Consider the following 57,671-nt stretch of genomic DNA (forward strand, 5'->3'; position numbering starts at 1 on the left):
CCGGAACACGCTCTTCGCTGTCGCAACTCGGGCAAACCAATTACACTCGTGAACATCAAAAAATTCAAAAAAATGTACGAAGCATTATAAAAAATTGACCGGTGGAAGACAAGTAATCCGGTGTTCGACGTACAACTATTGCCGTTTTCGCAAGGGAAGGATGCGCCGTTGTGGGCCCAGTCTGTGCCCTGGCACCATCTGCGTCGGCTCAGCGATTTCAGTAAAATGGGGTTCGTCAAATCATTGATGATCAAGCTGATCAGGGTCGTTTCCGCAGATCGCAAACTTGACGCCGAACGCTTACAGGGACACGGGCGCGCGGCACCACGCTGCACCGTTCAGCACACAGTTTCAATCGGCCCTTCGGAATTTGGCTGAAACAGTTTCACTATCTCAGACCTCTAAATCCAGGACCAGAATTCCGTCGATGCCGCCCACGGTGTTTTCGACCAACTGTGCGCCCAGCGCTTTGTGCCTCTCGTTGCTTTGGTAGCTGGCCAATGCGGCCCAATTATCGAAATCAATCACAAACCCATGCTTGTAACCGCGTTCGATCTGTTCAGGGCTTTCGCTGCGGCCACCAGTGAACCCACCTGCACCCGGAAGGGCGTCGGTCAGGTTCGAGAGGCCCCTGTAAATCTTCCCGATGGTTTCTTCGGTCACGTCGGACCGGAATTTTGTCAGGACTATATGGCGGATCATAGTTAGTTGCCTTGATCATGAGTGTAGGAGCGCAAGCGTCCGAAGAATTCGAGCGTCACCATAACTAAGGCGTTTGCAACCAGAATATTCCTAAGACTTCGAGCTTGCTCTAGATCGCCAAATACTCCTCGCGAAGGCCGGTGTCTTGAAGCACCTCGTTCGCCGTCCCATCAAATACGATAGTGCCGGTGTCCAGAATGATCGCGCGATCGGCTAACTCCAATGCTCGGACGGCGTTCTGTTCGACGATGATCGTAGTCATACCCTGTTGCTTAACGTGGGCCAGTGTTTTTTCAATCTCGTCGACAATGACCGGGGCCAGACCTTCGTAAGGCTCATCCAGAAGCAGGACCTTGATATCCCGGGCAAGGGCTCTGGCGATTGACAGCATTTGTTGTTCGCCACCCGACAACGTAATCCCCTCTTGTTTCCTGCGTTCGCCCAAACGCGGGAACAGTTCATACAACCGCTCCAGGGACCATCCGACCGGCGGTGCAATCTGGGCAAGCTGCAGGTTTTCCTCAACGGTCAGCCCTGGGATAATTCGTCTGTCTTCCGGTACAAGGCCAAGACCAACAGACGCCGCTTCGTAGCTTGTCATATTGTGTAGTGGCTGGTGGTCCAGCCAGATTTCACCGTGCCTTACTTCGGGATCGCCTACCCGCGCAATCGACCGGAGTGTCGAGGTTTTGCCAGCGCCGTTCCGTCCTAGCAGGGCCAGAATCTCGCCTTCGTGCACATTAAAGCTGACGCCCTGCACGATATAGCTTTCTCCGTAGTACGAATGCATGTCCCATACAGACAGGAACGCAGGCGCGGTGCTTGCCCTATTGGCGTTTTTCGAAAAGTCGGGTTTCTCGTTCATAGCTTGTCCTTACGCCGCCTCGCCCAGATAGGCTTCACGAACCTTGGGATGTCCACGGATTTTTTCTGGAGTATCTTCGACCAGCGGCGTCCCTTGCGCCAGAACGGTGATGCGTTCCGCAAGGCTGAAGACCACATGCATGTCATGCTCGATAATGGCGATAGTTATATCGCGCTCATCCTTGATCTGTTTTAGCAAATCAATGGTGTTGTTGGTGTCCGCCCGTGCCATGCCAGCCGTAGGTTCGTCCAGCAACAACAGCCGCGGATTTTGACTAAGGCACATGCCAATCTCAAGTCGCCGCTTGTCGCCCCGGGACAGCGACGCCGCGTGCATTTCGCGTTTGTCGGCCATGTTCATTTCTTCCAGCATGACTTCGGCCTGTTCGACGACCTCACGTTCGCTAGCGATGGTCTCATAGGCATGCATCCGGAATGCCCCATCCCGCATCGCGAAGATCGGGATCAGCATGTTCTCCATCACAGTCAGCTCGCCAAAGATCTCAGGCGTTTGGAACACGCGGCTGATGCCCATCTGGTTGATCTGGAACGGCTCGAGTCCCAGAACCGAGTTGTTGTTGAACAACACCGATCCGGTGTCTGGCATCAGCTTGCCCACCAGACAGTTCAGCAGCGTCGATTTTCCCGCGCCATTGGGGCCGATGATCGCATGAACCGAGTTCTCTTCGATATTGAGGTTCACATCTGTCAGCGCCTTGAGGCCACCGAAGCGCTTGCTGACGTCTTTGACTCTTAGAATTGCCATTTCTCGCCCCTTATTCCGCCGGTTCTGTTTTGCCCGACGGCGCATCGTCGGTGTCTTTTTTCTTACGCTTGAAGCGCTTGAGCAAACGTTGTCCACCCTCAACAAGACCACCCGGCAGATAGATGACGACCAGCATGAACAGGATGCCCAGCGTCAGGTGCCAGCCTTTGCCGATGAACGGGTGGATCACGAACACCACGGCATCCTCCAGCCCGTCGGGCAGGAATGCGAACCAGCTATGCAGGACGTTGTCGTTGATCTTCGAGAAGATGTTCTCGAAATACTTGATGAAACCTGCGCCCAGAACCGGGCCGATCAACGTGCCCGTACCACCGAGGATCGTCATCAGAACCACCTCGCCCGAAGCGGTCCATTGCATCCGCTCGGCACCTGCCAGCGGGTCCATTGCGGCCATCAGACCACCGGCCAGACCGGCGTACATGCCAGAAATCACAAAGGCCGCGAGCGTATATGGCTTGGAGTTCAGACCCGTATAGTTCATCCGCTGCTGGTTCGATTTTACTGCCCGCAGCATCATGCCAAAGGGCGACCGGAAAATACGGATAGACAGGTAAAACACGACCATCATTATGATTGCGCACAAGTAGTAACCCGCGTTGAAGTCAAAGCTCCACGCGCCCACATCCATCGTGTACGTCGCGCGCATTGGCAATCCAAACAGATGCGGTAAATCTGGCGCGTTAGCGCCCTGCAGGATCTGCGGATCGTCCGCATAAACCTGCAGGCCGGTTTCCCCGTTCGTCAGGTTAAACTTGGGATTTGACAGTACCGAGTAGGCCAGCGCAAAGCTCATTTGTGCAAAGGCCAGCGTCAGGATCGAGAAATAGATCCCCGACCGCCGTAGGCTGATGAACCCGATAAGTAGTGAGAACAGGCCCGCGACGACGACACTCAGCGCGATGGCTGGAATGACGTTGTAGCTGAGCAGTTTGAACATCCAAACTGCCGAGTATGATCCTACGCCCAGAAAGGCCGCGTGACCGAAGGACAAGTACCCGGTCAGGCCAAACAGAATGTTGAACCCGATGGCAAAGATCCCGAAAATCACGAACCTCTGCATCAAATCCGGGTAACCCGCGTTGAACTGCGCCATGGCGCTGCCCTCTGGAAACGGGTTCAGGATGAAAGGCGCCAGCAAAGTCAGGAGTGCGACGACGATCAGCAGGCTGGTGTCTTTTTTATTCAGTCCCAACATTGATTATTCCTCCATCACGCCCTTGCGCCCCATCAGCCCGCGCGGACGCGTCAGCAGCACGATGATGGCGACAAGGTAGATGATGATCTGATTGATGCCTGGGATCGTTGTGGTGGCCCAGGTGGTCGAGGCAAAGCTTTCCAGAATGCCCAGCAAAAAGCCTGCCAGAACGGCGCCTGGCAATGACCCCATTCCGCCAACAACAACCACGACGAAGCTAAGGACCAGAAAGTCCATTCCCATGTGGTAGTTCGGCGGGTTGAGCGGCCCGTACATCACACCGGCCAGTCCGGCGACACCGGCAGCAATGCCAAACATAATGGTAAACCGGCGGTCAATATTGATGCCCAGCAGGCCCACCGTTTCCCGGTCAGCCATCCCAGCACGGACAACCATCCCGAAGGTGGTGAACTGCAGGAAGGAAAACACTGCGCCGATAATGCCTACGGCAAAGCCAAAATAGACCAATCGCCAAATCGGGTAGATGATTGCATTGGGATCAAAACCAACCATGGTACCCAGATCGACAGATCCGCTCAGCACATCGGGCGGAGGGGTCTGGATCGGGTTGGCGCCGAAGAAATACTTGACGATTTCCTGCAGAACGATCGCAAGACCAAAGGTCACCAGGATCTGGTCTGCATGCGGGCGCTTGTAGAAATGTTTGATCAGCCCGCGTTCCATCACATAGCCAACCAGCAGCATGATCGGGATCGCAAACAGGATGGCCAGCGGAACGGACCAGTCGATAATCGTTGCGCCGACTTCGGGGCCGAACCAGGCCTCGATAAAAGGCGTTTCGACCTTCAGCGGATTACCCAGAAAGTCTTTTTGGGTTTCATCCAGGGTCACGAAACTCAGGTTCAGCAGCTTTTGCAAAGTAACGGCGCAGAACGCGCCAATCATGAACAAAGCCCCGTGGGCAAAGTTCACGACGCCGAGCGTCCCGAAGATCAGGGTAAGACCCAGCGCGATCAGCGCATAAGCCGAGCCCTTGTCCAGACCGTTGAGTATTTGCAGTAGGATGGCGTCCATTGGGCCCACCTCAGGGTTGGTCAGTGTGGATTGAGTGGTTGGGACCAGGCCCATAGGCCTGGCCGTAAGTCGTCTGACCGCCGAGAACGACGGTCAGACATTCGCCAAAAGGCTTACGCGCCCGGATTGCACTTGCCCAGTTCGCCACCGGCGAACATTGGGTGCTCGGGATCGTACTCGACCTGCGAACGCGGCGTGATCTCGACGATTTCAAGCGTGTCATACGCGTTGGTCGGGTTCTCGTTGCCACGTACAACCAGCACGTCCTTAAAGCACTGGTGATCGGCACCGCGATACCAGGTGGGACCATTGCCCAGCCCGTCGAACTCAAAGTCTTCCAGAGCTTCGGCAACACCACAGGGATTGAAGGTGCCCGCACGCTCGCACGCATCCGCATAAAGCAGCACTTGTGCATAACAGGTCTGTGCGGAGTTGGACGGCGGCTTGCCGTATTTCTCACCAAAGGACTTCACGAAGGCCTTTGTGCCCTCATCCTGCAGCTGCCAGTTCCAGTTCATCGACCCCAGAACACCCTTGATGTTCTCGCCCGCACCAGCGGCCATCAGCTCGGAATACAGTGGCACGACGATCTTGAAGTCCTTGCCGTTTGCAACCTTGTCGAGCAGACCGAACTGGATCGCGTTGGTCAGCGAGTTCACCATGTTGCCGCCATAGTGGTTTAGAACCAGCACGTCCGCGCCAGAGTTCAGAACCGGCGCGATGTAGGACGAAAAGTCCGTGGACGCCAGCGGTGTTTTGACCGTGTTGACCGTCTCCCAACCCAGGGCTTCGGTCGAGGCAACGATCGACTCTTCCTGGGTCCAGCCCCAGTTGTAGTCGGCCGTCAGGTGATAGGCGCGACGTTCTTTACCCATCTCAGCCGCCAGCACCGGTGCCAGAGCGGCACCCGACATGTAGGCATTGAAGAAGTGACGGAAACCGTTGGCCTTCTTGTCCTTGCCCGTGGTGTCGTTTGCATGTGTCAGACCGGCCATGAAAATGACGCCCGCCTCTTGGCACAGGCCCTGAACCGCAACGGCCACGCCCGAGGACGAACCACCATTGATCATGATTGCGCCGTCTTTTTCGATCATCGACTTGGCCGATGCGCGGGCTGCATCCGACTTGGTCTGAGTGTCGCCGGTGACGAACCCAACCTTCTTGCCGAGGATACCGTTCCCCTGCAGCGCCTTCGACGAGAATGTGTTCAGACAACCACCGTCGCCTTCGCCGTTCAGATGTTCGACCGCAAGCTGCTGCGCCAGCAATTCGTCATTGCCTTCGTCGGCATAAGGTCCGGTTTGCGGAACATTGAAGCCCAGAGTGACAGACGCCCCTGTCGGCTCATTGGTAAAGGCAGCGGCCGACGAAGCCGTAAAGATCGTAGGCAGGGCCAGACCGGTACCTGCAACGGCACCGGACTTTAGCACGCCGCGGCGCGTGACATTATTCTTAGTCATGTATTCCTCCCATTTCCATTTTCCGTCCTTTGGCTCCTCTTCCAGCAGACGAAAGCGCACTTTTGTGCATTCCAATAATGGAAATCGGACTGAAAATTTCTCAATAAATTACTAGTATTGAAACAAAATTTTGTAAATTTATTCACGAAATTTTTGAATTTTTGTAAAGAAAGTGACAGCCAGCCTTGCCCCGGCATGGTGCTGCTAGTCAAATTTGAACCAGTCTCAGCTGGTTAGAGATCTCTCCTGGTTGAAATAGTTGTAGACAAAGGAATCGACGGAGGCGAATTTCTGCAAACTTCGCGCGCGCCTGAAACGTTGCACGGCGCGTTCGCGTCGTCGAAACGGGAGGTTCGACGAAGTTGTTGAGCCACCTTCCCGTCTGTTGTTTTTCAAGCGCGTTCATTTCTCTGAGCGCAGCCTTGTAGGAAACGATCCGTGAAGATCTCTTCCGCTTTACAGTGGCGCTGCATAAAATTCTTGAGGAATTTCAATGCCGCCTGCTTGTTTCGGCGTTTAGTAGCGACTGCTTCCAGCACTTCGCCCTCATGATCTAAGGCCCGCCAGAGGTAACGTCTTTTGCGATTCACTTTCATAAAAACCTCATCCACATGCCACTTCCATTTCGAGAATGCACGCAGTTACCGGACTCGCTTCTGTCTAATCTCAGCAGCAAACATCGGGCCAAACCTGTTCCACCAATATCGGACGGTTTCGTGGCTCACCTCAATTCCTCGTTCGTGCAATAGGTCTTCCACGTTTCGAAGCGAAAGCGGAAACCGAATGTAAAGCATCACTGGAAGACGAATGACCTCTGAACTGGTTTTGAAGTATTTGAATGGCGATTTCTTAATCATGCGTGATGGCTACGAGAGCACCCTGCCCGCCTCAACCCAAGTTCTTTTGACGGGACCCAATCGGGGCTTCTCTTCAGTATTGTGACTGCAACCCGAGCATGAACGCGGAAACCATGTCTGATATCTCGATCTCGCGGTCTTCGTCTACTTCTTTTCCGTTCAGCCATGTAACACTCAGAAAAACCAAGATCATCGAGCGGCGGGCAATTGCGATTTGCCCCAGCTTTTTGCGCCCCAGCGCAACCAATCCGAGATGACGGCTGATCAGTTCGGCCTCGATATCCAGCCCGTGAACAATAATGGCTTCATTTTCATCAAAGGCATCGCGAGTTGGATCGTGAGCCTTCGCGAAGTCGTCCAGTGAAAGACTCACGATTCCTTTTCTGGCCGCCAAAAAGTGCGTTGTTCGCCTATTGAGTTCCCGAATGGCGGCTTCTCCACCCAATTCTACGGGCAGATCCAACAACAATTGTTCTTCTGCCAGAGACTCACCGATGAGGGCCGTCAATAAGGCTCCCAGACCCCTGAAGTGCTTGTAGATAGACGCAGGCTCAATACCGACAAGTCGGGCAATTTCCCTTATTTTTAAACCGGATGCCCCCTTTTCTCCCGCCAGTGCCTCGGCTGCGGCGAGAATGGCGTCGCGAGTAGTGAACCCCTCGTATTCCTGTGCGATGTCTTTTGGCCGTCCCACCATAGCTTGGCGTCTTCTCCTGCGTGTTGAGGACTCCTATTGACTTCTTTGCTAACGCTGTTAGCTAAAGCGAACAACGTTAGCTTTGAGGTGCCGATATGAAACTGTCAACTTTGTGTGCCACCGCGGCAGTGATCACACTGGGAACAACAGCAAATGCTCAGACCAGCCCGATGACAGAAATCGCGGACGGTGTTTATCACTTCTTTTCCATGGGTTACTCCAGCCTGGTCGTTATTGGGGACAACGGCGTCCTCGTAACTGACCCATCTTTCACGCCACGCGCTGAAGAACTGAACGCTGAGATTGCAAAGATCACGGATAAGCCTGTTACGCATGTCGCCCTTAGCCACGAGCACTTTGACCACATTGGGGGAACCGAAGTGTTCAACGGAGCCGCGATCATCATGCAGGAGAACGGCCTCGATATTCTGAAGCTGTCGCCGCTAATGCCTATGCCAATGGTTACAACGTCGTTTGACGATACCCTTATGGTGGATCTTGGCGATCAAACCGTAGAACTCCATCACCTCGCCGTTGCAGATGGTGTTGCGACCACGGTTGCACGTGTCACTGATAGCAATGTCGTGTTTTCCGTGGACATGTACATGCCGCAGGAACTTTCCCCGCATGAGTTCAAGGAAGACACCAATTTCGTGGGCTCAGGCGTTGTTTTGAATACTCTTGTGGGTTGGAAACCGGCCTATGCGATCAACGGGCATTCAAACGGCAACAGCGTCGAAGCGCTTAAGGAAAACGCCGAGTTTCTGACCGAGTTGCAAGCAAAGGTAGAGGCCCGCTTTCAGGAAGCTTTTGCAAGCGGCAATCCGTCAGCGCCTGTTGAGCTGCTCTTTACCATCCCCGACGAAATCGAAATGCCCGAGTATTCCGATTGGAAGAACTATGACACGGCCTTCCCCGGCTACGTTCGCCGGATGGCCCTGTCCGTTTTTCATGGCGGCTAAACGGCTTTGCCCTGTGAAGGGCGGTAACAGAAGTTAATCTAAGAAACTTAAGAGGAATCCAGACATGCCATCAGGAAAAGAAGCCTATCTGATGTTCAGTTTCACAGAACAAGGAGATATGGAAAATTTTGGCGAATATGCAAAAGCTGCCAATTACGTTCTGGAAAAGTTTGAAGGCGAACTCCTCGTTATAGGTGCGCGAGATTCCTCCATATCCAAGTTTGAAGGAGACTGGCCAGAGGGCGCAGGTCTTACCCTGATACGGTTTCCATCTCGCGAAATTCTGGAAGATTTCTGGAAGAGCGACGAATACCAATCCATCATTGATCTTCGGACAGCGATACTGCCAGCCAATTTCACTATCGGGTTCTCGCACGGATGGCGGGGTGAAGTCGCCTCGTAACAGTCGCAGACACATCTTGATGAAAGCAAGAAACATGTTCGGTTCAATCACTAAGGTTGCAGTTGCGGCTGGTTTTCTTGTCAGCACAGTGGCTTTGTCTGTCAACGCCGAAACGGCAAAAAGCTGATACAGAATTGCCTTGGAAGAGGCAGAATTCTTCCAGCCCGTCGGTGCTCCATTTGAGCTTGCCGTCCTGTGGGGCAATCCCCAGAAAGGTCCGTCGGCGGTCTTTATGAAATTCCCCCAAGTTTCCCGGGGGCCATGCACTCGCATACCCATGGATATCACGGCCTTGTCGTATCCGGTGCAGCTAAGCACTACATTAAAGGCGAAAGTGAAGCTGAAGTGCCGCTGCAAACCCTCGGCCACTATTGGTATCAACCTGGGAGAGAGTATCATAATGACGCGTTTCCTACCGATGAACCAACAATTCTGTTGATTCAATGGGAGGGTCCAATGAACGTACACTTTGACCCGGAGGAATAGCGCCAAGGTTCAAGTGGAGGGGTATGTACCTCTTCATACTTTTTGGAACCTTAGTTCAGACATAGGTGCGTGGTGCGGCATCGATCAAAATGAGGCTCAATGCAGACGCTGGAGCAATCGTAGCATCTATTCGACTGCCCCACTTCGCTAAGGTGTGAACGGCCCAAAGCGGCCCGTCGCTACAACTGCAATCACAGCAATGCAGCGTTTCTAAAGAAAGCCGACGTTGGTCACGAGGAACGTGCGGCTCCACTGCGTGGAAGTGAATGAGTGCTTTAATAGGGGTATTCTTTCGACAGAAACTCATTTGACGCGAAGAAAGTGGATTATAGCCTGACAAACACTGTTTTGTTTTTCGACACCCCTTCCCTTAGATGTGGTGATGCATTCAGCAGGAAGTGAGCCGATCAATGCAAAACATCATTGTAAGAAGAAACTTCGCCGTCGCGGTAGCCGAAGAGGCGGGTGCGCTTGCGCTAGAGTATTTTGCTGCCAGAGACACCTTGGTCATTGATCAAAAGGGCGCGCAGGACTGGGTCAGCGAGGCGGATCGCGACGTCGAAACCTTCATTCGTCAAAAGATTATGAACTCTTTTCCCGATGATGGGATTTATGGCGAAGAACACGCCGAAAAAGCTGGCTCCAGCGGTTTTGACTGGGTGATTGATCCGATTGATGGGACAACGAACTTCGTCAATGGCATTCCTGCCTGGACGATTGTCTTAGCGGGCGTTTCAGACAGTCAGACGCAGGTCGGTGTGATTTTCGAGCCAAACGTTGGTGAAACTTACGTGGCGATCCGAGGCGAAGGTGCCACTTTGAATGGACACGCCATGCAAGTTGCCTCAAGCGTGGAACTTGCAAGTGGAACCGTCTCAATTGGTTATTCGAACCGGGTCGAAGCATCAAAGGTCATTCCGGTGATTGCGGCCCTTATCGAACGTGGCGCTCTCTATCATCGCAATGCAAGCGGTGCGCTTTCGCTGGCCTATGTCGCGGCGGGACGTCTTTTGGGGTACATTGAAGAGCACATGAACGCCTGGGATTGCCTCGCCGGTCAGTTGATGATTGCCGAAGCAGGTGGCGAGATCGAGGATCAGGACGCCGACGGGATGATCAGGGATGGTGGTCGCGTGATCGCTGGTACACCAGCCGTGTTCGAGACCTTGAAAATGATCTGCGAAGACGCTTGGAACGAATGACGCCTTTCAGGCAATCGGGCGCCACCCGAATTCGGGTTGAAGAGTTTTAATATCCGCGCGCCAGAAGTGGCCCTGCCCAGATTGATCAAACCGCCGGTCGATTTCTTTCCCTGCCAGATGGCACCAAAGCAGTGTCCCGACCGCGCCGTGGGTTACAATGGCCAGATCTCTTCCGTCGTGGTTTTTGACGATTGACAGGACTGTTTGAACGATGCGCAATTGCGCAGCATGGGCTGTTTCCCAGCCACGAAAGCTGGAATTGGGTGCCCCGAAGAAGGTGTCAGCGGCGGACTCGAATATCGAGGGAGGAAGGAATCCGGTAGTGCTTCGGTCGTTCTCTCCCAGTCCAGGATCGGATTTCGCGACCAGCCCCAAAGGCTTTGCAAGGATAGCCGCTGTCTCGGACGCTTTTTGCTCGGTGCTGGACCATATATCTGTCACGCACGACATGGTCTGACTTTGTGCAAATGTGCCGGCTCGGGCGCGGCCAATTTCACTCAAACCCCATTCGGTGACCGGTGTCTCCGGTTCGACTACGACCTCCGGGTGAGAGACGACTAAAAGCTTACCCACATCACCCTTCCGGCAACAGAACGGGGCCGCGTCCGGCAAAAGACATTTTGACATCCGAACCGATTTCCAGCGGTTCGTCCACGTCGTCCTGCACAGCAAATACCTGCCCGAAGGCACCGGCCAGAGTGTACTCCATCCGCACGCCAACATAGGTCGCCTTGGCAACTTTGGCCGGGATGCCGGTATCAGATCCAATCAAAATCCGTGACGGGCGCACGGCCAGCGTTGCTGGTCCAGGCGTTAGACCACGAGAGGGGAGCGTATGTTGATAGCCCTCGATTTCGATCGTGGCTAAACCGCCTTCAACAGAAAGGATAGTGCAATTGATCAGGTTAGCCTCACCAATGAAATCGGCCACGAACCGGTCAACCGGCGCATCATAGAGTTTACGCGGTGTTCCGATCTGAGCGATAGCAGCGTTGCGCATGACGACAATCTCGTCTGAAACGGCAAGGGCTTCTTCCTGATCGTGTGTCACATAGACGACGGTCAAACCGAGATCTTGCTGAATGGCACGGATATCTTCGCGCACTTGGCGACGCAGTTTCGCATCGAGGTTTGAGAGAGGTTCGTCAAAGAGCAAAACCTGTGGCTCCAAAACCAATGCACGAGCGACGGCAACGCGCTGTTGCTGCCCACCGGAAAGTTCGCTTGGCAAACGATTATCGAAGCCCTTCAGGCCAACCAAGTCTAACCCATGCAGCGCGCGCGATCGGGACTCGCGCTTGTCGAAGCCGGAAAAGGTCAACCCATACATGACGTTTTCTAGCACGCTCATATGAGGAAAAAGCGCGTAGGATTGGAATACCATCGACACGTCACGGTCGGTAGCGGGTAATTTGGTCACGTCTCGGTCGCCGATCAGAATTCGGCCCGAGGTCGCCATTTCCAGACCTGCGATCATGCGCAACGTCGTCGTTTTACCGCAGCCTGAGGGGCCTAAAAGCGTCACCAGTTTGCCCGCTTGGACGTGCAGATCGATGCTGTCGACGGCCACCACATCCTTGCCGAACACTTTCGAGACACCGTCGAAACGAACAGGCGCGGCCTTACTTGCTATAGTCGTTTCGGTCATGTCGTTTTCTCTGCTCCGAGTTGTGTACGTCGCCCAATCTGAACACGGCCTACGAGGATTTGTAACATCCCGACTGCCGCCAACATCACGAAGATCAGCGTTGTGGAGTATGCGATTGCAAGACCGTAATCGTTGTTCTCGACCCGACCGATAATATAGCTGGTGGCCATGTCATACTCGGCGGAAACAAGGAATATCACCGCCGAAATCGCCGTCATTGCCCGGACAAAGCTGTAGACCAGCGCAGCCAGGATTGCCGGCCGCAAAAGCGGGAGGATCACTCGCCTGAATGTCTGCCACGAGTTCGCACCAAGCGTTAGCGAGGACTCGTCGAGGGATTTGTCCAACTGCGACATCGACGCGATACCCGCGCGAACCCCAACCGGCATATTGCGGAAGATAAAGCTGACGACCAAGATAACGCCTGTGCCGGTTATCTCGATTGGGGGCACATTAAATGCCAGAATATAGCTGACGCCAATAACGGTGCCGGGAATAGCGAAAGAGAGCATCGTGCCAAACTCAAACGCATTCTTTCCCGCAAAACTTTGCCGCGTTAGCAGATAGGCGGTGACCAACCCCACGGCGGCCGTCAGAGGCGCGGCAATGCCGGCGATGGTGATTGTGGTCCAGAAACTGTCCCAGGCGGCTCCGGTCCAGCGAATACCCTCTTCCTCGAAGCGGACCGAAAAGGCAGTGACGTAGTGCTTGAACGTCAGCGAGTTATCGACGCCCCACAGTTCGACAATACTTCCGTAGATGATCATCCCGTAAACCACAGCAGTGAAAACCGCCCAGGCAACTGCAATGCCCAGAACCGGTATGGCAAGGCCCCTTGGCATCAAGGGATGTACACCCGCGTCGCCTTTGCCGGAAACGGTGGTATACCTCTTTTTTTTCCCCAACCACGCGCGCTGCGCATAGAAGGCAGAAAGTGTGAAGAACAAGAGCACCATGGCTAGAACAGCAGCCCGGCCCTGATCGTACTGCGCACCGACGATGGCAAAAAATATCTCAGTCGAAAGCACATCGAAGTTTCCGCCCAAGACAAGTGGGTTGCCAAAATCGGCCATAGATTCGATGAACCCCAGTAAAAAAGCATTAGCCAGGCCCGGTCGCATCAGAGGCAGGGACACGGTTTTGAAGGTTTGCCAACGATTGGCTCGAAGGGTTTGGGCGGCCTCCTCCATCGATGGTGACACCCCTTCTACCACCCCGATCAAGACCAGAAAGGCGATTGGCGTAAATGCCAGCGTCTGAGCGATCAGCACCCCGGGCATGCCATATAGCCAGCGCGTCGGCTGCACGCCAAAGATCTCGGCAACAAATCTGGTGACCGACCCGGAAAGCCCAAACAACAGGATCAGTGCCAGACCAATCACGAAAGGCGGCGTAATAATCGGCAAGACTGTCAACGCGCGCATCCCGCGTTTAAAGCGGAATCCCGACCGTGTGACGACAAGCGCAAAACAAAGGCCAAGCACGGTCGTGATGAAACCCACAAGAATTGCAAGAAACAGAGAGTTCCACGCGGCACCGCATTTGGCACCGGCAAAACAACCCAAGCCCCAAAGTCGGTCATCAAAGAACTTCGAGGCAAAAACCGAAACTGAATAGGCACCGTCTTCAGTAACGAAGGCGGCAAACAACATCTTCGCAATTGGAAAGAAGACGAAAACTGTAACAATGGTGATTACGCCACCAATAGCGCTGACGACGAAAACGTCGCCATTGATGGCGCCGCGCGCCGCAATACCCTGAGTTAAAAGGAACAGGAACGCTGTGGCGCAGATCATCGCGCCGTATCCCATGCCGAACTGGCGGATCTTCGGTTCTCCGAACAGCGCCTTCATCCAGTCGAAATTGAACCCGCGAATGCCAATTGAGAACCCTTGCGCAATCAGCCAGCCAAAACCCAAGGCACCAGCCAAAATCAGGATGCGCGCGTATTGCGGATCGGACTTCGGTTTGCCGAGTACCAACAAAGGCAACGCAAGCGGGACCAAAAGCGGCGTAAGCCACAGCTTTTCGCCTTGTCCGACCAGAAAAGCGGCGGGCGCATAATCTTCATCGAACGGATATCCATCGACCAGCCATACGAATGACCAAATGCCATCCTCTACCATGAACCATGGCAGCAGGCAGAAACCAATCCACCCGGCAGCAATCCAGAAGATTAGAACCGGGTGGTTCGTTTTTGACGTGGTTTCAGTCACTTACTGAGGCAGCACAGAGACCTCTTCGTCCCATTTCTGCAAAAGACGCTTGCGTTCATCTGACGAGCCATACTTTTTGAAGTCATAGTCGATCAGCTTGATCTGGCTCATGTCAGGTGCGCTTTCCGAGGTTTCCGCATTTTTGTTGGACGGAACCTGGAAGGCGTTAACCTCAAGCGCAAGGTTCTGGGCCTCGGGGCTGAGCGCCCAGTCATAGAACTTTTTGGCTTCTTCTTCATTTCGAGCGCCGTCAATGATCGACATCGAGCCGATCTCATAGCCTGTGCCTTCGCATGGGGCCACGACCTTGACCGGAAAACCTGATACGGCCTGCTTGACCGCATCATGCATGAAGACGATACCGATGGTGTTCTCACCCCGACCGGCGGCCTTGATTGGGGCTGAACCCGACTTGGTGTATTGGTTGATGTTCGAATGTAGGCCCTTCATGAACTCAAAGCCGTCGTCTTCGCCAAATATCTGAACCATCGAGGCAAGCGTCGTATAAGCGGTGCCCGAGGAATTCGGGTTCGCCATTTGCACGTGCCCTTTATACTCGGGCTTCAGCAAGTCTTTCCAACATGCGGGCTCAGGCAGGCTGTTCGCGGCCAAGAGGTCGGAGTTGTAGCCGTAGCCGAGTGCGCCTGAATAAATTCCGATGGTTTTGTTACCTGCACTTTCTGCCTGCGAGATCGCCCAGTCGTGAAGCTGGTCACGCATCGGCGACACGTATTCCATCGTCAGGCCTTCTTCGGCAGCTTGCAAATGGGGATCACCGGTACCGCCCCACCATACATCGCCTTTAGGGTTAGAACTTTCCGCACGAATTTGTGCAAACGTCTCGCCCGACGACTTGCGGGTCATATTGACGTCTATGCCGGTGGCATCCTCGAAACTGCGCGCCATGAGTTGACACCAATCTTCCTGTGCCGAGCAGTAAAACGTCAGCTTCTCAGCTTGGGCCGCACTTACCGAAGCCGCAAATGCTATCAGCGATCCCGCCAGCGTTATCGTCAGATTTTTCAATTTCTTTCCTCCCCTATGTGTCGTGCCGAAATTCCCAGCGCGATACTCGTCAATTCGTCGTTAGGGGCGGTCGCTCAAAGTCGCTAGTGGATCTAATTGCGTTGGCCAAATCAATATCCGACCAGCCTCCCAATGACAGAAACAATCTCAACACCGTCCTGTTAGTTCTGCAAGGAAATTCCACGAGTACCATTTTTCTTGCGCCGCCAGCTTTTTGATCACCAAGCCAGTTTACAGCACCAAGTAAGAAGATCGGGAGTGTATTTTGATGCCGCATTGTTTAGATGGCCTTTTGCTGAAGCGACCTTTCTCTCCAATGTAGAGCAATCATCGTATTGCGAATTTAAGGTCTGGCTTTCGCCTGCAATCTGAGTCCCCGTGCGGCTGCTGCGAACTTCCGCTCTCCGCCCATTCTTCCGAAGACATTTTTAGTAGCGGCCGGCCCTTTCCTGATCTCGGCACATATAGATCAGGGGACAACCGTGACCAGAGGGACACTTCCCAATTTCGATGTCGAATGGGTGCTGTCAGACAAATTCGAACCAGTCTCAGCTAAGCCAGTATAGCTGTCCTTTACGCCGCACTAAGTTCGCGCCACTCGGCGAAGGCGGTGGTGCGTGTCAGCTTGAGTGTATCTCTGCTGGCAAGCGATCTTTCCTGGTTGAAGTTGTTTTAGATGGAGGAATGAACGGAAGCGAATTTCGGTATTGGTTTCGAAACCTGAACCAAGGCATATCCTACCAGCTCAGTTTTAGTCTTAGGCTAAAACTAACGCGCGACCTAACTCTCAATGACACCCACAACCCAGGGTGCTGACCGATCTTTTCTTTCGCCCTGCTGTAGCGCCCTAGGATTTGTAAAGACCAGGAACCAATCCTTCTGATAGCTCTTTCAGAAGGTCCGGTGCTGTTCCCGCAGGCTGTATTGAGCCGTAATACACATTGTAGGTTCCACCCAGTTTGGCAATCAGCTCTGACACGTACCTTAAGGATGCCACCCTGCGTCCGAACTCGTCGTTTCCCCCACCGAGTAGCGCAGCCAATCGTCGAGTTCGGTAGTAGTGCCGCGAATTACGCATGTTCGCCGAGGCCGGAACAATCGGCGCTCCACTTTCTGCGGATACACGAGTAACCCCGGTTCGCCATTGCGGCTCAATCAGAAGCCCGTCTTTCAACGTTGGCACGCGGCCCGAGCCGAAAACCAGTAACGCACCCTCCTGTTCCAAATGTGCCAACATGCCGGCCCGAGTTTGGCGCGCTGTCAGCACCTTGTCCTGTCGGTCCAAGTCCACCGGTACGATCAAATCGCGCCCAAGAAACCGCTCGGCCTCGCGACCGGCGACGACTTTCAAGTCTGAACGGTGGTCAAGCAGAGCTCCCGCATGTGCCAAAAAATCGAAAGTGCCGATTGGATGTGTCGATCCAATGATGACGGGGCCGCTGGCTGGAATGTTTTCAAGACCGTGGGCTTTGACAACAGTTCCCCCATTCATCGCAAGCACCGCTCGTACCAAGTCGTGCCCAGTACGTTCATCCAGTTCCAACAGAATTCGTTCGGTTTCGTTCAATGCAAAAAACGCTTGGCCGGTCGTGGTGCGACTGATCCAGTCAACACCCTTCATTAACTGGCATAGCGCCCTTAGCCTCAGGTCGGCGCCAACCGGAATGCGCAGTCGAGCGCGCAATAATTCATCCAGCGGATCGTGTTTCTTGTCGTTGGTCAATACCGTTGCCCCGTCGTTACCGCAAAGCTAGCACGCATTACCAACAACGGCACACGGCCAAGAGAACACTTTTGAATCTTTCTGTGGTACTAAATGTGGGTTGGCTAGATTGACTACCCAGGGAGGCACCCCGCCATCCATTTGGTATCGTAATTGCGTATGTGCACTGACTTTCGAACTGTGCGTCAAGTTCTTGCCTGACAACGGAGGAGAGACCGAGTGCAAGCTGAAGGTTTTATCAAAGGTCGTCCGGTGAGCCTTGCCGTGTTGGATTACGGTTTGTTCAAAGTTCACTCCAACGGTCGCATAATCGGCATTTCGGGTTTTGCTATCCAGACGGATGAAAATGAAACGATCCTTGTCGACACTGGCCTCCCGGAAAAATACGCTAAGAATGCCCAATCTGCTTCTGAAGAAGATCGATTGGATGAGTTTGGCGAGGTGCTTGAGTGCACACCAGACAACCTGCCTGCAGCACAGTTGGCAAAGCTGGGGTTAACCTCTGAAGATGTCACACTTCATGTTTGCACGCATACCCACATCGACCACGTGGGCGGGTTGCATGCATTTCCAGAGGCGCCGATCCTGATCTCTGCCAAGGAACGCAAACTCGCCAAGCCGCTGTACTGGGGTAACGCGCAACCATTAGACTGGCCAGAGTGCGATTATATACTGCTTGAAAGCGATGTGCGCGTTGGTCCGGGGCTGACAGTGTTGGAAGCGCCGGGTCATTCGCCGGGGCAAATCGCACTGTTGGTTGAACTGCCATCACGAGCGGTGATGTTGACCAGCGACGCGATTTCAAGAGTGGAGGAATTTGACGAAAAGTTCGTGGGGGCTTGGAACGAGGCCGCGGCAAATGCCAGCGCAGAACGCTTGATGAAACTGGCCGCAGAGAAAGACGCGTTCGTGATTTACGGTCATTGCCCGAAACAATGGCCCAGCCTACGAAAAGCTCCAGAGACTTACAGTCTGAGCTTCACTAACCGACGATGTAAAGAAGCGAGTGGTCACATGCCGCCCTGCCCACCTCAAGCCACGTTGCTCTGACCAACCTTGGAAAAACGGATCAGATTAAACAGACTTTTTCGGCCAGTTCATCGATCAGTACCCGTTGGTTTTCGCTGTAATCGACAGGAACATCGATCAAATGGACGCCACCTGCTGCAAACGCTTGCTCAAAGGTGGATACCAGATCCTCAGTTCTCTCTACCCGGTGACCGGTCGCACCATAGCTACTGGCATATTGCACAAAATCAGGGTTTTTGAACTCCAGCCCCCAGTCTTCAAACCCGGCGTGAGACTGCTTCCAGCGGATCATCCCGTACGAGCTGTCGTTCAGCACGGTCACAACCAGATTGAGCCCTAGTCGAACAGCGGTCTCAACCTCCTGACTATTCATCATAAAGCCGCCGTCGCCACATATCGCCATGACGCGACGGTCAGGATAGAGTTTGGCCGCCATCATGGCTGAGGGAAGGCCGGCTCCCATCGTGGCCAGTGCGTTATCCAGCAGGACTGTATTGGGCTGGTAGGCCTGATAATTTCGCGCGTACCATATTTTATAGATGCCATTGTCCAATGCGATGATATCGCAGTCACGCATGACTTTGCGCGTATCGGCAACAAAGCGCTGCGGGATCACTGGAAAACGCGGATCATCTGCTCCTGCCGAGATGTGCATATCGGTTTCCTGTTTGACCCGCTCAAAGTAGCTGCGATCAAACTCCAAGGGGCCATCAAGCTTCTTTCCCAGCCGCTCGATGGATTGAGCCAGATCGCCGACAACCTCGACCTGCGGGAAATAGACTTGGTCAACCTGCGCGGCCTTGTAGTTCACATGGATCACTTTGGTTCCACCTTCTTTCATGAAGAAGGGCGGTTTTTCCACCACGTCATGACCCACGTTGATAATCAGATCGGCCCGCTCGATGGCGCAATGTAGGTAATCACCGTCGGAGAGAGCGGCCGTTCCCAAAAACAAATCTGAGCGCTCGTCCACAACGCCTTTGCCCATCTGTGTGTCAAAGAACGGAATCTGCGTGTCATTCACAAACTGGCTGAGTGCGCTGCGAGCATGCTTTCGATTGGCTCCCGCCCCCAACAAAAGCAAAGGCATTTTAGCCGAGCGGATCATCTCAGCCGCCTCATTCAGAACTGTGTCACCAGCCACGGCGTAGTAGCGCGGATGAGGTTGCAGGACCGGCTCGGTGGTATCTTCGGCCGCTATATCCTCGGGAAGTTCCAACAGAACGGCACCGGGACGTTCCTCTTGCGCGACGCGAAACGCTTCGCGGATTAACGAGGGGATGGTGTTGCCATGCACAATCTGCTTGGACATCTTGCAAATCGGGTCGAACAATCCCACCACATCAATGATCTGAAACTGGCCCTGCTTCGATTTTTTGATCGGCTTTTGGCCCGTGATCATAACCAGCGGCATTCCACCCAAATGCGCATAGGCGGCGGGTGTGGCAAAATTTGTGGCACCGGGGCCCAGTGTTGCCATGCAGACGCCGGCTTTTCCTGTCAAACGCCCACATGTCGCCGCCATGAACGCTGCGCCCTGTTCGTGACGGGTCAGGACAAGCTCAATCTTGGACGTTCTCAAAGACTCCAGCACATCCAGGTTTTCCTCACCTGGGACGGCGAAAATATACTCAACGCCCTCCGCCTCGAGCGCTGCGACCAGCAAATCCGAGGCTTTGGTGAAAGACGACGCGGTTTGGTCAAAAGCAGACATGTGCTCTCCTGATATCACGGTGGATCCGTCGGTTTGACCTGACATGCAGGTGGAAATCTAACCCTTCCGATTTAGGGACGGGCCGCTCAGTTTTCAGTAGTTTGCAACTATTGGGTTTCGAAATCAGCGCATCTATCGATACCCATCGGCCATATTCCAATACAACACGCGTGCGACAGAGGTTCAACAGGCACCATGGCTGACAGTGTCGCGGTGCGAGCAGGCCAACCGTGTCCGTCCCGCGTTCAGCCAAACGCTCTAAACAATCCTTCCAACTCAACTTGTCCAACTTCCACAAGAATTTGACCAGGTGCCAAAAGAAACAAAACGCTTGCTCACCAAATTTAGGGGCACAAGCGGCCAATTGAACCGCCGTAACATCAACAAAACTCGGGGCCATGATGCCATCTCGTCCAAACAAACTGTCAGCACAGTTCGGTCAGGTTTCTCCGGCCGGGCTTGTTCCTATCCATCAACAAGAACGCGGTAACTTTTTGACTTCGCGCTCTTTGCCTGAAACATTCACCGGACTTCTTGCCGCGGGGTTCGTCACTTTCATCCTGTTGCCTCTCATCTCGGCCGCCGCACGCTCTGTCTCGGGTGACCTGGCCTTTCCAGTGGACTTAGTCTTCGCTCTCGGCATTTTTGGGGCAATAGCTGCCTTCGTGCTCAAAGGACAGACGCCACGAGCCTTGCTCGGTCGCGGTTTGATTTGCCTTGGGACGGCACTCATCGTTACGCCTGTGGGCCTGTCTGTTCTATTCGCGTTTTACCTTTATGACTGGTTGGAAATCGTGACAGGAACGGCTGTTCAGCAGCCCGGAAACATCGCCGCATCCCTGTTTGGCGGCGTCTTCTTTGCCAATGCTCTCGTCTTGGGATTGGCCTTGGGAAGTGTATCCTTGCTAATTGGGCGCACGCTCATACACGGGCGCTCAAAACCACCTCTCCCACCTTATGAACTTCAATCAGCGGCCCAACCGCTTTGCGATCGGTCATTATGAAACCGCATACCCAAAACCTCGTTCACAGCGACAATCAGGAGTTCGGAACGATGGTTTCAGTTCATATGATTTTTGTCGCGCCGGACGAAGCTCGCTCGACTGTCTTAGAACTGTTGACCCACCCAGAAGGCGTTGAAATTGTTGCGTGCCTACAATTTGAAAACAGCAAAGCAAGTCCTTGACCGCACGCAACCGGAATTGCTTCTGGTCGACGTTGTGCTTCAGGGCATGCGCAGCGCTGACGTTACTTCATACACGTCAACAACCCTTCCGGACTTCTGGATATTCGCGCTTATCCGAGACCGTGTGTACACCGAAACGATGCCAGTGGTGGATCGCTTTCCCACTTATGGTCAATCCTCCCAGCCGGACAGCAACGCCTGAACGTTCCTTCAGATCAAAAAAACGCCCTGTGACATCAAGGGAAAAAATCGAGGCCGGTTTTGAATTACGTCAAAGGAGAGCGTTTGTTTGTGGCGAAGGCTAGGAAAAGCCCTGTCCGCTTAAAGATGACTTCTTCTGACAAGGCCCACTAGAAACAGTTCCTGCATGCGACCTTCACCCCCAAGGGCCAGTCCTGGATGATGGTTTAGTGCTTCGAGTGTTGCTGCTTTCGTCGGCTGCGTTCGACTGCTGGGCTAGCATTCGCAACGCAGCTATCCGATTTGCCGTCGACGGGTGAGTTGAAAACAGCTTGTCACGTGAGTGCGCATGAAGTGGATTGATGATGAACATATGTGCGGTCGCTGGATTTCGCTCGGCAGCATCGTTGTCGATGCTTGCAGCGCCTTGCTGAATACCTTCGAGGGCAGACGCCAATGCCAGAGGTCGACCGCAAATCTCGGCGCCGACGCGATCGGCGGCGTATTCTCTTGTCCGACTAATGGCCATTTGGACCAAACCCGCAGCCAAAGGAGCCAAGATCATCAGCGCAATGGTCCCCACTAGACCAACGGCACTATCCCGTCTTCCACCAAAGAACAGTGCGAAGTTTGCTAGCATCGTAATTGCACCCGCGAACGTGGCAGTTACGGTCATAATCGCAGTGTCATGGTTCTTGATATGTGCAAGTTCGTGCGCGACAACTCCCGCCAGTTCATCCCTTGTGAGGGTCTGTAGCAACCCCGTAGTGACGGCAACGGCAGCGTTGTTGGGATTGCGCCCAGTAGCAAATGCATTGGTCTGGGGTTTTTCAATCAAATACACAGCGGGCTTTGGCATGCCCGCGTTCTTTGCAAGATCCCCGACCATTTGAGACAACCCCGCATGGTCACCAGATGAAACTTGCCTTGCGTTGTGCATGCGAAGGACCATTTTGTCTGAGTTCCACCAGGTAAACAGGTTCATGCCTGCTGCCAGCACCAATGCGAACAGCATGCCGCCCGCTCCTGCCAGAAGGTATCCCAACCCCATGAACAAGGCCGTCATTGCGGCTATCAATAGTGCAGTCTTCGTATAACCCATTCGAAGCAGACCTTTACGCGGCTCATACATGATGTGTGATCAATACGTTCATGTTGCAATGATTGTCGCCTCGATCTGCGGCATTGTGGACTTTCACGCTGAGCAGATGACGATTTTCCCTCGAACTGATTTTAAATTAAATCATTTATATTCAGCAATATGAACCTGAACCCTCACTAAAGATCGTGCTGCAATGTGTGAACAATCTTACTTTCAAGAAGTTGGGTTTCTGACAGTATGGACTTGTGTGTTTCAACAAGTGTTGTTGGTTAGAAGATGTATTTTACCAAGTTCGAAGAACCGTTTTGCGCGGTCGATGACATCCGCAAAGATGAGTTTGCCCGGAAATATCCGTTGCTGGACAATAGATCTGTTCATGCGCAGTGGAAGAAAGGTTCCTGGCAAATCACGCGAATAGGTGAGATCTGGAAGAGGACCGGAAAGGTCTTTTCTGTCCCATATGAAGGCATCGACGCGTACCCATCTTTCCAGTTTGCAGAAGACGGCACTCCGCTTCCTTTGATGGAAACTGTGTTAAAGGCGCTGCCGGCCGATTTGACGCCCTGGCAACGAGCTTTTTGGATGACCTCCGCTAAGGCTGAACTTGGAGGAGGCAATCCCGCGAACTCAATTCAAACTGACGATAACCGTGTGGTCGGCGTGGCAAGTAAATTCGGTGAAGATTTCCTCAACTAAATGAGTTCCCATCAAGAAAATTCGACTACAGGTGGGATTTCCTGCTGATTGATTACCGTCCCTATTAACGGAGCCACAATGCTTTTCGAGCAAGACCTTAGATTGGCCGGCCTATCCAAGCCATCGCCATGTTGGGCTTGAGCAAAATGACCTCTTCTCCGCGTTGAATTTGAAGTGAGTGCAACTGCGGAAGATTACTTACCGCATCATTCAGCGTCACCGTTTGTCCCCGCGCAATGTGCGGATCAGCCATTGCGGTTACCAACAGAGACTTTCGGCGATTAGTCATGGCATTCACTTGGAAGTCGACCTCCGAGTGTCCAGACACCTATTCAACGTCGCAGCACTTTTGTTCAATATGAACGACAAGCCCCTCGAAACGCAAAACGGGATTTGAGGCAACAGGAAGCTTCGTTTGTACACTTGGCTGGCATCCGATTGCATGGGATTTGTGGTAGACTGGCCCCGAGGACATTCTAGCAGGAGATCTCCCGGTGCTACCGAATTCACTCCGTCTTGCACTCTCCGCCATGACAATTGCCATCGCGGCAGGCGCCCTGCCCGACCGGGTTGAAGCGATAACACAAGATGTCCCGGCGTGGTTACAAAAGCACGTGGGTACGGGTGACGGGCAAATCGCCCCGATCGTTTTGAAAAGGGCGCGAGCGCTTTACAAAGAGAAAGTACGTCGAGGCGAGGTAAGGAACCCCTGCTATCTTGCCAAAGATGCAACCCGCCCAAGTACCACAAGAAACGGCAATCCCGGCAAGCGGTTTTACGTCATCTGCGAGTCGCAAAAGTCCTTTCGAGCAGTCTCGTCCGGCTATGGCAATGGTCGAAAACTCAAGCGTGCCAATTTTTCGAATGGTCGGCAATGCGCGAAGAACTTCAGCAATGCAGAAGGATCGAAACTAACCGCCGGCGGTGCCTATGTGACGGCTGAAACCCGCACGTCATTCAAGGGTTACTACAGTCAATCCGGCAAAACGCAGCCGTTCTACCGCACGTTCCTTTTGTTTGATGGTCAAGGAGAAACGAGCAATGCCCGGGAGCGCGCTATCGGGGGCCATCCCGCCGTTTTCCTAAAATGGCAATGCAGGTTCAAAAACCCACAAAGCACACATGCAGACAACGACGGCTTTGTCCCCTACGGAAGGCTTGTGAACTACACGGGTGGTCGCAGCAATGGTTGTACAACCTGGTCACAGTCCGCCTCTAAAGAAATCCTGGCGCTTGTAGAAGGGAACCCGACGACCCTCTACATCTACCCAGAATCCAAAGACATTAACGCTGTCGCCAAGGCGGTAAAAAAAGGAAAATCACTATCGCGAGCAGGAGTTTATTGGAACGCAGCTTGCCTACAAGCAATCGGCGCACCAAAGTTTTGGCCCAAGAGCAGCCTCCAACCGATCATAAACAGTTGGAGGGCATCCTTGCCCAAACAACCGCCACTGGAATTGCCGATCTGCAAGTAGATTAAACTTAGCAGGCGAACCTAAGCGCGCTACACTCACGCGTTTTTGCTTCGGTCTTAACGAAAACGTATGCGCGTATTTGTCAAACGTCCTCTTGGGGGCGGGTAGGCCAATGATCTCTGGGCTGGTTTTGAAGTATCGAAGTGGATTGGTTTTTGTCATCCCACGAAGCTACGAAACCACCCTACCCGCCTCAAGCCGGTTTCCTCTGACAATGCCCAATTTGAACCTCAGTAGTACACGAAGCCAGTTGATCTGTCTGATAGTACACACCCATCAAGACAAGAGGCATCGAACGACAGCATCTCAAAACTAAGCATTTCTTTTTTGAACGTATTGGGAGGATCAAACCATGTCCCCAGCTTCAGTGCAGAACGTGATTTGGGCTTCATGAATCTAATTCGAAGCCAACTACACGGAACAGTGCTAAACTGTTACGGCCTGCAACACTTGATCACGCGTCAGGTCATCTCGTGAGCCTTTGACCAGGATTTCTCCGCGTCGCAACACAACAAACCTGTCAGCAAGATCATATGCGAAGTCGAAATACTGCTCGACTAAGACAATTGCCATTCCGCTCGTCTTTCTGAGGTGCCGGATCACTTCGCCAATCTGTTGGATTATGTTCGGCTGAATACCTTCGGTTGGCTCATCCAGCAGCAGCAGGCGCGGTCTTGTGATCAGTGCACGCGCGATGGCCAACTGTTGCTGCTGCCCGCCGGAAAGGTCGCCCCCGCGCCGGTTCTGCATTTTTTTGAGGACCGGGAACATGTCAAAAATAACATCTGGGACGAAGTGTTCGCTGGCAGGCAGACAGGAGAAGCCTGTTTCCAGATTTTCTCGAACCGTGAGCAATGGGAAAATTTCGCGACCTTGGGGGACATATGCCACACCTTTCCAGGCCATCTGATGAGCAGGTAAGATACCCATTTGCTTTCCGTCAAGCTCCAGTTCGCCACCGGAACGGGGATGCGCCCCTGAGATTGCCTTCATCAGACTGGTTTTTCCGACACCGTTGGTCCCCATGACGCACGTTACTTCACCCTGTGAAGCTTCCATGGAAATCCCGTTGAGGATTTGCGAGTGCCCATAGTGCAAAGTCAGATCGGTCAGCTTCAACATTTTCTAGCGCCCCAGATAGACGTCGATGACGTCCTGATTTGATGTCACGTGATCAAGGCTGCCCTCGGCTAAAACGGATCCTTCATGCAAAACCGTGACTTTGCAGTTCAGGCGCCTGACAAATTCCATGTCATGTTCAACAACCACAACCGCGCGGGTCTTTGCAGCTTGAACTAGCAAGTCTGTGGTGTGTTCTCGCTCTTGCGGGGTCATGCCTGCGGCGGGTTCGTCAACCAATAGCAGACGTGGGTCCTGCGCAAGCAGCATGCCGATTTCCAACCATTGCTTCTGCCCGTGGCTCAGTTCACCTGACTTACGGCTCAGTTCCTGATACAGCCCAATTTCGGTGGCCAGGTCGTCGACCTTCTGCAAATCACTTTTGGACGGACGGTAAAGCAGCACACCAACCCAGCCACGATTTTTCTTTAGCGCCATTAGTAGATTATCGCGCACGGACTGATCCTCAAAAACCGTAGGCTTCTGAAACTTCCGCCCTATTCCCGCCTGCGCGATTTTTGCCTCGGTCATATCCAACAAAGATACGGACTTTTCACCCCATATGACCCGCCCCTCATCTGGTCGGGTCTTGCCGGTGATGATGTCCATAAACGTAGTCTTGCCGGCACCATTCGGGCCAATCACGGAACGTAGCTCTGCGTCACCAATCTGGAAGGACAGGTTGTTGATGGCGCGGAACCCGTCGAAGGTAACCGATACGCCACTTACCTCTAACAAGGTGCTCATAGGCTGGCCTCTTTCTCACGCAAAGCGCCTTCATCGGGTCCCAGATTGGCACCATGCCGATCGGGATGACGCTGGTTGGTATACAAGTCGAACAAACCTCCGATACCTTGCGGAGCAAACAGCGTGACCAGCACAAACGAAACACCCAGCAGCACTTGCCACCAGTCGACCCATTTGATCGTGTAAAAGCCAAGCGGAATATCCGGGGCCTGCCCGCCGGTGAACCAGGTGCTCAGCAGGCTGACAAAAGCCGCGCCGATGACCGCACCATACAGCCGGCCCCGCCCGCCGATAGCGACCCAGACGGCCAGATAGATTGAGGCGATGGGGGCCATCTCCTCGGGGTTGATAATGCCAGCCTGCGGATAATATAGCGCACCCGCGATTGCGGCGATGCAAGCCGTCAGGGTGAAGACAGCCAACTTGTAGGCTTCGACCGAATAGCCGAGGAACCGAACTCGCGCCTCGTTGTCTCGAATGCCGCGCAGGACCGAGCCGAACTTGCCCGACACGATCCATGCCGCCAGCATGTAACCCAGTCCCAACGCCAAAGCCGAAGCCCATAGGAACCAGAGCGAAACAACGTCTTGAGAGACAGTGACACCGGGCAGGTTCTGCAGGCCGGACAAGCCATTGTTGCCGCGCAGCCCGCTGTCGTTCTGAAACAGATACAAAGCCAGAGCCAGCGTCATTGCTTGCGTCAGGATCGACAGATAGACACCGGTCACTCGACTGCGGAAGGCCAGCCAGCCAAAGATCAGTGCCAGCAGGCCAGGCACCACAACGACCAGTATCAACTGCAGCGTCAAGCTGTGCGAAAATGCCCAAATCAGCGGGAATTCGGATGATCCGACTACGCCGAAAATTTGAGTGCCGATGGCGTCCACAACTTCGGCAGGCGTTGGCGGGATGTCGGCTTGTGACAATGACTCGACCACGATCAGCCGAGTGCGTTCGTACATCAGCCACATGCCGATCATATAGCCACCGAGCCCGAAGAAAGCGAAATGGCCTAGTGATAGAATGCCAGTGAAACCCCAAACCAGATCCATCGCGACAGCGATCAAACACAGGCACAGGGTCTTGCCCAGCGTTTTGACGAAACTGGTTGAGATCACACCGATCCCGAACCCTTCGGACAGGACAGTTACACCCAGCGTAAACAGCGACAGGATGGTCAGAAAGACCAGCACAGATGGGTTCTTAGCAACAAAACTACGTTCCATAACTCAATCCCCCGCCGCGCGACCTTTGAGGGCAATAATGCCTCGTGGTCGAAATTGGATGAAAATGATGATGAAGATGATCATGTAGGTTTGCGCCGCGAGGGTGTTCGACGGGTTCATCCACTCGATCCCTTTTTGCAGGAACCCGATCATCCCCGCGCCTGCCAGCGCGCCCCAGATGTTGCCGACACCACCGACAACTACGGTCATGAAACTTTGCACAATGTAGTCGTTGCCCAGATCCGACGTGACTTTGGCGAACAAGCCAATTGCGACCCCGGCAATCCCGGCAATGCCAGAACCCAGACCAAATGTCAGCATATTCACCCTCCCCGGATTGATCCCCATCGACCCCGCCATGCGCGGGTTCTGCGTGACCGCTCGCATCTCAAGCCCCAGCCTTGTCCGTTTCATGATGTAAAGGAACAGCCCCAGAAAAATCAGCGCCAGCACGAAGATCGCAATGCGGATATAGCTGATCGAAACCACATCGTTCATCACCCAAGCACCGTCCAGCCAGCCCGGAGCAGTCAGAGGGCGGGCCTGTGTACCAAAGATGTTCTTCGCCAGTTGCTGCAAGGCAATCGAGATACCAAAGGTCGCCAGCAGTGTTTCCAACGGGCGGGCATAAAGCCAACGGATAACTAGGCGCTCCATGGCGACGCCCATGGCAAACGTGACGGCGAAAGCCATTGGGATGGCAACGATGATCGATACCGTATGGTCGGGAACGTACTGCTGAACGACATAGCCCGTATAGGCGCCCATCATGATAAATTCGCCATGGGCCATGTTGATTACACCCATCACTCCGAAAGTGATGGCCAAACCAATTGCGGCTAGGAAATAAATCGAGGCCAGAGAGACCGCATCCAACGTCAGGTCGAGCGTTTGGTTTAGGCCAACTTTCAGTTCGATCTTCTTTAGCGCTTTTTCGGCAGCGGCGGTTACTTCGACGGACGGCTCGGCATAAGTCTCAAAGAACACATGCGCACCCAGCGCCATGTCGATATCAACCTCAGTTACCAACGCAGGAACAAGTCCGGCTTCGGCCAGAGTGCTGTAGGCTTGTGCGCGCGCAGTATTCTCGTTCAGTTGCGCGACCGGGACACCCCCTACGCGACCACCGTCAATGTTCGCAGCCAAAGCCAGGCGGATGTCGTCAGGCAACACATGGGGCGCAGCCAAGTCACTCGCGACCAACAGGTGGTATGCGTCATCCCGCGACAAGGCGTCTGATCCGGGTTCCAAAATGATGGCGACGTTAACATCCGATGGCAGGTCCGCAGCGGTCTTTCGTGAGGTCACGAGTAACGGGTTCAGCGCCGCGCGGACGTCGACACCCAGATCGTTCGACATTTCTTCAATTGCAGCCACGCGGGCCGCAACGTCTTCGTCATATCCAATCGTCAGCAGCCGTTCGAGCCGTTGCTTCTGGGCCTTCAAATCCACATCTGGCTCATCCTCGATCGAGGCACGAAGAGGTTCGAGCAGTGCGCCCTCGGGATCACGTTGAATGGACTTTAGTGCGGCTAGGCGCTTCTTTCGATCCGGGTCGGTCAACTGAAACTGCACCAGAGCTGTCCCGATCATAGCGCGGACACCGCTGTTGGGTTTCAATTGCTTCAAGTCTGTTTTCTCAAACGTGCCGACCACTTCACCCGTGTCGAAATCGGTCAGTTGATACAACCGCCCTTCGGCCTTTGTTCCGGCAAAGAACAGACCGTCAGACTTGCGCATCCACATGTCTTTGGCGACCCATGTCTCAAGCATCGCCTGCGCTTGCGGCAGCCCACTGGCGGCAAGCGCATCAATCGCCGGTTTGATCGTCTTGCGCGAACTTTTGACAATGATCTCCTGATGATCCTGCAAGATCGGCTGCAGGCCACCCTCTTGCGCGTTGGCGTTCAGGCAGGCGAAGAGAATTGCCAGGCCCGCAAGGAATAGTCTTAACATGTGGTGAAACCCGCGTGTCTTTGGGCAAGGCGGGCGATCACACCCGCCTTGCGTACGATTTAGTAGTTCGACAAAGTCTGAACGCAGCTCTCGGTCTCGGTGTTGTACATACCGCAGCCGAGATCTTTCCAATCCGATTTCAGCACTGCCGATTCAGGCAGGAAGTCGGTCCATGCATCGCCCGGCACAACGTCCGTTTCGCTGATGATGTCGAACTGGCCGTCTTCCTGAATCTCACCAATCAGAACCGGCTTAGCCAGATGGTGGTTCGGCAACATCACAGCAGTACCTCCGGTCAGGTTCGGGAATTCCTGCCCGTACATGGCGGCGCGCACAGCGTCTACTTCGGTCGAGCCGGCTTCGGTCGCGGCATTCACCCACATGTTGAAGCCGATAAAATGCGCCTCCATAGGGTCGTTGGTCACCCGTTCGTCACCCATGGTGGCTTTCCAGGTTTCGACAAATTCGGCATTTACATCAGTATCCGCCGACTGGAAATAGTTCCAAGCCGCTAAGTGACCGACGAGGTTCGCGGTATCGAGACCGGACAGTTCTTCCTCACCAACCGAAAAGGCCACGACAGGAATGTCATCTGCCGAAACACCAGCTGCGGCCAGTTCTTTATAGAAACCAATGTTGGCGTCTCCGTTGATGGTCGAGATCACACCAACCTTTTTGCCATCTTCGCCCAGTGCGACGACGTCAGATACGATCTTGGACCAGTCAGAATGGCCAAAGGGGGTGTAGTTGACGAAGATATCCGCGTCCGAAATACCCTTTTGCTTAAGGTAGCTTTCCAAAATATTGTTGGTGGTCCTGGGATAGACATAGTCCGTGCCGAGCAGAGCGAATTTCTCAACCCCCAGTTCCTCCAGGAAATAATCAGTCGCAGGGATCGCCTGCTGGTTCGGGGCCGCACCGGTGTAAAAGACATTTTTAGAGCTTTCTTCGCCCTCATACTGAACCGGATAGAACAGCAAACCATTCAGTTCTTCGATCACAGGCAGTACTGATTTGCGGCTGACCGAAGTCCAGTTGCCAAAGATCACATCCACCTCGTGGACGGTCAGCAGCTCACGGGCTTTTTCCGCGAACAGCGGCCAATCAGATGCGGGATCCACAACAACGGCCTCAAGCTGCTTGCCCAAAAGACCACCTTTGGCGTTTTGCTGGTCGATCAGCATCAGCATGGTGTCTTTCAGAGTAGTCTCCGAGATTGCCATCGTGCCCGACAGCGAATGCAGCACTCCGACCTTGATCGTGTCTTCGGCAGACAAGGCAGCGGTGGCTATGGCAGCAAAGACAACCGATCCGGCGAGCGTGGATTTGAGCGATTTCATGTAATCCTCCTGGCGGGGCCGGGAGAGAGGGCTTGCGCAAAGGCACACTCTTCTTCTACCTGATCCCCGCAACTGTTGTTGCGTTCCGTGTGGCGGTTGTGTTCGAGGTCCAATTCGCGCAGCCGTCACACACCCCCCGGGTCATTTCCGCGGTGGCACCCATACGGTTTCTGCATTGCAGCAAGGTTGGCAACTTACCTTTAGCCCAATTTGGGAAATCGGCGAGAAGCGCATATTTTTTCATCTAAGTCGGACGTTGCTGTCTAAAATTTAGACACACGATGTGGAAATAAGCAGATTCCGACACTGCAGATTAGTGTTCCGACACTTCAATAGAGAAACAGGTGGCACCAAACGACGCGCTAAAGGTGCCCTATTACACAAGTTGCAGCCATATTGCCCACGCACAGCGCGGTACCGCCACGTGCTGCAGGCACTGTCAGCTTAAGCACCAAGCAATTGGGCAACAGAACTGTGCTGGACAGATTTCGCCAGTCTGGGTCCTTTAAATGCCTGTTCCCCAGAACGATCACACCTGATCTTGATGCGGTTCTTCTGAACACGGCGGGCGGCGTGACCGGAGGCGATTCATTCCGATTTTCTTGCAAGGCAGCAAAATGCACGGCGCTGACTTTGACGACACAAGCCTGTGAGCGCGCCTACAAAGCCCAGCCCAAAGAATTGGGCCAGATTACAAACCATTTGACGGTTGAGGATGGCGCCCGGCTGAACTGGCTGCCGCAGGAAACCATCCTGTACAACGGCAGTGCTTTGGACCGACGCCTCAGGATCGACATGGGGCTTGATGCTGAAATGCTGATGGTCGAGCCGCTGGTCTTTGGGCGCATTGCCATGGGCGAGACGCTGACCGGCATCCGCTTGCGCGATAGAATCGAGATTCGCCGCGAGGACACGCCAGTGTTTCTCGAGGCGATCAGGTTCTCAGGTGATTGGCATACGCATTTGTCCAAGCCGCATATTGCGAACGGCGCAGGGGCGATGGCGCTAATCGTCTTAGCGTCGAGTTCCGCCGAAGGTCATCTAAAACCTGTCCGGGAAATGCTACCGGACACCGCCGGTGCAACCCTGATCCGGAAAGACCTATTGGTCATTCGCATTCTGGCGGACAACAGCTTTGCTCTGCGGCGAACGCTGATACCAGTTCTACGCCGACTGAACAAAGACACTTTACCCCGATGCTGGATGCTCTGACATGAACCTGACCCCTCGAGAAAAAGACAAACTGCTGGTCGCCATGGCCGCCGAGGTCGCTCGAAAACGGCTGACCCGCGGCGTTAAGCTGAACCACCCCGAGGCCATTGCGTTGATAACCGACGCCGTGGTCGAAGGCGCGCGCGATGGCCGTTCGGTCGCGGACATGATGCAAGCCGGGGCTGAAGTGATCTCCCGTGACCAATGCATGGAAGGCGTGCCCGAGATGATCCACGAGGTACAGGTCGAAGCCACTTTCCCGGATGGCACAAAACTTGTGACTGTCCACAACCCCATTCGCTAATTTCTAAAGGAGTTCTCCATGAACCGTATGCTGTTTCCCGCTCTCATTCTGGCTGGTCCGGCCATGGCCCATTCGGATACCCAAGTTCACGCTCATGGCAGTGATTACGCCGCGCTCGCAGTTGGGTTGGCTTTGATTGCGGTCATCGCCATTACCGTGATTTTGAAGCTGCCGAAATGATCCCGGGTGAGATTATTCCGGCCGAAGGCTCACTGACGCTGAACGCAGGACGCAGCAGCCGTCTTGTTATTGTCGCCAATACCGGCGACCGACCAATACAGGTCGGCAGCCACTACCATTTTTCCGAAGCAAACCCGGCTCTGGATTTTGATCGGTATGCAGCTTTGGGTATGCGGCTGGACATCCCGGCGGGCACTGCGGTGCGATTTGAGCCAGGGCAAACTCGCGAAGTTATGCTGGTGCCATTTGAGGGGCGCCGGCACATCTACGGTTTCAATATGCATATCATGGGGGCTTTGAAAGATGCCGGGCAAGATCAGTCGGAGTGACTATGCCTCCATGTTCGGCCCCACGGTCGGCGACAAAGTACGATTGGCAGATACCGATCTGATCATCGAAGTAGAAAAAGACCTGATCGTGGAGCGCGCAACGACTGCGCGTTTCAGCGAGACCGGCCACCGCGAAGATGTCTATGGTGAAGAGGTTAAATTCGGTGGTGGCAAAGTCATTCGCGATGGGATGGGGCAGTCACAGGCCACGCGAGCCGAGGGGGCCGTGGACACGGTGATCACCAATGCTCTGATCGTGGATCACTCGGGTATTTACAAGGCGGATGTCGGCCTAAAGGACGGGCGCATCGCCAAGATCGGCAAAGCCGGAAATCCGGATACGCAGCCCGGTGTAGACATCATCATCGGCCCCGGCACAGAGGCCATCGCTGGCGAGGGTCGCATCCTGACGGCTGGCGGGTTCGACAGCCATATTCACTTCATCTGCCCTCAACAGATAGAGGACGCGCTGCATTCTGGCCTGACGACCATGCTCGGTGGCGGCACTGGCCCGGCACATGGCACTCTGGCGACCACATGCACACCGGGCCCATGGCATATCGGCCGGATGTTGCAGGCGGCAGATGCTTTTCCCATGAATCTTGCTTTTGCGGGCAAGGGAAATGCTTCGCTTCCCGCGGCTCTGGAGGAACAGGTCAGAGCCGGAGCTTGTGCTCTGAAACTGCACGAGGACTGGGGCACGACCCCGGCAGCCATCGACTGCTGCCTTTCGGTCGCTGATGCGATGGACGTTCAGGTGATGATCCACACCGACACGCTCAACGAATCCGGGTTTGTTGAAAATACAGTTGCCGCGATAAAGGGCCGTACTATCCACGCTTTCCATACCGAAGGCGCGGGCGGCGGCCACGCCCCCGACATCATCAAAATCTGCGGTGAGGACCATGTCCTACCCTCCTCTACCAACCCGACGAGGCCCTTTACAGTGAACACGGTAGAGGAACATCTCGACATGCTGATGGTCTGCCATCATCTGGACAAATCCATCCCCGAGGACGTGGCCTTTGCTGAAAGCCGCATCCGGCGTGAAACCATCGCGGCTGAAGATATCCTGCACGACATGGGCGCGTTCAGCATCATCGCGTCCGACAGTCAGGCTATGGGCCGCGTGGGCGAGGTGTTGATCCGTACGTGGCAAACGGCTGACAAGATGAAGAAACAGCGAGGCCGCCTGCCGGAGGAATCCGGTGACAACGACAACCTGCGCGTTCGCCGTTACATCGCCAAGTACACGATCAACCCTGCCGTAGCCCATGGCCTCAGCCACGAGATTGGCAGTATCGAGGAAGGAAAACGCGCCGACCTGGTCCTATGGGACCCTGCCTTTTTTGGAGTGAAGCCTGAGATGGTTTTGCTGGGCGGCACCATCGTTTGTGCACAGATGGGTGATCCGAATGCTTCGATTCCCACCCCGCAGCCGGTTTATAGTCGGCCAATGTTCGGTGCCTATGGTCGATCCGTTGAAAACTCGGCCATCACCTTTGTTTCGCAAGCCGCGCTGGCGGACGGGATCGGTGATACACTTGGATTGGCAAAGCAGACCGTCGCTGTCCAAAACACGCGAGAGATTGGCAAACAGGATCTTCTGCTCAACAACGCGACACCTCATGTCGAAGTTGATCCAGAAACCTACGAAGTCCGGGCAGATGGCGAATTGCTGACCTGCCAACCCGCCGAAGTGCTGCCAATGGCACAGCGATACTTTATGTTCTGACTAAAAATTATGCTGCATTGCACCGCGCGCAAGGCAGAAATGACCAAACACCCACTTCAAAGTGAGGCCGATATGACAGATATTAATGCCCAAGGGAGGACCAACGTTTACGAGGGTCCAAATGGCACACTCAGCAACACAATCTCACGCACGCTTTTCGCTGCCCGGTCTGGTCGCGTCCATTGCAGCATCAGTCTACGGGGCTCTGATCAGTGTGGCCGAAGCTCAATCACGCGTTCGACAGGTCGAATTTCTGCAATCGCTCAGCGACGAAGAGCTGACAAAACGCGGCCTGTCACGCGAACGGATCGTGCACCGGGTGTTTGCGGATTCAATCTGGCTCTGACCATTTCTGCTCCAGAGGAGGCGACGGTATGACCGCCCTGCTCTGCACCGCACGCCGTTACTCGGATCATATGCACGGCGAGTCCGCAGATTGCCTGTCTCTGACTTATGACGATCGGTTTTTGCGTCGCAAGGTTCTGACCTGTGAAAGTGGCGAACAAATTCTCGTCGATCTGTCGCAAACCACCTCGTTGAACCACGGTGGCACGTTGGTTCTGGACGACGGTCGCGAAGTGGAAATACAGGCTGCACCCGAAGCACTGCTAGAGGTTTCCGCTCCGGACCTGACACGCATCGCGTGGCATATCGGCAATCGCCACACGCCCTGCCAGATCGAAAAGGACCGTCTGCTGATCCAGGTCGATCATGTGATCCGAGACATGCTTTTGAAAATCGGAGCCACAGTGCGCGAGGTGCACGAACCGTTCAACCCCGAAGGCGGAGCCTATGGCCACGGCAGGACACATGGCCACGCCCACTGACGCCGATATCCTGACGCTGACCCAGTGGTTGTCTCCGGCATACCCTGTGGGGGGCTTTGCTTATTCTCATGGGTTGGAAGCTGCAATTGACGAAGGAGCGGTCGCCAGCTCCCAAGACGCCGAAGACTGGATTTCAGATGCGCTGGAACACGGATCTGGATGGAATGATGCTCTGTTCGTGGTGTCCGCATACAACGCGCGGGACAAAGATGAACTTTTTAGCATCGATGCCAAGGCACGGGCTATCTGCGCGTCATCCGAAAGGAAAATGGAAACCGAACTGCTGGGACAGGCGTTCGGGACTGTCACAGGAGATGTCTGGGATTTAGACATCCAACAGCTTTCCTACCCAGTTTCAGTAGGTCACGCCGCGCTTCTGCAAAACCTCCCCCTACTGCTGACGACGAAGATGTATCTACAAGCATTCGCAAGCAACTTGGTCGCTTGCGCAACGCGTCTTGTGCCGCTGGGGCAAACCGACGCGCAGAAACTAATCCGTAATTTGACACCGCTATGTGCTCATATCGTCGAAAAGGCGCAATTGGCAGGTTTAGAAGAAATAAGTTCGACTGCGTTCCTGACGGACATCGCGTCGATGAGACACGAAACACAGTATTCAAGGATATTCCGAACATGAGCAGTATGAACGGCCCTCTTCGCGTTGGCATCGGTGGTCCGGTTGGAGCCGGAAAGACCACTTTGACCGCTGCCTTGTCTGAAGCCCTGCGCGATGCTTGTTCAGTGGGCGTCATCACCAATGACATTTATACGCAGGAGGATGCCGAAGCGCTGGTGCGCATGCAGGTCCTTCCCCAAGATCGGATTATCGGCGTCGAAACGGGCGGTTGCCCACATACAGCAATCCGCGAGGATGCATCGATAAACCTTGCCGCTGTCGCTGAAATGCAGGAACGCCATCCAGATCTTGATATCGTTCTGATCGAAAGCGGTGGCGACAATCTGTCGGCTACTTTCAGCCCGGAACTCGCAGACCTTACAATCTATGTGATCGACGTCGCCGCTGGAGAGGAAATCCCGCGAAAAGGCGGACCAGCAATAACAAAATCCGACATCCTGGTCATAAACAAAACCGACCTGGCGCCACATGTTGGCGCTTCACTGGAGGTCATGGAACGAGATGCAGCCAGAATGCGCAAAGGACGGCCATTTTTGTTCTCGTCCCTTCGCCACAAAAAGGGGGTTAGCGCAATTGTTGACCTCTTGGTGAAGCAGGGGGGGGTAATGATCTCAGAAGTGAATTAGCCCCCAGAACGGACTTGCCAAATTGTCAGCACCTAAACCCAATTGGAGAGGCCGAAAGTACAGGCTTTCATTTCAACGTTTGTCTGGGTGTTAGGTTTTGTCTTCACTCATCGGCTGTCCGTATACGAAATGCTCTTGCCAAGCTAAACAACTATCCGAAACCATACCATTCTTCGGGGCCGATTTGTTACGCGCTACGCTGGTTCCGCCATCAGATATTTCTGCCTGATGCGCGAAAGTTCGGCATCGCTGCTGCGCTACGTCTTGGTCGTTCGTGCCTTTGCAGAAATTTCTCCGTTTAGGGGACGCAAGTCGCGAAATTGCGACGTTTGTTGTCGGCTCGGAGCAGTCGTTCCTAGAATTCATCTCAATGTCTGTTCCGCGGACATTTCTGTCATTCGCCATGGCTGCAATCTGCTGGGCAAAACAAAGGATAGCGGCCACCAACCTGCCGTTTGATGCATAGGCGAATAGTCTGCCGCAAGCGCAAAGCCATCCACCGGCAGGGCGGAAAGCCGACATTCCGCACACGAACTTCATCGAACCGGTATTATTCCTGACCTGACCGGTGGTCACAAAAACGTTCGGCGGCTGTCCCTGGCTGTCGCAGATGGCCCTTTCCTTCGAGCTTGCGCTGCCTTTGGTTCGGCCGATCAGCCCTCTTTGTCCCTTTAGTCCATAGGGTTGGACGACGTGCGTCCATCTGCAGATAGGTCTGATCAATCACCACGGGTACGTCCTCGCTATGATCGGCGTCCAGACCCTTCATCATTTCCGCTAAGAGGCCTTTGATGTGGACGTCCCCTGCCAATCAAACAAGTCATAAATTATCGAACTGTTAGAGAACAGGTGAACATCAGAGCACCGGAGGTTTAGCGCGGTCAAACGAGTAATCAGAAGAGTTTTTCGATTTTTTGATTGCCGAAACCGGTTTCGGAGCGAACAAATAATGGAATGAGAACGAATCCCAGTCTACCGAAGCGCGAATCTTCGCTCCGTCGCGATCCCTCATCCCGAAGGGTGAAGCTGGACGAGTTGGCTGATCACCTCGGTCTTTCAAAGAGCACCGTGTCGCGCGCTTTGAACGGGTATTCCGACATCTCGGAGACCACCAGAAAACGGGTCGAATCTACTGCAAGAAAGATGGGCTATCGCCCGCTCAGCCACGCGCAGGCGATCCGCACAGGGAAAGTACGTGCAATTGCGATGGTCATTAACAGCGGGGAACCGGACCGGCACAATCCGTTTCTGCAGGACTTTCTGGCAGGCGCTTGCGAAGGTGCCAGCGCATTCGATTGGACTATGACTATCTCAACGGCCAAGTCCGAAAAGGATATGCTCAACGTTCTGGGGCGCCTTGTGGAAGAGCGCAAGGCGGACGGGTTTATTCTGCCCAGAACGGAAGTCGACGACGCTCGTATCAAGTATCTAAGCGCCCTGAATGTTCCATTCATACTCTACGGTCGAACGGGATACGGGCAAGCGGACCCTTACGACGATACATCTTGGTTTGATATCTCGGGTGAAACGGCAATTCGTAGCGCGGTCAGTCGTTTGAGTGGTTTTGGCCATCGTCGCATCGGCTTCGTCGGCAGCGATCCGAAATTCAACTACAGCCACCTTCGACGTGATGGCTATCTCGAAGGTCTGAGCGCTGCTGGCTTGCCCAACGACCTTGAACTGATACGCGAGGACGCGCGCACCCGTGATGAAGGAGCAATCCAGGCGCGAGCTTTGCTGGAATTGGAGAATCCACCGACCGGGATCGTCTTTGCGACTGATTTGGCCGCATTAGGGTCATACACTGTTTGCGCCGAGTTTGGCCTGCAAATCGGTAAGGATGTCTCGATCCTTGGGTATGACGGCATACCCGAAAGCCAATACGTCAGCCCGGGTCTAACGACATTCAGCGTCGATTCACAGCGGGCTGGCGAACGCCTTGCTGAAATGCTCATACGGCAAACCCGTGGAGAAGCACCCGAAAGCCTGCGTGAGCTCGGCGAAGCCGTTCTTTTGGAACGGGATTCTGATGGACCACCGCGCCTGACACCTGAAGAGTTGGCGCGAAAAATTACACAATTCAAAAATGGAAATCGGGGAGGAGACCGATCATGAAACTTACACCAAAGGCATCTCGACTGATGCTTGGCACATCGCTGGCGCTGGCCCTGGCAGCCGTGTCAGCACAGGCAGATACAATTCGTTTCTGGACAACTGAGGAGCAACCAGAACGGCTCGCAAAGCAGCAGGAAATGGCGGACCAGTTTAAAGCGGAAACCGGCACCACAGTTGAGGTAATCCCGGTCACCGAAACAGATCTGGGCACACGAGCTACCGCAGCTTTCGCAGCGGGAGATCTGCCTGATGTGGTCTATCATCCATTGCAATACGCGCTGCCTTGGGCCGAAGCAGGTATCCTTGACACCGAAGCTGCGACAGAAGTGATCGAAGAGCTGGGCGCCGACACATTTGCACCCGGCGCATTGGATATGGCGGCCTTTAATGACGAAACAGCCTCGGTACCTGTCGATGGTTGGACGCAAATGGTTGTCTACCGCAAAGACCTATTTGACGAAGCCGGCCTGGATGCGCCCAACTCATTTGACAGCGTATTGGCTGCGCTGGAAAAACTGCACAACCCGCCGGAAATGTACGGCTTTGTCGCCGCGACCAAAGTTGATGAGAACTTCATGAGCCAGGTGCTGGAACATGTGTTCCTCGCCAATGGCGTCTCGCCAGTTGGCGCTGATGGTTTCCAGCCACTGGATGAGGCCAAGACAACCGAGGTTCTGGACTTCTACAAAGCAATCTCGAAAGCGTCGCCTCCGGGTGAGCTGTACTGGAAGCAATCGCGAGAGCTGTATTTCGACGGCAAGGCCGCGATGATCATTTGGTCGCCCTTCATTCTGGATGAACTGGCCGGCTTGCGGGACAGCGCTCCGCCAACAATTAGCGACGATCCGACCTCAAGCGAATTGGCGAGCAAGACTGGAATCGTGACCAACTTCTCTGGCCCGTCCAACCCGGATGGCGCAGCATGGGGCGATGTGCGGTATTTCGGCATTACCAACGATGCGGATACGGACGCCGCGATGGAATTCGTGAAATTCGCGATGGATGACGGGTACACCCAAACTCTGGCAATTGCGCCTGAGGGCAAATTCCCTGTTCGTCGCGGCAACGCCGACAATCCGACAGCCTTTTCTGAAGCATGGGCCGAGCTGCCTGTAGGCGTTGACCGCAAGGCCCCCCTGGGTGAGCTTTATGACCAAGCCATGATCGACGAAATCGTGGGCGGTCTGGACGTTGCACAGCGCTGGGGCGTGGCTGAAGGTCAATTGGCGCTGGCGTCGAAGATGATCAACTCTCAGGCCATCAACCGCGTGGTCCGGCAGTATATCGACGATGAGATTGACGCGGCTGCCGCAGTTGCAGCCATGAACGAAGAGCTGGCCAAAGTTCAGTAATCAACCAGCACCTGCAGCGGCGTTCGCGCCGCTGCTCGCAACCCTTCGAGGTATTCCATGTCTTCGGCCACCCCACCGACCGGAACCGGGGCTCTTGCCAAACGCGAGGCGCGTCTGGCTTGGGCGCTGCTGGCTCCGACCGTGATCAGCGTGTCGCTTGTGGTGATCCTGCCCTTGCTGGCGATCATCTGGATCAGCTTCAAACCGTTTACCCTTTCCGACCTGCGCCCGCCTGCTCCAGTTGTCCGTGAAAGCCTGCGCGGCTCTGGTGACGATCTGCGGATCGAATACCGCCTGCGCAACTCCAGCCAGGAAATCGCCGTTGAAGGCGTGACCCTGAGTGATGTGCTGCCCGACGGCGTTGCTGTGGGCGAGGTCACGGCACCCTGTGTTCTGGACGGGAAGAATTTGTTCTGCGATTTCGGAACCTTGGACGGCGGCCAGCGTGAGCGTATCCGCATCCCGGTCACGGTCGACGGAGATCTCCAAGCATTCGAGGATTTAGTCGAAGAATCCGAGCCTCGCCTCACAGGAAGCGGGCCAAACGTTCTGACCAACCTTGAGTTCAGCCTGGAAAACTTTGCCCGCGTCTTTGATGGCTCTGAATTCTGGGGCGTTCTCTGGGTCACGCTGTTCTACACAGTCTTCGGCACGATTGGCGCTTTGGTCATGGGCTTGTTCGCCGCTTTATTGCTGAACAAAAGCTTTAGGGGACAAGGCTTCATCCGTGGCCTCTACCTGTTCCCCTATGTCGCCCCCGTCATCGCCGTCGCATTCACTTGGGTGACGCTGTTTGACCCTTTCTCAGGTTCCGCTAACGCTTTGCTAGTGCAGATGGGGCTGAGCAGCGAGCCAATCAATTTCTTCGGTGAACGCCCATTGGCGCTGATCATGGTCACCGTGTTCGAAATCTGGCGCTATTTCCCGCTGTCGTTCCTGTTCATCCTGGCCCGGATGCAGTCCATCGACTCCAGCATGTATGAGGCGGCGGATATGGACGGAGCTTCGCCGTTCCAGAAGTTCTGGCTGCTGAGCATCCCGCAAATGTTGGGCATTCTATCAGTGCTGTTCCTGCTTCGCTTCATTTGGACGTTCAACAAGTTCGACGACATCTTTCTGCTGACCGGCGGCAATGCGGGCACCCGCACGCTTACCGTGAATGTCTATGAACAAGCCTTTGCGATCTCGAACATCGGTGCCGGTGCGGCGGTGGCCGTTGTGATCCTGGTGTGCCTGATCGCCTTCAGCTTTGTCTTCTTCCGCTTCATCAGCCGTGAGGAGGGTCTGTGATGCGCAAAGGGTATCTTACTGCCCCGGTACTGGGCGCAATCTGGCTAGTCGTGATCGCAACCACGGTGGCAATTACCATGTCGTTTTCAACCGGGGCCGCTTTTCGCCCACAAGTTCTACTCTGCCTGGTCTGGGGTGCAGTCGCCGGTTTGGTCTATGTCCGCTTTCCTGCGCAGCATGCTCCGGCCCGCCTCGGTATATCGGCGTTTCTGGGCCTGTCCGGGCTGACCGGGTTTGGTCCGGTTCTGATCGGCTCGGACACATCCCTGCAGGCTATTGTGGTCACAGTTGTCGCCATGACCGTCGTCATGCACCTTTCCCTGGCGGCGATCCTTAAAGAAACGCCAATCGGAGAGCTCACGCGCCATGAATACGAAGAGGCGGTGATCCGCTTCTTCACAGGGTTCGGGTACATATTCTTCACGGCAATCGTCGTGATCCCGTTCTACGTGATGGTCATGACCAGCCTGAAGTCTCAGCAGGCATTGTTACAGAACCCGTTGGACTTCTCGGTCGACTTGTCCCAGGGCACCGATCTGTTCCGCAGCTACACCGAGCTGTTCCGTGACTTCAATTTCGGTACATACCTATGGACTTCGCTTTATGTCTCGGTCCTGACCGTATTCATCACGCTACTGTTCAGCGTGCCCGGAGCTTACGCGGTTGCTCGGTTCCGGTTTCAGGGTCAAAAGGCGTTCTCGCGTTCGATCTTGTTGATCTACATGGTGCCGATGATCGTTCTGGCACTACCGATCTATATCGCCTTCTCGCTGACAGGGCTGCGCAACTCGATCCTCGGGATTGTCATGATCTATCCGGTCACCACGATCCCGGTGGCCCTGTACATGTTGCAAGGTTATTTCCGGGGCCTGCCGACCGAGGTGGAGGAAGCCGGGCTGATGGACGGTCTGTCGCGCCTGGCGGTGATCTGGAAGATCACCCTGCCCCTCAGCCTGCCCGCGCTGGCCTCAGTCTCGCTCTATGTCTTCATGATCGCGTGGAATGAATTCCTGCTGGCATTCATGCTGCTGGACGACCCGTCGAAATTCACTCTGACCCGAGGGGTCACGATGTTGAACTCCTCAGAAATTCCCCGTCAGCACCTGATGGCCGGTGCGGTGATCGCCACCGTTCCTATCATGGCGCTGTTCCTGGGGCTTGAACGTTTCATGACCAAGGGCCTCACAGCGGGGTCTGTCAAAGGATGACACAGATGAACCAACAAACGAACCCCGACCGCGAGGCGCGCAATATCCTGATTGCGAACGATCGCGGCGGCTACACCATTCCTACCGAGGGGCTGTATCCATACCAGTGGAACTGGGACAGCGCGATTGCCGCGCTTGGCTTTGCCCAGTTCGACCTCGACCGCGCCTGGACTGAGATCGAGACGCTGTTCACCGGGCAATGGGAAGACGGCATGGTTCCGCATATCCTGTTCCACCAGCAGGATGAAGGGTATTTCCCCGGCCCCGATGTTTGGGGATGCAATGGCCCGATCCCGTCTTCGGGCATCATCCAACCACCCATTGCTGCGACCATGGCACGTAAAATCTGGGAACAGGATACCGCGTTTGGGGATGCTCGCATGAAGGAGCTATTCCCTAAATTGTTGGCGTGGCATCGTTGGATCATGAAATGGCGCCTTGATGAATTCGGTGCCGTTTGCACGACCCATCCGTGGGAGGCAGGTCGCGACAACGCACCTGATTGGGACAACTCCATGGCGCGCATGGATGCATCGGATGTTGGGGAATACCAGCGCCGCGACACCAGCCACGTGAACAGCGACGACCGACCCACAAAGTTCGACTACGACCGGTACATCAAGCTGGTTCAGATCGGCAGAGATGCGGGATGGGACCAACAAGCCCTGTTGGCCCTGAACCCGTTCCGCGTCGCCGATCCCACTATGACGTTCACCACGCTTCGCGCTGCACGGGACTTGCTGATGATCAGCGAGAAGCTCGAACTGGAGGCCGAGGGCCTGAGTGAGGACATTGAAAAGCTGGAATCCGGCGCGCGTTCGCTTTGGAACGATGACCTAGGGAGCTTCGACTCCCGTGACGCGCATACCGGAGAGATGGCCGACAGTATTTCCAACGCGTCATACTTGTGTTGGTACGCTGGCATGGAGTCTGATCGGATGCTTAAAGGGTTGAAATCAGTACTGGAAACTGTGCCTTACCCCGTTCCAAGCTATGATCCGGATATGCCGAAATTCGACGCACGTCGATACTGGCGAGGTCCGACCTGGGCTTTCATGAACATGATGATCGGGTTTGGCCTGGCGGATATGGGGCATGCACAACAGGCAGAACAGCTGCGCCAGAAAACTGCCGAACTGATATCGGGCTATGGGTTCGCAGAGTACTTCGACCCAAAAACCGGCAGCCCTGCGGGTGGCCAGGCATTCACCTGGACAGCCGCCGTCTGGCTTCACTGGGCAGGGAGGGCCTGATGGGTAGCATCGAACTAAAGTCAGTCGAAAAGTGGTTCGGCTCGGCGCAGGTTATCAAGGGCGTAGATCTCAAGATCGAGGAAGGTGAGTTCATTGTCTTCGTCGGCCCGTCCGGCTGTGGGAAATCTACCCTGCTGCGCATGATTGGTGGGCTCGAGGACATCTCGCGCGGATCTCTGTTGATAAGTGACAGCGACGTCACAGATCATCCGCCCTCAAAACGCGGGCTGACGATGGTGTTCCAATCCTATGCGCTATACCCGCACCTGACGGTTGCCGAAAACATGGGGTTCTCTCTGAAAGTTGCAGGGGTACCTAAGGTCGAGATAGCCGAACAGGTCAACCGGGCCGCCGAGGTTCTCAAGTTGGGACCATTCCTTGAGCGCAGGCCAAAGGACCTGTCTGGCGGTCAGCGGCAGCGGGTGGCGATCGGAAGATCTATCGTACGCGATCCGACGGCGTTCCTGTTCGATGAGCCGCTTTCAAACCTAGATGCAGCGCTTCGTGTTGAGATGCGGTATGAGATCGCCAAACTTCACCAAAGCCTCAAGCGCACGATGATCTACGTCACGCATGATCAGGTTGAGGCAATGACTCTCGCCGACCGGATTGTTGTTCTTGAGTACGGCAAAATCGCTCAAGTAGGTACGCCTCGCGAGCTTTACGAACACCCGGCCAACCTGTTCGTCGCACAGTTTATCGGCAGCCCGAAGATGAATGTACTTCCCTGTTCCACCCAAGCGGGCAGCTACACCCTGGAATACGGCAGAAGCGGTGATTTTGCTCTGCCAGGTGTTGCCGAGAAGTTGGGTGTTCGTCCTGAACACATCGAGGTGGTTGCCGCGGGTGAGGGTCAGAGTGATGGGATAATCGAGGTGATCGAATACCTGGGTGCAGACACTTTCCTGATTGTTGATTGCGGCGTGGAAGAAAAGGTAACCGTCCGACTTAACGGTGATACGGACCTTAAGCCTGGGGCGAAGATTGGTCTGCACTTCCCGACCGACAAACTGCACTTTTTTGACGAAAACGGGCAGGCTCTGGGGCATGAATAGCAAATGCCACGCTCAGGCAGCAGGTCTTCGACGTTGCGAAGTGACAGCGGAAATCGAACATACATCATCAACATCAGGCGGATGATCTCAGGGCTGGTTTTGAAGTAGTGGAAGCGCGAGCGTCTTGTCATCCCGCGAAGCGACGACACCACCCTACCCGCCTCAAGCCGGTTTCCTCTGACAATGCCCTTTGGTGTCTTTTGCGTATTTCCGGAACATAATTGACAATTTTGGACGCTGTTTTACAAAATCGGCCATGACGCAGCCAATAGATCGCAAGTTAGACATAGTTGTTTTGGTGAGTTCGCATTTTAATGTTTCGGCGACAACGTCTTTCGTGGATCCATTCAGAGTAGCAAATTACCTGACGGGTTCAGCTCGATTTTCTTGGACCTATGTCTCAGACCCCGGTGGTCCAATTGAATCCAGCAGTGGCTTGGTCGTTGACACTGCCCCATTGGCGGAGGTGGTGAGGCGCAAGCCTTGGATGGTTCTGGTGAGTACTAGTTGGACACCTGAGCGTCACGGGACACCTCAGTTCAAGGTAGCCCTACAGAAATGGGAATCGGGTGGAGCAATCGTTGGTGGTTTGGATACCGGCGCGATTGTACTTGCGACGGCTGGACTACTCAAAGGAAAGACCGCAACGGTTCACTATGAACACATCGACGCCTTTGCCGAAACGGCCCATGACACCACCGTGTCAGAGAACATGATTATTATGGATGGAAAGATTTTCACTTGTTGCGGGGGTTCTGCAGCAACCGATCTGGGATTGCGGTTTGTACATTCTGTCGCTGGTGAGAGTATCGCCAATGCATCTGCTCGATACCTTTTTCATCACAATGTGCGCGGAGAAGGCCAATCACAGAACCCCAAAGACATGGAGCCGCTGGGTTACGTCACCTCTGGAGTGGTAAGGGACGCGATCGATTTGATGGAGGCGCACTTGGAAGCCACTTTGTCGATCCCTGAAATATCAGCGAGGTTGAAGATTTCGCAACGGCAACTTAGCCGATTGTTTCGGCAATATGTCCATAAGTCGCCGATCGAGTATTACCGCGACATTCGCCTTGATCGCGCGCGCGGATTAGTGACGCAAACTGAGCTTAAGTTCAGCGAGATTGCGGAAGCATCAGGGTTTAATGGACAGGTTCATTTCAGCCGGGCATACCGCAAACGATTTGGATTGACACCCAGTGCGGACCGCATTGAAGGCCGCACCCCGTTCGAGTTTCGCGCTTGGCCAATGTTCAATCCCGACATCAAGTCCGAAGGTGTTGGGTAGCTTTTTGCATCGCTGTAAGCATCTTGTCGCGTTGCGCTGATAACTCTTCGGTACTTTGCCCCTGAGTTTGATCGTTAATGCCATCGACCAGTTTATTGATGACATCCTCATCAAGACGAGGGTCGCCCAGGTCGTCCCACCAGCCATTGAATGTGTCTTTGAAATGGTCACAGAAAGCCTGCAGGCCACCATCGCCTGCGCCTAAGTGAAAAAGGGTTGTCGGACCCATCGCCGCCCATCGCAGTCCCGGGCCAGCCCACATCGCTTTATCGATGTCTTCGACACTGGCAACACCTTCGACCGCCATATGAACGGCCTCGCGCCAAACTGCGGCTTGCAAACGGTTCGCGACATGTCCTGGCATGCCTTTCTTGATCCGGATCGTGATCTTACCAATGTCTTTGTAGAAAGCTTCTGTGCGGTCCAAGACATCTGAACCGGTGGAATCATTGATGGTCAATTCGACCAATGGGATGAGATGCGGTGGGTTAAATGGGTGACCAAGGATCAATTTGCTGGGATCGCGCCATCCCTCTTGCAAAGCTTCAAGCGTCAGGCCGGAAGTTGAGCTTGAAACTATTGCGTTAGGGTTCAACTCTGGCTCAATCCCGGCATAGGTCGAATGCTTAATTGCCAGTCTTTCTGGCACGTTCTCCTGAACAAATTGCGCGCCCTGGACAGCCGCCTCGGCGGTTGAAACGAAAGTGATAGCGTCGGGTGTGGCCCTATCTGTGAGGTTCAACTCGTCCAGTGCCGGCCAGGCTTTTTCGACATAAGAGCGAACGGATGCTTCGGTATTCGGATCGGGGTCAAAGACCGTCACGCTACGGCCCGAGGCGAGAAACAACGCGGCCCAGCTTGCCCCTATCACACCGGCTCCAAGAATGGCGGTTCTTTCAATTTCTGACATCATAACAGTCCCGGATTAAGGGGGGAGGCCGCCGTCAGGCCACCGTCCACCGTGAACAACTGGCCGGTTGCAAAAGACGAGTCGTCAGAAGCCAGCCACACAGCCATCGCGGCAATATCGGCAGGTTTGCCAAAGCGTTTGACCGCGTGGCGAGCCAGCGCGTCGGATTTGGCCTTTTCCGGGTCATGCGCGAGGTCGAACGCTGCGTCCAGCATGCCTGTTTCAATCCATCCCGGGCAGATCGCATTGCAGCGCACCGCTGGTCCGTGGTCCACTGCAATAGAGCGTGTGAGCCCATGCACAAACGCTTTTGACGCATTGTAGAGCGCCATCGATGGGTCCGCGGCATTTCCCGAGATCGAACCGATGTTGATGATCGAGCCACCTTGCGACATTTCTGGAATGAAGGCACGACAACAGTTAAAAACGCCTCGCGCATTTACGCCCATCACTAAGTCCCAATCCGCGTCCGAGCTTTCGGTAACAGTTTTTTCGACCTGAACGCCGGCGTTGTTTACAAGTATATCAGTTCCACCGACTATACTGACGATCTCTGCAACCGCTTCGGCGTCAGACACATCCAGTGTGTACCAAACTACATTTTCCGGCAGATCAACTGGTTGAGGGCCGCGCCCGCAGGTAGTGACAGCGGCCCCTTCAGCCATGAACGCCTCAAAAATGCCCCGCCCAATGCCTTGCTTGCCGCCTGTGACAAAGGCGCGTTTTCCAGCCAACCGCATCAGTGTGCCACCATGACATGACGGATCGCAGTATAAGCGTCCAATGCATAGACCGACATATCACTGCCTGTGCCCGAGCCTTTCATCGCGGCCCATGGCATCTCGGGGGTCGCAACCCCATGCGTGTTTACCCAGGTGAATCCATAGCGCAACTTGGACGTCATTTGCATTGCTCTCCCAACATCTCGTGTCCAAACCGATGAGGCCAACCCGTAAGGTCCGTTGTTGGCGATCTTCAACGCATCTTCTGCCTCGGAAAAACGAGAGACAGTTACAACAGGTCCAAATACCTCGTTGCAGGCAATCTCTGCAGTGTTGTCGACATTGGCAATGACTGTCGGCTGGTAGAAAAAGCCGTCTTCTTCGCCAGACGCCCCACCGGAAACGATTTCAGAGCTGCAGCGTGCGCGATCGACAAAACCAGCCACACGATCCCGCTGTGCCGCAGAGACAAGCGGGCCCATTTCCGTTCCTTCAGCTTTCGGTGCACCAGTCTGGATCTGGCCAACTTGATCGGCAATCGCGGCCACAAGTTTGTCGTAAACACTATCTGCAACCATCACGCGGCAAGGCTGTGCGCAGTCCTGACCGGCATTGAAGTAGCTGCCATATCGGATCGTCTCGGCCACAGCATCGAGATCAGCATCATCAAAGACAATGACCGGCGCCTTGCCGCCCAATTCCAGATGAACGTGTTTAATTTTCTGGGAAGCAGCTCGCATTGCAGCCATGCCCGTCGCCGGAGAGCCCGTAACACTGATCCCTTCCATCTGCGGGCTGTTCATCAGGGTATTTCCCACGCCGAGCCCGCGACCATGAATCACGTTTAGCACGCCTTTTGGCAGAACATCTTGTAACAACTCTGCAAGTCGCAGAGTAGACAGCGGCGTGATCTCGGAAGGTTTCAACACCACCGAACATCCAGCCGCAATTGGTGCAGCAATTTTCCAGGATGCCATCATCAGCGGGTAGTTCCAGGGGGCGATGGCCGCGACAGGGCCAATGGGGTCGCGCCGGATCATCGAGGTATGACCCGCGACATACTCTCCAGAGGCAGACCCCATCATGGTGCGCGCAGCCCCGGCGAAAAAGCGAAAGACATCGATCGTCAGCGGCATTTCGTCATCATGAGCCGATGGCCAGGGTTTTCCCACATCCAAGCTCTCAAGTTCTGCCAACTCCAGACTGTTCGCCTCGATAACTTCAGCTATGTGAAGCAATATCGCAGCGCGTTCCGCGGGGGTCGTACCCGAAAAGGTCTCAAATGCCTCTGCCGAACCGCGAACTGCCGCCTCGGTCTGTGCATCGCCGGCCTCTTTTACTGTGCAGATGATTTCGCCTGTTGCAGGGTTCAGGATTTCCAACGCCTCTTCGGTACCTTCGACCAATTCGCCATTGATCAACATTTTCGTCTGCATAAGCGTCTCCTCAAAACCCAACCTGATCGCCGCCTTTAAGTGCGAGCCGCATGCGCGCTTCTGCTGGCGTCGCGACCGTAAGGCCAAGGTTTTCTACGATTGATCGGATGCGCGTAACCTGCTCCGCGTTAGATTTGGCCAACTCACCTTTGCCAATGAACAGGCTGTCTTCGAGACCAACCCGAAGGTTTCCGCCGCGCAATGCACTTTGGGTTGCAAAAGGCATTTGGTGACGGCCAGCGGCAAGGACAGACCATTCGTAATTCTCTGCCCCGAACAGCTTGTCCGCTGTGTTGTGCATGTGGGTTAGATGGTCTGCATCCGCGCCAACGCCACCCAAGATGCCGAACACCATCTGAATGAAAAAAGGCGGTTTGATCAGGCCTTGATCCACGAACCATTTGACGTTGTAGAGATGGCCAAGATCATAGCATTCGAACTCGAACTTGGTGCCATGATCACCACCAAGTTTTTCAATGGCGTAACGAATTGTTTTGAAGGTGTTGGGAAAGATGAAGTCCTCTGTCATCTCTAGGAATGGCTGTTCCCAATCATGCTGAAACTCGGTGTATTTCTGCAGCATGGGAAAGATGCCAAAGTTCATTGAACCCATGTTGAGAGATGCCATCTCTGGGCTAGTCGAGGTCGCCGCCAGCAGGCGCTCATCCATCGACATACCCAAACCGCCGCCGGTAGAGACATTCATCACCACATCAGTGGACTGTTTGATCACAGGTAAAAATTGCTGAAACAGCTCGGGGCGGGGGTCGGGTTTGCCGGTCTCTGGATGCCGTGCATGCAAGTGAATGATCGACGCTCCGGCTTGGGCCGCTTCAATACTTGCTGTCGCGATCTCGGCGGGCGTAATCGGCAGATGTGGTGACATCGACGGCGTATGGATGCCCCCTGTGGGTGCGCAGGTGATGATGACGGATTTGGGCATCAGAGTTTCATCTGCTGCACTTGTGCAGACAGCCCCCCGTCCAGAACCCACAACTGACCAGAGGCATACCGTGCTTCGTCGGAAGCAAGCCAGTTAACCAGGTTTGCAATGTCCTGTGGCGTCCCGTAGGTGCGCGTCGGATGAACATCGCGCACGGCCTTTTGCAGCGTTTCAATATTGCCGCCGCCGCCACCAGATCCATCTCCGTTGAAAAAGCTCTGCAGCATTGGGGTATCGATATAGCCGGGGCAGATGGCGTTTACGCGGATACCTTCGGGGCCATGATCGCAAGCCATTGCGCGGGTCAAAGCGTGTACTGCACCTTTGGTTGCGCAATAGGCCGCAAGGCCCGGATCAGCGATGAACCCATCGTAGGAGCCAAAATTGATGAGGCTTGCGCTATTCCCTGTCTTCGCCGCTTCGCGCATCAACGGGATGGCATATTTCGAGGTCAGGAACGTGCCTGTGGAATTAACCGCAAAGCTTTGGTTCCATTCCTCTAGCGTGGTCTCTTCAACCGTTTTTTCGATCTCGATCCCGGCCGCGTTCACCAGGATGTCCAACTTTCCGTGTGCGGCGCGCACATGGTCCATCGCCGCAACTGCGTCTGCCTCTCGCGTGACATCCAGCTTAACAAAATGACTGCCATCTTCGTCGTGCTGGTCTAACGATCCTTCCGGTGTGAGGTCAGCTGCAAATACTGTTGCCCCTTCTTTTAGGAACCGCGCGACAATTGCACGCCCGATGCCACCGCGCGCGCCGGTCACAAGGGCAATTTTTCCGTTCAGCATCATTGGTTTCAATCCTTCGAAGGCGGATAGCGGTAGCGACTAGCGGCCACCGTCCAATCCAAGTTGTTACGGACATACTGCTGACTTGCATCAGATGGTGGGTTGTAATCCCATGGCACGCTGGCACCTGCCTCCATCGCGGCATGTAACGCGCGGCGTGATTTCTGCGTGGCGATAATCTTCTTTCGCAATTCACTACCGTCCCACCGTTCGGCGACTTCGGCTGCAAAACGGGTTGCCGCATCAGCATAGTCAGGGTCCTCAGCGACATTCTTTGTTTCCATAGGGTCTGCGCTTAGGTCGTAGAGTTGCGGCGGATCGCTATCGCAATGAATATATTTCAAGGGCCCGCGCCGGATCATGATTACGGGATAGCCCGTCATCTCGGCACAATACTCACCGATGGCTTCATCAACTGGGTCGTATTCGCCACGGGCCAAAGGCATTAGACTGCGGCCGTCGATCGGTTCTCCGATCATCGTCTCATTACCGCCGCCAATATCGATAAAGGTCGGCAGCAAATCGACCAGCGACACCGCATTCTGCGTTGTCCCCGCTACAACGCCCGGTCCGGCCATGACCAGTGGAACGCGTGCAGAGTGTTCAAAGAAATTCATTTTATACCACAGCCCACGTTCGCCCAGCATGTCACCGTGATCCGCAGTTACAAACACTATGGTGTTGTCCAACTCACCCGTCTCTTCGAGGGTCTGAATCAGTTCCCCGATCTTGCTGTCGAAGTAGCTGACATTGGCAAGGTAAGCATGACGCGCGCGACGGATTTCTTCGTCGCTGAGCGGCACATATGATGCTTCGATCCCATCCATCAATCGACGCGAGAACGGGTCCTGATCCTCTGTCGCGGGTGTAAAGGACGGCATGTCGATCTCATCGTCCAAATAGAGATTCCACCATTCGGGCCGCGCAACGTAAGGATCATGCGGGTGAATGAAGCTTACCACCATCGCAAAGGGCGCATCGTTCCCACGTGCTTTGTCTCGGGCAACATCGAAGAGCCAGCGATTGGCGGCAAAGCCAACTTCATTGTCATAGTCGATCTGAAAGGTCGCATGGGCCAAACCGCTTTCCTTGACGGTTTGCATGTTATGATACCACTTATCGATCCGCTCATCAGGCGCTTCCCAATCCGGGGTCCATGCGAAATCTGCGGGGTAGATATCGGTTGTTACCCTGTCTTCGAACCCATGCATCTGATCTGGGCCAACGAAATGCATCTTGCCTGAAAGACAGGTCCGGTAGCCTAGCGATTTAAGGTAATGCGCAAATGTTGGCACCGAGGCTCTGAACTCGGATGCATTGTCATAAGCTGCAATGCGGCTGATGTGCTGGCCCGACATAAAGGCAAACCGTGAAGGTGCGCAGAGTGGAGAATTGCAGTAAGCCGCATCAAAGCGCATGCCGCGCGCGGCTAACGCATCAAGGTGGGGTGTCTTGGCAACCTTGTGCCCGTATGCCCCAGTGAAGTGCGGTGCCAATTGGTCCGCCATGATCACAAGGATGTTTGGCCGTGTCACGCAGCACCTTTTGCGTAAGCGTCCAGGACTAGGCCATGGAAGTGATGTACGGCGTGCTCGGACTTGCCGGAACCATCCGGGTCATTGACGATCCGACCTTGGGTGAACGCAGGTGTGTTCATCCCGCGCTGCACACTTTCGACAAGGCTGATATCTTCGACCTGAAGAACTTCGTCCAGATAACGAATTGCGTCCAACTCCATCGCGTCGGGTTCCGGCGTCTCAAGGAAGAAGTCGTAAGTTTCAAGCGTCCGATCTGGCCCAACGGGGATGATGTTCAACACGATCATGCTTGACCGTCCCGGATACCGCATCAGGCAGGTCGTCGGATAGAGCCACCAAACCGCATGGGTTTTCACGGTGGCATTCGACACGTCATAAGCGGAATTCGGACTTGTGCCCGCGTCAGCCATATGGCTGGAGTAAATGCCGTAGGTCGTAACCTTATAGGTATCCATATCCACGAGGTCACAAAAATCCTTGTGCGCTGTAGGACAGTGATAGCACTCTAGGAAGTTGTCCACTACGTTCTTCCAGTTGGATTTGATGTCATAGGTCAGACGATGGCCAAAAGTGAGTTGATCCACATCCGGTGCCCAATGGCGCACTTCGGTTTCCAAGTTGCCGGATTGTTCTGACAAAGAAGTTGCCATCGGATCCAAATTAACGAAAACAAAGCCGCAAAATTCCTCGACCTGCACTGCATCGAGGCAAATCTCGTCTTTCCTGAAATCTTCGAGGTTTTCGGTATGTGGTGCGCGGGCCAATTGCCCGTCAAGTTTATAGACCCAAGCATGATAGGGGCACATGATCCGCGTTGTATTGCCTTCCCCCGACAGCAATTCATGCGCACGGTGTTTGCAGACATTATAAAAGGCACGAAGCTCACCCTCTTTATCACGCACAACGGCAATGGGTTGGCCGCCAATATCCACTGTTACATAAGATCCCGGCTCACGTGTTTTCTCGACATGACATACCCATTGCCAAGTTTTGGAGAGGATGGCGCGAAGGTCTGCGTCAAACCACTTGCGCTCGGTGTAGGCAGCAGCCTGCAATGAGCTGGAGCGCGATGGATCAGCATGATAGCCAAAGAAAATTGTATCTGAATCAGTCATGATTACGCCTCCGATGTTAGGTTAAATCTATTTCAAGTGGGATTCGGAGCTATGTTTAATCAGCCGCTAGTTTGATTATTTTCGCCAAGCATTTGGCTTTCGCGGACACCGTATTAATCCACCAAGCATTGGAATTAGCTGACAAGCGAATGCTGGCCCCTTGCCGGCACCTGTTCAGCGGTCATTCCTGCACATTGCAGCAATCAGCAAAATGGGCCCAACGCGGACATCTGAGCACTTTTGTCGGATGTCCACAAAGCGGCTGCAACCGGACGCCAATACCAGCCGGCACGCGGCAACGTCTGCTTTGACGTCCCACTGACTGCTTATGCGGGAACCGGACCTTGAATTGAACAGGACCTACGTCCGCTGTGCGGACAAAGCTAACTTTCATGTGGCGTGAATACGCACCTCGCTTCTTTCTAACCGACTTGCCCACACTTTGCCTTGAGACATAAGCAATCTTGATAGTATCTGATCCAATGAGAAATCTTCTGGCCACTATCGTCTGTGTTTGCGTTACCCCATGTTTTGCGTTGGCAGATATACCGACGCCTTTCTACAGCAAATCTGCGTTGCTTGACGCTGACAGCTTAATTTTGTGCTCGGATTTTGACGAGATCAACGCTTCGCGTGTCTCTCAGTTTCTCAGCGAACTAGATCAAAACACCGCAACAGTGAATGTGAAGGATGGTCCTAAGCGCCCACCAAAAGCATTAAGTTTCAATGTGTTAGCAGTCGTCACCGGGGTTGAAGCTCAATATACTACCGAACAGTGCGCAAGCGACACTGTTCCATACGGAGGCATTGTATCGAACGAGATTGCAACTGCAGCAAAGAGGCTCTTTGAAGATTTGGAGCATCCAAACGCAGCAATAGATGCGGCACTCGGCGAGACAAAATGGGTCAGCTCAAATTTCTACCACGAAGCAGAAAACTGGGTGACTATCGTCATTGCGATGCGAGAGCCGTCCACTAATTTCACGATGATCAATTTGTTCGACCAACCTCATACGGCCTGTGAGCAGAATTCGGCTTGCGTAGAACCGTAGGTTTGGGCTCGAACCAGACCTTTGATGAGGCCGATGGAAACGGCCGCTTTCAAGGGCCGTTTGCTTCCTTCGGAATTTCGATGGGAGAGGCGAGCTTCACCGACCAAGAACGGTTGCGGCATGCGAATTAATCCTGATAGTTGGAGTGCAAAGTTTCGGTTGAATCCGAGTGCACAGTTTTTGGTAGCAACGCCGAATCTTCCCTGCAATTTCGTGCGCCGCAGTGCAGTGTTATGCGCGTCCCTACAACTTATTGTAGGTGCGCCCATAGCTTTGCATTTCGCCTAAAGGTTTGCGTCTTTGGCCCAAAGCTTTGGGCGCAGTGATCGCCCGTTGTTTCTTGAATTCGAAGCTGAATGCTCGCAGGGTTAATTCTTGACTAGCTCCTGGCTCCAGTCGCCATTCCGGTAAAGCTTGCAAAGCCGCTGCTTCTTGGCCAGAGCGGCTATGCCTGATCCGAGAACAGGACTGAAGGCTGCTAGGGTCAGGATGCATTGATTTTCGGTGCGCAAAATGACTCATGGCTCCCAAAACGGAGCGGTGACATGAGCGATCTTTATCGGCTAACCGACGAGCAGATCGCCAAGCTCGTCCCATTTTTTCCGAAGTCGCACGGCAAGCCCCGGGTTGATGACAAACGGGTGTTGAGTAGGATTATCTTGATCAATCGCAATGGTTTGCGCTGGCGAGATGCCTCAAAAGAATACGGACCTCACAAGACGCTTTACAGCCGATGGAGGCGTTGGAGTGAGAAAGGCATCTTAGCGCGGATCATGGCTGGTCTGGCCGCCGAGCACGGCGAAGAGAAGACATTCATGATTGACGCGACCTATCTAAAAGCACACCGCACTGCGACCAGTATGGCCGCGAAAAAGGGGGGGTGTGACCGCGTGATCGGTAGAACCAAGGGCGGCGCTGCATGCTATATGTGATAGCCAAGGGCGCCCGCTCAACCTGTTCGCTACCGCCGGGCAAGTCAGTGATGACATCGGTGCTCGGGCTCTGCTCAGCAGTATATCAAACGTGGATTGGCTGCTCGGGAATCGCGGCTATGACGCCGAATGGTTCCGAGAAGCGCAGATACAAGCGGCGAAACCGCATCGAGATTATGTTTGACAGGCTCATGTATTCGAGGCGCGTGGCGACACGCTATGACCGTTGTCCCAAGGTCTTCCTCTCAGCCATCGCACTCGCGGAAACCGTCATATACTGTTTATGAATCCGGACCCTAGGTCTCGTCATGTCAATTCCTCATGTAGAAAATCAGGCAACCATCGCAGGCCGAAATTAATCTCACGTATAAGAATTGCGGACTTTGCACCCGATCCAGAGACTGTATTAAATTCAAAATAAGTAGCGAAAATGGAGCGCTGCACTCTCCTCAGTCAGCCACCCGGTGCATCCGAACATCGGCCAGCCGTGACGGTTCTTTCAGCGAATGGTTCGAGCCCAAAGTTCAAATTGCTTCTCGACACACTAAGGTCTGCGATGCGCAGAATGCGGACTTTGCAAAGTCACGTGTCACAGCGCCACCTGCCCAGTCAGGACGGTCAAAAGCCGACATTCATCGACTCGGTACACTCCACAGTTCAGATACCCCATTCCTGCCGTTTACGATCGCATAGCAAATTTCAAAATGGATAAGGATATCTTGGAAAATGAGGCCCCAGATTTTAACCAAGGCCTCATTGTTTTCTGCGATGCCTATTCAGCTGGCATCGTCGAGGTTTCCGGATCAATTGTTGAAGCAACGCCTGCGGCCTCGCGCCGACCATCATTCCAAATTGCCTTGATCAAAGCGATGCACATAAGAGCCATCACAATCGAGAACGGCAATGCCCCAATCACCATTGCAGTCTGAATGGCACCGGTGCCGCCTGAAATCAGCAACCCTCCAACAACCAGAGCCAGTGCAGCACCCCAGAACATGATGTGCGGGCGTGCTTTGGGACCTTCGTCGCCTGCAGCGTTGATCGTATTCACAATCAAAACGGCAGAGTCAGCCGAGGTGACCAAGAATGTCATCAGTAGAACAACGATGACCACCGCCATAGCCCAGGCCAGCGCTTGAGCAATCGGAGCCAGCATGAATTCTGTCATGGCAAAGATTTTGTCGCCATTCGCTGCATCCAGGATTACGCCGTTCGCATTGCCATTCAATTCCAGATCAATCGCTGTGCCACCGGCCCATGCAAACCAGACAAAACACATCAGCGAAGGAACGATCATTGCACCCAACACAAACTCTCGGATCGTACGACCACGAGAGATGCGGGCCAGGAACAGTCCAACGAAAGGTGCGAACGCAATCCACCAGGCCCAGTAGAATACTGGCCACCAGCCTTGCCATTGGGCAAGCAGGAAGGATTCCGATCCTTCGACGCCATCAGATGCATAAACGTTAAAGCTCAGCCACGGCAGAGCGACCAGATAGTCCCAAATCCCGACGAAGAAAGCACTTGCGCCAAAGAACGTGGCACCGAAGATGATGAAGAAGCCCAGCAGGAATATCGACAACACCATGTTGATGTTCGACAGCCATTTGATGCCCTTGCCAACACCGGACAGCGCCGACAATGTCGAGGCGCCCATGATGACCAAAAGCGCAACAATGATCCCAAGCGTGGTCGCCGAACCATCAGCATGTGCCAACCCGCCAATACCGATCCGCGTTAGACCCGCTACGAACTGTTCAACCCCGAAACCCAGAGTTTGAGCAA

At 54.3% G+C, this 57,671-nt stretch carries 50 protein-coding genes and 4 pseudogenes (1 of these 54 cut by a window edge); 24 read left to right on the plus strand and 30 right to left on the minus strand.

The window, feature by feature from the left end; translation table 11 throughout:
• Positions 1-393: 393 nt before the first annotated feature.
• The 8 genes and pseudogenes from AC2FLJ_RS03555 to AC2FLJ_RS03590 all read right to left on the minus strand — a co-directional run bounded on the left by AC2FLJ_RS03555 (position 394) and on the right by AC2FLJ_RS03590 (position 7,597).
• Positions 394-702 carry a Dabb family protein gene (locus AC2FLJ_RS03555; RefSeq protein WP_496704454.1) on the minus strand — a complete coding sequence of 103 codons (309 nt, stop codon included), beginning with the start codon at positions 700-702 and terminating at the stop codon, positions 394-396.
• Between the two features lie 109 nt (positions 703-811).
• On the minus strand, positions 812-1,567 hold the full coding sequence (locus AC2FLJ_RS03560) for an ABC transporter ATP-binding protein (RefSeq protein ID WP_058274761.1): 756 nt from the start codon (positions 1,565-1,567) through the stop codon (positions 812-814).
• Positions 1,568-1,576: 9 nt separating this feature from the next.
• A complete protein-coding gene (locus AC2FLJ_RS03565; protein ID WP_282118831.1) occupies positions 1,577-2,332 on the minus strand; it encodes an ABC transporter ATP-binding protein in 756 nt (251 codons plus the stop codon).
• Between the two features lie 10 nt (positions 2,333-2,342).
• Positions 2,343-3,548 (minus strand): branched-chain amino acid ABC transporter permease, encoded by a 1,206-nt coding sequence (locus AC2FLJ_RS03570; RefSeq protein ID WP_496694899.1) that lies wholly within the window; start codon positions 3,546-3,548, stop codon positions 2,343-2,345.
• 3 nt (positions 3,549-3,551) lie between these two features.
• Positions 3,552-4,583, minus strand: a complete 1,032-nt coding sequence (locus AC2FLJ_RS03575) for a branched-chain amino acid ABC transporter permease (protein WP_496694897.1) — start codon at positions 4,581-4,583, stop codon at positions 3,552-3,554.
• Positions 4,584-4,696: 113 nt separating this feature from the next.
• Entirely contained in the window at positions 4,697-6,043 is a 1,347-nt protein-coding gene (locus AC2FLJ_RS03580; RefSeq protein WP_496695637.1) for a substrate-binding protein, read from the minus strand.
• Positions 6,044-6,271: 228 nt separating this feature from the next.
• Positions 6,272-6,900: pseudogene (locus tag AC2FLJ_RS03585) on the minus strand (IS6 family transposase); the annotation flags it as partial.
• A 73-nt stretch (positions 6,901-6,973) separates the two neighbouring features.
• Complete coding sequence (locus AC2FLJ_RS03590) at positions 6,974-7,597, minus strand: TetR/AcrR family transcriptional regulator (protein WP_496704455.1); 624 nt, start codon at positions 7,595-7,597, stop codon at positions 6,974-6,976.
• Between the two features lie 95 nt (positions 7,598-7,692).
• On the opposite strand from AC2FLJ_RS03590, the gene AC2FLJ_RS03595 reads away from it, so the two are divergent.
• The 3 genes from AC2FLJ_RS03595 (at position 7,693) to AC2FLJ_RS03605 (ending at position 10,650) form a co-directional block, all read left to right on the plus strand.
• A complete protein-coding gene (locus AC2FLJ_RS03595; RefSeq protein WP_496694894.1) occupies positions 7,693-8,559 on the plus strand; it encodes an MBL fold metallo-hydrolase in 867 nt (288 codons plus the stop codon).
• A 118-nt stretch (positions 8,560-8,677) separates the two neighbouring features.
• Positions 8,678-8,962 (plus strand): DUF1330 domain-containing protein, encoded by a 285-nt coding sequence (locus AC2FLJ_RS03600; protein ID WP_496704494.1) that lies wholly within the window; start codon positions 8,678-8,680, stop codon positions 8,960-8,962.
• Between the two features lie 896 nt (positions 8,963-9,858).
• A complete protein-coding gene (locus AC2FLJ_RS03605) occupies positions 9,859-10,650 on the plus strand; it encodes an inositol monophosphatase family protein (protein WP_496704456.1) in 792 nt (263 codons plus the stop codon).
• A gap of 6 nt (positions 10,651-10,656) precedes the next feature.
• Here the strand turns inward: AC2FLJ_RS03605 and AC2FLJ_RS03610 are convergent, their stop codons facing one another.
• The 6 genes and pseudogenes from AC2FLJ_RS03610 to AC2FLJ_RS03635 all read right to left on the minus strand — a co-directional run bounded on the left by AC2FLJ_RS03610 (position 10,657) and on the right by AC2FLJ_RS03635 (position 17,263).
• Positions 10,657-11,223, minus strand: a complete 567-nt coding sequence (locus AC2FLJ_RS03610) for a histidine phosphatase family protein (protein ID WP_496694887.1) — start codon at positions 11,221-11,223, stop codon at positions 10,657-10,659.
• A 1-nt stretch (position 11,224) separates the two neighbouring features.
• Complete coding sequence (locus AC2FLJ_RS03615; protein ID WP_496694885.1) at positions 11,225-12,298, minus strand: ABC transporter ATP-binding protein; 1,074 nt, start codon at positions 12,296-12,298, stop codon at positions 11,225-11,227.
• Positions 12,295-14,514 carry an ABC transporter permease gene (locus tag AC2FLJ_RS03620; RefSeq protein ID WP_496704457.1) on the minus strand — a complete coding sequence of 740 codons (2,220 nt, stop codon included), beginning with the start codon at positions 14,512-14,514 and terminating at the stop codon, positions 12,295-12,297. Before AC2FLJ_RS03620 ends, AC2FLJ_RS03615 begins: the two co-directional genes overlap by 4 nt.
• Positions 14,515-15,540 (minus strand): ABC transporter substrate-binding protein, encoded by a 1,026-nt coding sequence (locus AC2FLJ_RS03625; RefSeq protein ID WP_496694882.1) that lies wholly within the window; start codon positions 15,538-15,540, stop codon positions 14,515-14,517.
• 573 nt (positions 15,541-16,113) lie between these two features.
• Positions 16,114-16,254: pseudogene (locus tag AC2FLJ_RS03630) on the minus strand (IS6 family transposase); the annotation flags it as partial.
• A gap of 133 nt (positions 16,255-16,387) precedes the next feature.
• Positions 16,388-17,263 carry a 1-acyl-sn-glycerol-3-phosphate acyltransferase gene (locus AC2FLJ_RS03635; protein ID WP_282150813.1) on the minus strand — a complete coding sequence of 292 codons (876 nt, stop codon included), beginning with the start codon at positions 17,261-17,263 and terminating at the stop codon, positions 16,388-16,390.
• Between the two features lie 219 nt (positions 17,264-17,482).
• Between AC2FLJ_RS03635 and AC2FLJ_RS03640 the strand changes: the two genes are divergently transcribed.
• The gene (locus AC2FLJ_RS03640; protein ID WP_496704458.1) at positions 17,483-18,313 is read left to right on the plus strand and encodes an N-acyl homoserine lactonase family protein; all 831 of its coding nucleotides are present in this window, start codon (positions 17,483-17,485) and stop codon (positions 18,311-18,313) included.
• A 19-nt stretch (positions 18,314-18,332) separates the two neighbouring features.
• On the opposite strand, the gene AC2FLJ_RS03645 is transcribed toward AC2FLJ_RS03640, so the two are convergent.
• Together AC2FLJ_RS03645 and htpX are read right to left on the minus strand one after the other, a co-directional pair.
• Complete coding sequence (locus AC2FLJ_RS03645; RefSeq protein WP_496694878.1) at positions 18,333-20,006, minus strand: acetolactate synthase large subunit; 1,674 nt, start codon at positions 20,004-20,006, stop codon at positions 18,333-18,335.
• 1,562 nt (positions 20,007-21,568) lie between these two features.
• A complete protein-coding gene (htpX, locus tag AC2FLJ_RS03650; protein WP_496704459.1) occupies positions 21,569-22,474 on the minus strand; it encodes a zinc metalloprotease HtpX in 906 nt (301 codons plus the stop codon).
• A gap of 276 nt (positions 22,475-22,750) precedes the next feature.
• Between htpX and AC2FLJ_RS03655 the strand changes: the two genes are divergently transcribed.
• A complete protein-coding gene (locus AC2FLJ_RS03655; RefSeq protein ID WP_496704460.1) occupies positions 22,751-23,170 on the plus strand; it encodes a hypothetical protein in 420 nt (139 codons plus the stop codon).
• 530 nt (positions 23,171-23,700) lie between these two features.
• The gene (locus AC2FLJ_RS03660; protein ID WP_496704461.1) at positions 23,701-24,645 is read left to right on the plus strand and encodes a hypothetical protein; all 945 of its coding nucleotides are present in this window, start codon (positions 23,701-23,703) and stop codon (positions 24,643-24,645) included.
• A gap of 426 nt (positions 24,646-25,071) precedes the next feature.
• Here the strand turns inward: AC2FLJ_RS03660 and urtE are convergent, their stop codons facing one another.
• From urtE to urtA, 5 genes are read right to left on the minus strand one after another with little or no spacing between them, the layout of a single operon-like run.
• On the minus strand, positions 25,072-25,767 hold the full coding sequence (gene urtE, locus AC2FLJ_RS03665) for an urea ABC transporter ATP-binding subunit UrtE (protein WP_496699864.1): 696 nt from the start codon (positions 25,765-25,767) through the stop codon (positions 25,072-25,074).
• 3 nt (positions 25,768-25,770) lie between these two features.
• Entirely contained in the window at positions 25,771-26,511 is a 741-nt protein-coding gene (urtD, locus tag AC2FLJ_RS03670) for an urea ABC transporter ATP-binding protein UrtD (protein ID WP_496704462.1), read from the minus strand.
• Positions 26,508-27,737 carry an urea ABC transporter permease subunit UrtC gene (urtC, locus tag AC2FLJ_RS03675; RefSeq protein WP_496704463.1) on the minus strand — a complete coding sequence of 410 codons (1,230 nt, stop codon included), beginning with the start codon at positions 27,735-27,737 and terminating at the stop codon, positions 26,508-26,510. Before urtC ends, urtD begins: the two co-directional genes overlap by 4 nt.
• A 3-nt stretch (positions 27,738-27,740) precedes the next feature.
• Complete coding sequence (gene urtB / locus AC2FLJ_RS03680; RefSeq protein ID WP_496704464.1) at positions 27,741-29,693, minus strand: urea ABC transporter permease subunit UrtB; 1,953 nt, start codon at positions 29,691-29,693, stop codon at positions 27,741-27,743.
• 59 nt (positions 29,694-29,752) lie between these two features.
• Positions 29,753-31,033: an urea ABC transporter substrate-binding protein gene (gene urtA, locus AC2FLJ_RS03685; protein WP_109312314.1), complete on the minus strand. Its 1,281-nt coding sequence runs from the start codon at positions 31,031-31,033 to the stop codon at positions 29,753-29,755.
• Between the two features lie 396 nt (positions 31,034-31,429).
• On the opposite strand from urtA, the gene AC2FLJ_RS03690 reads away from it, so the two are divergent.
• The 15 genes from AC2FLJ_RS03690 to AC2FLJ_RS03760 all read left to right on the plus strand — a co-directional run bounded on the left by AC2FLJ_RS03690 (position 31,430) and on the right by AC2FLJ_RS03760 (position 45,156).
• Positions 31,430-32,245, plus strand: coding sequence for an urease accessory protein UreD (locus AC2FLJ_RS03690; RefSeq protein ID WP_496699861.1), 816 nt, complete (start codon positions 31,430-31,432; stop codon positions 32,243-32,245).
• 1 nt (position 32,246) lies between these two features.
• Positions 32,247-32,549: an urease subunit gamma gene (locus tag AC2FLJ_RS03695; RefSeq protein WP_058276342.1), complete on the plus strand. Its 303-nt coding sequence runs from the start codon at positions 32,247-32,249 to the stop codon at positions 32,547-32,549.
• Positions 32,550-32,567: 18 nt separating this feature from the next.
• Complete coding sequence (locus tag AC2FLJ_RS03700) at positions 32,568-32,729, plus strand: hypothetical protein (protein WP_158506935.1); 162 nt, start codon at positions 32,568-32,570, stop codon at positions 32,727-32,729.
• Entirely contained in the window at positions 32,726-33,058 is a 333-nt protein-coding gene (locus AC2FLJ_RS03705; RefSeq protein ID WP_058276343.1) for an urease subunit beta, read from the plus strand. Before AC2FLJ_RS03700 ends, AC2FLJ_RS03705 begins: the two co-directional genes overlap by 4 nt.
• Complete coding sequence (ureC, locus tag AC2FLJ_RS03710; RefSeq protein WP_282168656.1) at positions 33,033-34,793, plus strand: urease subunit alpha; 1,761 nt, start codon at positions 33,033-33,035, stop codon at positions 34,791-34,793. The genes AC2FLJ_RS03705 and ureC overlap by 26 nt, the downstream gene beginning before the upstream one ends.
• A gap of 121 nt (positions 34,794-34,914) precedes the next feature.
• Positions 34,915-35,139 (plus strand): DUF1127 domain-containing protein, encoded by a 225-nt coding sequence (locus tag AC2FLJ_RS03715; RefSeq protein WP_282118845.1) that lies wholly within the window; start codon positions 34,915-34,917, stop codon positions 35,137-35,139.
• 28 nt (positions 35,140-35,167) lie between these two features.
• Complete coding sequence (ureE, locus tag AC2FLJ_RS03720) at positions 35,168-35,620, plus strand: urease accessory protein UreE (protein ID WP_058272433.1); 453 nt, start codon at positions 35,168-35,170, stop codon at positions 35,618-35,620.
• Positions 35,586-36,257: an urease accessory protein UreF gene (locus AC2FLJ_RS03725; RefSeq protein WP_496699859.1), complete on the plus strand. Its 672-nt coding sequence runs from the start codon at positions 35,586-35,588 to the stop codon at positions 36,255-36,257. The genes ureE and AC2FLJ_RS03725 overlap by 35 nt, the downstream gene beginning before the upstream one ends.
• Positions 36,254-36,883, plus strand: a complete 630-nt coding sequence (gene ureG, locus AC2FLJ_RS03730; RefSeq protein WP_282118847.1) for an urease accessory protein UreG — start codon at positions 36,254-36,256, stop codon at positions 36,881-36,883. Before AC2FLJ_RS03725 ends, ureG begins: the two co-directional genes overlap by 4 nt.
• A 1,035-nt stretch (positions 36,884-37,918) precedes the next feature.
• Positions 37,919-38,998, plus strand: a complete 1,080-nt coding sequence (locus AC2FLJ_RS03735; protein ID WP_496704465.1) for a LacI family DNA-binding transcriptional regulator — start codon at positions 37,919-37,921, stop codon at positions 38,996-38,998.
• On the plus strand, positions 38,995-40,350 hold the full coding sequence (locus AC2FLJ_RS03740; RefSeq protein WP_496699857.1) for an ABC transporter substrate-binding protein: 1,356 nt from the start codon (positions 38,995-38,997) through the stop codon (positions 40,348-40,350). Before AC2FLJ_RS03735 ends, AC2FLJ_RS03740 begins: the two co-directional genes overlap by 4 nt.
• Before the next feature lie 57 nt (positions 40,351-40,407).
• Positions 40,408-41,640 (plus strand): carbohydrate ABC transporter permease, encoded by a 1,233-nt coding sequence (locus AC2FLJ_RS03745; protein WP_496704466.1) that lies wholly within the window; start codon positions 40,408-40,410, stop codon positions 41,638-41,640.
• Complete coding sequence (locus tag AC2FLJ_RS03750) at positions 41,640-42,848, plus strand: carbohydrate ABC transporter permease (protein ID WP_496704467.1); 1,209 nt, start codon at positions 41,640-41,642, stop codon at positions 42,846-42,848. Before AC2FLJ_RS03745 ends, AC2FLJ_RS03750 begins: the two co-directional genes overlap by 1 nt.
• 5 nt (positions 42,849-42,853) lie before the next feature.
• Positions 42,854-44,101 carry an MGH1-like glycoside hydrolase domain-containing protein gene (locus AC2FLJ_RS03755; RefSeq protein WP_496704468.1) on the plus strand — a complete coding sequence of 416 codons (1,248 nt, stop codon included), beginning with the start codon at positions 42,854-42,856 and terminating at the stop codon, positions 44,099-44,101.
• Positions 44,101-45,156, plus strand: a complete 1,056-nt coding sequence (locus AC2FLJ_RS03760) for an ABC transporter ATP-binding protein (RefSeq protein ID WP_496704469.1) — start codon at positions 44,101-44,103, stop codon at positions 45,154-45,156. The genes AC2FLJ_RS03755 and AC2FLJ_RS03760 overlap by 1 nt, the downstream gene beginning before the upstream one ends.
• Positions 45,157-45,158: 2 nt before the next feature.
• Here the strand turns inward: AC2FLJ_RS03760 and AC2FLJ_RS03765 are convergent.
• A pseudogene (locus tag AC2FLJ_RS03765) lies at positions 45,159-45,287 on the minus strand (IS6 family transposase); the annotation flags it as partial.
• Positions 45,288-45,412: 125 nt separating this feature from the next.
• Between AC2FLJ_RS03765 and AC2FLJ_RS03770 the strand changes: the two are divergent.
• Positions 45,413-46,444, plus strand: a complete 1,032-nt coding sequence (locus AC2FLJ_RS03770) for a GlxA family transcriptional regulator (RefSeq protein WP_496704495.1) — start codon at positions 45,413-45,415, stop codon at positions 46,442-46,444.
• On the opposite strand, the gene AC2FLJ_RS03775 is transcribed toward AC2FLJ_RS03770, so the two are convergent.
• Genes AC2FLJ_RS03775 through AC2FLJ_RS03805 form a run of 7 tightly spaced genes read right to left on the minus strand, consistent with a single transcriptional unit; the run spans position 46,422 to position 53,899 of the window.
• Complete coding sequence (locus AC2FLJ_RS03775) at positions 46,422-47,354, minus strand: 3-hydroxyacyl-CoA dehydrogenase NAD-binding domain-containing protein (RefSeq protein WP_496704470.1); 933 nt, start codon at positions 47,352-47,354, stop codon at positions 46,422-46,424. The two genes, AC2FLJ_RS03770 and AC2FLJ_RS03775, sit on opposite strands and share 23 nt — an antisense overlap.
• Positions 47,354-48,094, minus strand: a complete 741-nt coding sequence (locus AC2FLJ_RS03780) for an SDR family NAD(P)-dependent oxidoreductase (protein ID WP_496704471.1) — start codon at positions 48,092-48,094, stop codon at positions 47,354-47,356. The genes AC2FLJ_RS03775 and AC2FLJ_RS03780 overlap by 1 nt, the downstream gene beginning before the upstream one ends.
• Positions 48,094-49,512: an aminobutyraldehyde dehydrogenase gene (locus AC2FLJ_RS03785; RefSeq protein WP_496704472.1), complete on the minus strand. Its 1,419-nt coding sequence runs from the start codon at positions 49,510-49,512 to the stop codon at positions 48,094-48,096. Before AC2FLJ_RS03785 ends, AC2FLJ_RS03780 begins: the two co-directional genes overlap by 1 nt.
• Positions 49,513-49,522: 10 nt before the next feature.
• Complete coding sequence (gene kce, locus AC2FLJ_RS03790) at positions 49,523-50,455, minus strand: 3,5-dioxohexanoate:acetyl-CoA acetone transferase (RefSeq protein ID WP_109312331.1); 933 nt, start codon at positions 50,453-50,455, stop codon at positions 49,523-49,525.
• Entirely contained in the window at positions 50,455-51,249 is a 795-nt protein-coding gene (locus tag AC2FLJ_RS03795) for an SDR family NAD(P)-dependent oxidoreductase (RefSeq protein WP_496704473.1), read from the minus strand. Before AC2FLJ_RS03795 ends, kce begins: the two co-directional genes overlap by 1 nt.
• 5 nt (positions 51,250-51,254) lie before the next feature.
• Complete coding sequence (betC, locus tag AC2FLJ_RS03800; protein WP_496704474.1) at positions 51,255-52,781, minus strand: choline-sulfatase; 1,527 nt, start codon at positions 52,779-52,781, stop codon at positions 51,255-51,257.
• Positions 52,778-53,899, minus strand: a complete 1,122-nt coding sequence (locus AC2FLJ_RS03805) for an aromatic ring-hydroxylating oxygenase subunit alpha (RefSeq protein WP_496704475.1) — start codon at positions 53,897-53,899, stop codon at positions 52,778-52,780. The genes betC and AC2FLJ_RS03805 overlap by 4 nt, the downstream gene beginning before the upstream one ends.
• 482 nt (positions 53,900-54,381) lie before the next feature.
• Between AC2FLJ_RS03805 and AC2FLJ_RS03810 the strand changes: the two genes are divergently transcribed.
• Together AC2FLJ_RS03810 and AC2FLJ_RS03815 are read left to right on the plus strand one after the other, a co-directional pair.
• A complete protein-coding gene (locus AC2FLJ_RS03810) occupies positions 54,382-54,951 on the plus strand; it encodes a hypothetical protein (protein WP_496699846.1) in 570 nt (189 codons plus the stop codon).
• Positions 54,952-55,496: 545 nt separating this feature from the next.
• Positions 55,497-56,170: pseudogene (locus AC2FLJ_RS03815) on the plus strand (IS5 family transposase).
• A 485-nt stretch (positions 56,171-56,655) separates the two neighbouring features.
• On the opposite strand, the gene AC2FLJ_RS03820 reads toward AC2FLJ_RS03815, so the two are convergent.
• Positions 56,656-57,671 carry the 3' portion of a BCCT family transporter gene (locus AC2FLJ_RS03820; RefSeq protein ID WP_282121420.1) on the minus strand. It continues 664 nt past the right edge of the window, so the window shows 1,016 of its 1,680 coding nt (coding positions 665-1,680); its start codon lies beyond the right edge, outside the window; the stop codon is at positions 56,656-56,658.

It is taken from the genome of Ruegeria sp. CDSA034 (assembly GCF_059612275.1).

Excerpts from the sequence above, each read along its gene's own strand:
- AC2FLJ_RS03555 (WP_496704454.1), bottom strand. The coding sequence starts at position 702 with ATGATCCGCCATATAGTCCTGACAAAATTCCGGTCCGACGTGACCGAA.
- AC2FLJ_RS03560 (WP_058274761.1), bottom strand. The coding sequence starts at position 1,567 with ATGAACGAGAAACCCGACTTTTCGAAAAACGCCAATAGGGCAAGCACC.
- AC2FLJ_RS03565 (WP_282118831.1), bottom strand. The coding sequence starts at position 2,332 with ATGGCAATTCTAAGAGTCAAAGACGTCAGCAAGCGCTTCGGTGGCCTC.
- AC2FLJ_RS03570 (WP_496694899.1), bottom strand. The coding sequence starts at position 3,548 with ATGTTGGGACTGAATAAAAAAGACACCAGCCTGCTGATCGTCGTCGCA.
- AC2FLJ_RS03575 (WP_496694897.1), bottom strand. The coding sequence starts at position 4,583 with ATGGACGCCATCCTACTGCAAATACTCAACGGTCTGGACAAGGGCTCG.
- AC2FLJ_RS03580 (WP_496695637.1), bottom strand. The coding sequence starts at position 6,043 with ATGACTAAGAATAATGTCACGCGCCGCGGCGTGCTAAAGTCCGGTGCC.
- AC2FLJ_RS03590 (WP_496704455.1), bottom strand. The coding sequence starts at position 7,597 with ATGGTGGGACGGCCAAAAGACATCGCACAGGAATACGAGGGGTTCACT.
- AC2FLJ_RS03595 (WP_496694894.1), top strand. The coding sequence starts at position 7,693 with ATGAAACTGTCAACTTTGTGTGCCACCGCGGCAGTGATCACACTGGGA.
- AC2FLJ_RS03600 (WP_496704494.1), top strand. The coding sequence starts at position 8,678 with ATGGAAAATTTTGGCGAATATGCAAAAGCTGCCAATTACGTTCTGGAA.
- AC2FLJ_RS03605 (WP_496704456.1), top strand. The coding sequence starts at position 9,859 with ATGCAAAACATCATTGTAAGAAGAAACTTCGCCGTCGCGGTAGCCGAA.
- AC2FLJ_RS03615 (WP_496694885.1), bottom strand. The coding sequence starts at position 12,298 with ATGACCGAAACGACTATAGCAAGTAAGGCCGCGCCTGTTCGTTTCGAC.
- AC2FLJ_RS03645 (WP_496694878.1), bottom strand. The coding sequence starts at position 20,006 with ATGTCTGCTTTTGACCAAACCGCGTCGTCTTTCACCAAAGCCTCGGAT.
- htpX (WP_496704459.1), bottom strand. The coding sequence starts at position 22,474 with ATGGGTTATACGAAGACTGCACTATTGATAGCCGCAATGACGGCCTTG.
- AC2FLJ_RS03655 (WP_496704460.1), top strand. The coding sequence starts at position 22,751 with ATGTATTTTACCAAGTTCGAAGAACCGTTTTGCGCGGTCGATGACATC.
- AC2FLJ_RS03660 (WP_496704461.1), top strand. The coding sequence starts at position 23,701 with ATGACAATTGCCATCGCGGCAGGCGCCCTGCCCGACCGGGTTGAAGCG.
- urtE (WP_496699864.1), bottom strand. The coding sequence starts at position 25,767 with ATGTTGAAGCTGACCGATCTGACTTTGCACTATGGGCACTCGCAAATC.
- urtD (WP_496704462.1), bottom strand. The coding sequence starts at position 26,511 with ATGAGCACCTTGTTAGAGGTAAGTGGCGTATCGGTTACCTTCGACGGG.
- urtC (WP_496704463.1), bottom strand. The coding sequence starts at position 27,737 with ATGGAACGTAGTTTTGTTGCTAAGAACCCATCTGTGCTGGTCTTTCTG.
- urtB (WP_496704464.1), bottom strand. The coding sequence starts at position 29,693 with ATGTTAAGACTATTCCTTGCGGGCCTGGCAATTCTCTTCGCCTGCCTG.
- urtA (WP_109312314.1), bottom strand. The coding sequence starts at position 31,033 with ATGAAATCGCTCAAATCCACGCTCGCCGGATCGGTTGTCTTTGCTGCC.
- AC2FLJ_RS03695 (WP_058276342.1), top strand. The coding sequence starts at position 32,247 with ATGAACCTGACCCCTCGAGAAAAAGACAAACTGCTGGTCGCCATGGCC.
- AC2FLJ_RS03700 (WP_158506935.1), top strand. The coding sequence starts at position 32,568 with ATGAACCGTATGCTGTTTCCCGCTCTCATTCTGGCTGGTCCGGCCATG.
- AC2FLJ_RS03705 (WP_058276343.1), top strand. The coding sequence starts at position 32,726 with ATGATCCCGGGTGAGATTATTCCGGCCGAAGGCTCACTGACGCTGAAC.
- ureC (WP_282168656.1), top strand. The coding sequence starts at position 33,033 with ATGCCGGGCAAGATCAGTCGGAGTGACTATGCCTCCATGTTCGGCCCC.
- AC2FLJ_RS03715 (WP_282118845.1), top strand. The coding sequence starts at position 34,915 with ATGGCACACTCAGCAACACAATCTCACGCACGCTTTTCGCTGCCCGGT.
- ureE (WP_058272433.1), top strand. The coding sequence starts at position 35,168 with ATGACCGCCCTGCTCTGCACCGCACGCCGTTACTCGGATCATATGCAC.
- AC2FLJ_RS03725 (WP_496699859.1), top strand. The coding sequence starts at position 35,586 with ATGGCCACGGCAGGACACATGGCCACGCCCACTGACGCCGATATCCTG.
- ureG (WP_282118847.1), top strand. The coding sequence starts at position 36,254 with ATGAGCAGTATGAACGGCCCTCTTCGCGTTGGCATCGGTGGTCCGGTT.
- AC2FLJ_RS03740 (WP_496699857.1), top strand. The coding sequence starts at position 38,995 with ATGAAACTTACACCAAAGGCATCTCGACTGATGCTTGGCACATCGCTG.
- AC2FLJ_RS03745 (WP_496704466.1), top strand. The coding sequence starts at position 40,408 with ATGTCTTCGGCCACCCCACCGACCGGAACCGGGGCTCTTGCCAAACGC.
- AC2FLJ_RS03750 (WP_496704467.1), top strand. The coding sequence starts at position 41,640 with ATGCGCAAAGGGTATCTTACTGCCCCGGTACTGGGCGCAATCTGGCTA.
- AC2FLJ_RS03755 (WP_496704468.1), top strand. The coding sequence starts at position 42,854 with ATGAACCAACAAACGAACCCCGACCGCGAGGCGCGCAATATCCTGATT.
- AC2FLJ_RS03760 (WP_496704469.1), top strand. The coding sequence starts at position 44,101 with ATGGGTAGCATCGAACTAAAGTCAGTCGAAAAGTGGTTCGGCTCGGCG.
- AC2FLJ_RS03770 (WP_496704495.1), top strand. The coding sequence starts at position 45,413 with ATGACGCAGCCAATAGATCGCAAGTTAGACATAGTTGTTTTGGTGAGT.
- AC2FLJ_RS03775 (WP_496704470.1), bottom strand. The coding sequence starts at position 47,354 with ATGTCAGAAATTGAAAGAACCGCCATTCTTGGAGCCGGTGTGATAGGG.
- AC2FLJ_RS03780 (WP_496704471.1), bottom strand. The coding sequence starts at position 48,094 with ATGCGGTTGGCTGGAAAACGCGCCTTTGTCACAGGCGGCAAGCAAGGC.
- AC2FLJ_RS03785 (WP_496704472.1), bottom strand. The coding sequence starts at position 49,512 with ATGCAGACGAAAATGTTGATCAATGGCGAATTGGTCGAAGGTACCGAA.
- kce (WP_109312331.1), bottom strand. The coding sequence starts at position 50,455 with ATGCCCAAATCCGTCATCATCACCTGCGCACCCACAGGGGGCATCCAT.
- AC2FLJ_RS03795 (WP_496704473.1), bottom strand. The coding sequence starts at position 51,249 with ATGATGCTGAACGGAAAAATTGCCCTTGTGACCGGCGCGCGCGGTGGC.
- AC2FLJ_RS03805 (WP_496704475.1), bottom strand. The coding sequence starts at position 53,899 with ATGACTGATTCAGATACAATTTTCTTTGGCTATCATGCTGATCCATCG.
- AC2FLJ_RS03810 (WP_496699846.1), top strand. The coding sequence starts at position 54,382 with ATGAGAAATCTTCTGGCCACTATCGTCTGTGTTTGCGTTACCCCATGT.